Source organism: Nocardia sp. NPDC004711 (assembly GCF_053601595.1).
The window spans coordinates 1-56,789 of the sequence record NZ_JBSGCB010000043.1 but is presented as its reverse complement, the minus strand read 5'-3'; the positions used below and the strand labels follow the sequence as shown (position 1 = coordinate 56,789).

The following is a 56,789-nucleotide window of genomic DNA, read 5'->3' as shown; positions in this document are numbered from 1 at the left end:
GCAGCGCGGCATGGTCGGCGCGGGTGAACGCGTCGACATAGCCGTCGAGCAGCCGCCGCTGGGCGAGTTCGTCCGGCTCGGCCAGGTCCGCCTCCACCGGCCCGGCCTGCGCCATTCGGCTCCGCGCCCGCCGCAGCGCACTGTCCACGGCGGTCGGCGTGGTGTCCAGCATGGCGGCGACCTCCGCGGTCCGGAAGGCCAGCACGTCGCGCAGCGTCAGCACCGCGCGCTGCCGGGCGGGCAGCAGTTGCAGTGCCGCAATGAAGGCCAGCCGCACCCCCGTCCGCCCGGCCACGATGGCGGCCGGATCGTCGAGCCCGAACAACGAGTCCGGCGCGGGCTGCAACCACGCCACCCCGGGCTCCCGGGCCGCCATCGCCACCCGGTGATCGTCCTCCGGCGCGCCCAGCCCCGACGGCAGTGGCCGGCGCGAGCGCCCTTCCAGCGCGGTCAGGCAGGCCATGGTGGCGATCTTGTACAGCCAGTGCCGCAGCGACGACCGGCCCTCGAACCCGCCGAACCCCCGCCAGGCCCGCAGGTAGGTCTCCTGCACCAGGTCCTCGGCATCGTGCACCGACCCCAGCATGCGATAGCAGTGCGCGAGCAGCTCCGGCCGGAATCGCTGTGTGAGAGCTGTGAATTCGCGCTCGCTCGGCGGTGCGGTGACCGCGGGCTGTTCGGTGTCGGAGGGCATGGCCGCTACTCCCGGAGGTGCGCTGGTCGTCATGGTCGCGACCCCTCAGCCGATCTGCTTCAGCCCGGCGCCGCTCACCAAGTATTCCGCCGCGCTGCCGGGATCATCGGCGAGTTCGACCACCGCCTTGCCGACCTGTTCGGGCGTGAGCACCGGCCCCATGTCGGCGAGATAGGTCTCCACGTCGATACCCTGCCGGGCGGCATACCCCTCGACCGCCTTCGCACCGAGCCCGGTGGCCGGTGTCAGCCTGGGCAGCAGGGCCACGAACCGAATGCCGAGCCCCGCGCGGTCCGATTCCTCGGCGGCGTACGTCCGGATGAATCGGATGGTGGACTTGGCTCCCGCGTATCCGCCGCTGAGCGGTGACCCCGCCAGCGCGGCCCCGCTCGACATCGCGATCACCGCGCTCCCCGGAGGCAGCGGCTCCCGCAGGGCGGCCCCGATCCAGACGAACGCCTGCTTGGTATCGGTCTCCCAGTTGCGGCTGAAGGTCTCCCAGGTCTGCTCGTGCACGGGGGCCAGGGGCGGAGTGGCCCCGGCATTGAGCACCAGCAATTCCGGCCGGTACCCGCGAATCACCTGCTGCGCCACGGCTTCTTCGGTCGCGTCGGCCGCCACCGGCACGAATCGGTCCCCGAGCTCCGCGCGAACGTCCTGCAAGGCCTGCTCGTCCCGCGCCACGCCGATCACCCGCGCGCCCGACGCGACGAGCGAGGCGGCGATCGCCCGCCCGAATCCCCGGCTCGCACCGGTGACCACGGCGGTCCGTATCGAATCCGACATCACGTACTCCCTACTCCGGTCTGTTCCTGTCGGTATTCAGACCGGCGGGAGCCGGGAAATCCGTCGGGTGTCAGCCCTCGAATTCAGCGAGATCGATGCGCGTCTCGCCGTAGGTGCGGGACTTCAGCGGTGCGTAGCCGTCGGGCCAGGACACCTCGGGCGAGCGGGTGGAGCGTTCGACGACGATGAGGGCGTCGTCGTGGAGCCAGCCGTTGGCGGCGAGGGCGCGCAGGTCGGCCTGCACGTCGGCGACGTCGAGGTCGTAGGGCGGGTCGGAGAAGACCAGGTCGTAGCGTTCCGGCGGCGCACCGGACAGGACGCTGGTGACAGAGTTCTGGCGCAGCTCCGCGCCCGGCAGCCCGAGGTCGCCGATATTGCCGCGAATGATGGCGGCGGCCTTGCGGTCCGCTTCGATGAGCAGCGCGTGCGAGGCGCCGCGGGAGAGCGCCTCCAGGGCCAGCGCCCCCGAGCCCGCGTAGAGGTCGAGGACGTGCAGGCCGTCGAAATCCATGCGGGCGTGCAGGAGGCTGAACAGCGCCTCGCGCACCCGATCGGAGGTGGGGCGGGTACCCGCCGGGGGGACGCGCAGGCGTCGGCCCCCGGCGGTACCCGCCACGATGCGGGTCATTCGGCGGCGGCCTCGGTGAGGCTCACGTCGACGAGCAGGTCGCCGCCCTCCACCTGCTGCACCTTGGCGATCGCCACCCGGCGGACCACGCCGGCGCGCGGGGCGGTGATGGCGGCCTCCATCTTCATGGCCTCGATGGTGCCGATGGTGTCGCCCGCCGCGACCGAATCGCCTTCGGAGACGGCCAGGGTCACCACGCCGGCGAAGGGCGCCGCGATGTGGCCGGCATTGGTCTTGTCGGCCTTCTCGGCGGCGGGGATCTCGCTGGCGATGGAGCGGTCGCGCACCGTGATGGGGCGCAGCTGCCCGTTGAGGATGCACATGACCGTGCGCATGCCGCGCTCGTCGGGCTCGGAGATGGCCTCCAGGCCGATGAGCAGGGTGACGCCCTTGTCGAGCTGGACGTGATGTTCTTCGTCGTGGCGCAGGCCGTAGAAGAACTGGTTGGCCGACAGCCCGGTGGTGTCGCCGAACTTCTCGCGGTGGGCGACGAATTCGGCGGTGGGACCGGGGAACAGCAGGCGGTTGAGGGTGGCCCGGCGCTCGGCCGAGGTCCCGTTCAGCCCGGCCTCGTCGGCCGCGGTCAGCTGGGTTTCCGGCTTGGCGGGCCCGCGGCCGGCGAGGGCGCGGCTGCGGAAGGGCTCGGGCCAGCCGCCGGCCGGCGTGCCGAGTTCGCCGCGCAGGAAGCCGATGACCGAGTCCGGGATGTCGTAGCGGCCCGGGTCGGCGGCGAAGTCCTCGACGTCGACGCCGGTGCCGACCAGTGCCAGCGCCAGGTCGCCGACCACCTTGGAGGACGGGGTGACCTTGACCAGCCGGCCCAGCATCCGGTCGGCCGCGGCGTATTTGGCCTCGACCTGCTCGAACTGGTCGCCCAGGCCGAGCGCGATGGCCTGCTGGCGCAGGTTCGACAGCTGGCCGCCTGGAATCTCGTGGTGGTAGACGCGGCCGGTCGGCCCCGGCAGCCCGGATTCGAAGGGCGCGTACACCTTTCGCAGCGCCTCCCAGTACGGCTCCAGATCGCACACGTTCTGCAGGTTCAGCCCGGTGTCGTGGGGCGAATTCGCCGCTGCCGCAACGATGGCCGAGAGCGCGGGCTGAGACGTGGTGCCCGCCATGGGCGCCGACGCGCCGTCGACGGCGTCCGCACCGGCCTGCCAGGCCGCCAGGTAGGTGGCCAGCTGGCCGCCCGGGGTGTCGTGGGTGTGCACGTGCACGGGCAGGTCGAACTCCCGGCGCAGCGCGGTGACCAGGGTGTGCGCGGCGGGCGCGCGCAGCAGTCCGGCCATGTCCTTGATGCCGATGACGTGCGCCCCGGCCTCGACGATCTGCTCGGCGAGCTTGAGGTAGTAGTCGAGGGTGTAGAGGTCCTCGCTCGGGTTCGACAGGTCGCCGGTGTAGCTGAGCGCGACTTCGGCCAGGGCCGTGCCGGTTTCGCGGACGGCGTCGATGGCCGGGCGCATCTGGTCGACATTGTTGAGCGCGTCGAAGATGCGGAAGATGTCGATGCCGGTGGCGGTGGCCTCGGAAACGAAAGCGCGCGTGACCTTTTCGGGGTACGGCGTGTAGCCGACGGTGTTGCGGCCGCGCAGCAGCATCTGCAGGTTGATGTTCGGCACCGCCTCGCGCAGCGCCGCGAGCCGCTCCCACGGGTCCTCGTAGAGGAAGCGCAGCGCCACGTCGTAGGTTGCGCCGCCCCAGCATTCGATGGACAGCAGCTCGGGCGTCATGCGCGCCACGTGCCCGGCCACATCGAGCAGGCCGTTGGTGCGGACCCGGGTGGCCAGCAGCGACTGGTGCGCGTCGCGGAAGGTGGTGTCGGTGACGGCCACCCCCTCGCGGTTGCGCAGCCACTGCGCGAAGCCCTCCGGTCCCAGCTCGAGCAGCCGCTGCCGGGAGCCGGGCGGGGGCGGCACGGTCATGTCGAGGGCGGGCAGCTTGTCGTGCGGGTACACCTTGGTCGGCCGCGAGCCGTGCGGCTTGTTCACGGTGACGTCGGCCAGGTACTGCAGGATCTTGGTGCCGCGGTCGGCCGAGCTCTTGAGGGTGAGCAGCTGCGGCCGCTCATCGATGAACGAGGTGGTCACCCGGCCCGCGCGGAAGTCCGGATCGTCCAGCACCGCGAGCAGGAACGGGATGTTGGTCGTCACGCCGCGGATGCGGAATTCGGCGACCGCGCGCCGGGCGCGCGCCACCGCGGTGGCGAAATCGCGCCCGCGGCAGGTGAGCTTGACCAGCATGGAATCGAAGTAGGCCCCGACCTCCGCGCCGACATTCGCGCCGCCGTCCAGGCGCACGCCCGCGCCGCCGGGCGAGCGGTAGCCGGTGATGCGGCCGGTGTCGGGCCGGAAGCCGTTGGCCGGGTCCTCGGTGGTGATGCGGCACTGCAGCGCCGCGCCGCGGATCTGGATGCCGTCCTGGCTCAGGCCCAGATCCGCCAGGGTCTCCCCGGCGGCGATGCGCAGCTGCGACTGCACCAGGTCGACATCGGTGATCTCCTCGGTCACCGTGTGCTCCACCTGGATTCGCGGGTTCATCTCGATGAACACGTGATTGCCGCGCTCGTCGAGCAGGAATTCCACGGTGCCCGCGCAGGAGTAACCGATCTGGCGGGCGAAGGCCACCGCGTCGGCGCAAATGCGGTCGCGGAGTTCGGGATCCAGATTCGGGGCGGGGGCGAGCTCGATCACCTTCTGGTGGCGGCGCTGCAGCGAGCAGTCGCGCTCGAAGAGGTGGATGACATCGCCCTGCTGGTCGGCCAGGATCTGCACCTCGATGTGGCGGGGGTTGACCACCGCCTGCTCGAGGAACACGGTCGCGTCGCCGAATGCGGATTCGGCCTCGCGCGCGGCGGCCTCGATGGATTCGCGCAGCTGGGCCGGATCGGTGACTCGCCGCATGCCGCGCCCGCCGCCGCCGGCCACGGCCTTGACGAACAGCGGGAACTCCATGGACTCCGCGGCGGTCATGAGCGCGTCCACATCGGCGGACGGTTCGCTCGAGCGCAGCACCGGCAGTCCGGCGGCCTTGGCGGCGGCGATGGCGCGCGCCTTGTTACCGGTCAGTTCGAGGACCTGCGCGGACGGGCCGATGAAGGTGATGCCCTCGCGGGCGCAGGCGGCGGCCAGGTCCGGGTTCTCCGACAGGAAGCCGTAGCCCGGGTAGATGGCGTCCGCACCGGCGCTCTTGGCGGCCTTGATGATCTCCTCGATCGACAGGTACGCCCGCACGGGGTGGCCGGGCTCACCGATCTGGTAGGCCTCGTCGGCCTTGAGCCGGTGCACGGAGTTGCGGTCCTCGTACGGGAAAACCGCGACGGTACCGATGCCGAGTTCGTAGGCCGCGCGGAAGGCGCGAATGGCGATCTCGCCGCGGTTGGCGACCAGGACTTTGGAGAACATGGGTAGAAGGTACCTGCCCGGGGATACGGATCGGGCATCGAAGTCCCGTTCGGTGCAATCTTCACAGGACGGACCTCCCGCTTGCGAATTTGTGTTAATCACCGCGATACATCCCAGTCGGTGAGGGTTGCGGCGCTCCGACCACGGAATTCGCCGTCATGCTAAGGATTGCGCCCCCGCGGCCCAACGCGGCGCGGGCGCGCGCCGAGACATCCCGGTGCCCGGATTGCCGCGCGATCGTGTCCGAGACCACACCGCCGGCCGCCAAAGCCGCGCGAGAAGACTTGCGCGCCGGTAACATCCGGCGCGAGGAGGGGACGGTGAGATCGTTCGCGTCGCGCGCGCCGCTGCTGTGCGGTGTCGCGGTCGTGCTCGCCGCCGCGACCGGTTGTACCACCAGCGTTTCCGGGCAACCGGTGCGGCAGCAGACCGATCCGGCCGGCCTCGAGGTCGGCAACTATCAGATCTTGCCGCGTGTGGTGGGAAATGCCAAGACCGACAAGCAATCCCGCATCCGCGAGTCACAGCGGCTGTCGGACTACGTGGCACTGCCGTTCGAGGCCGACCGGGACTACGCCTACGAGTGCTCCAACGACGTCCGCCCGCACATCGTCACCAATCACAAGGGCCTGGGCGACATCCTCATCAACGACACCTTCGACGAGGTCGCCCACGATCTGCGCGGCGGCTGGGTCGATACCTGGTGCACCGGATCCGATTCCGACGACACGCACCGCAGGCTGAGCATCGCGGTGCTGGAGCTGCCGGACGCCGGGCGCGCCGCGGCCGCCGGCCCCGCGCTCGAACACGACGACTTCACCTACAACATCGACAACCGCGCCGTCACCCTGCCGAAATACCCTGACAGCAAGGCGCATTGGCGGCCGAACGTGGCCTCGATCGGCTCCTGGACCGTGCACGACCGCTACGTGGTGTTCATCAAGGTGGTCGACGAGCTGGCCGCCGCACCGGATCTGGCCGACCTGACCGCCCGTACCGAACGGATGCTGGACGTGGCGCTACCGCTGCTGGACCGGTTCCAGCCCACACCCGCGGACCGGTTCGAGCACCTGCCGCTCGATCCGGACGGCATTCTCGGCCGCACCCTGCCGACGAATCCCGAAGAGCCCATGCGGCCGGATCCGGACGGGGTGTACACGGGCCGCGGCGCGCTGCAGAGCCTGACCGACAACGACCTCGATTTCCTCACGGTCGGCGACATCGACCTGGTCGGCTACGGCGACGCGCTGGTGTTCCACAGCCGGACCGGGACGGCGGCCCGCGCGCTGTGGGACCGGTGGAATCCGTCCACGGACACCTCCGGCGATCGCCGGAGCATCGCTCCGCCGCCGGGTTTCCCCGGCGACATCGGCTGTTTCGCTGTGCTGGACCACGGAAATGTGGTCGCCAACCAGTGCAACTTCCACGTGGACCGGTACACCGTGCAGGTCGGCGCCATGAACGTGCCGGAGCTGTATCAGAAGACCTCGGCCGAGTACGTGCTGGTGACGAGCAGGTGACGGCGTGAGGCGAATCCGCGAATTCCGCAGGCCGCGAATGGCTTTGGTGGTCGTGACGGTGGTCACGGCAGTCCTGGCGTTCGGCATCGCGGTGGCGTCGTCGACGGTTCCGGGTCGACCGATCCCCGGCATGACACCGGCCGACTTCTCGAAACTCATTGTCGGACCGTATCCTTCGGCCCCGATCGAGTACGCCCCGACGTACTCGGTCGCCACCGACGCGTACCAGATCGAGTCGCGCCGCATGATGACCTATCTGGTCGGACCGGACGAAATCGATCCCGATGTCACGTATCTGGGCGGAGCCCGGGTGCTGGACACCTCCGACGCGAACTTCGACGACACCGACGGGCCCTTCCCCAAGGCCTGGCAGGCGGTCGCCCAGCACAATCGCATGATCGCGGGCGCGTATATCTGGCGCAACAACAACAGCGTCCGGGCGCGCAAGCACATCACGCTGGCGGTCATGCGGTTTCCGACCGAGCAGGCCGCCCGGGACGCGATCGACGGGTTCGCCGATGCGCTGGCCGCCCCTGGGCTGCACCCGATTCCGATCGACGGCGTCGACGCGCGGGCCTCGTCGATCACCGATGCCAAGGGCCAGGTCTTCGCGGTGCACGGCGTGTACGGGATCGTCGGCCACGCCGTGATCCCGCAGGCCGATCCGGCCGCGCTGGGGGTGCGACTGCGGGCCATGGTGCAGGCGCAGCTCGCCCGGATGGCCGATCTGACACCGACGCCGCTGGAGGACCTCCCCGATCTGCCGATCAACCCCGACAACATCCTGGGATTGACGCTGCCGAACAAGTACGACACCTCCGACGCCGACCAGTTCGGATGGAATTACGGCGGTGTCTACACCCCGGCGGGCGCCCTGCACTACGAACGCGACGGCGCCGCCGCCCGCACGGCATTCGCCGCGGCCGGAGTGGATCTGGTCGCCCGCAATGCCGCGACCGTCTACCGCACCCGGGACCTGGCGGCCGCCTTCGGTTTACAGGCCGCGCTGACCACCCTGGGCCGCGACGACGACGAATTCCCCAATCCGCCCGGCATCACCGACGCACACTGCATCCAGCTCGATGAACCCGAGCCGATTCGCCAGTACACCTACCTCTGCGCGGTCGTGTACGGCCGGTACGTCGCGGTGATCGGGGCGGAGGCGCGGTTCAGCGGCGGCGCACCGGCCTCGTTCCCGCAACGGGTGTCGGCGCAGTATTCGATGCTGGCCAAGAGCGGACGGTCATGACCACCGCGCGCGCCGGCACCCTGCCCGGCCGCCTGGCCCTGCTGGCATTGGCGGCCGTCCTCGCGGCGTCGTGCGGCTCGGACCATCGCGATCCCGCGACACCCGTCTCGAAGGCCGCGATCGTCGATGCCTCCCAGCTGGATCCGGGCAACTACCCGGTCGTACCGCGCACGATCACCAGTCAGAAGCCCGACATCACGGTGGGCGATCTGCTGCAGGAGTCGATCCGGATGGCCGAGCACGTGCCGCTGGCGCTGGATATCGACAACCGCCTGGTGTTCAACAATTCCGCACGGGCGATCACGGCGGACTACCCGCCGATCAGCATCGACAATTTCAATGACAAAGCGCCGGGCCTGATCTCGGGCTGGGAGTCGGGCGGGCGGCATCGGTCCGACACCACGCTCGGGCTGAACGTGGACATCACGGTGCTGCGGTTCGCGAAGCCCGAGCAGGCCACGGCGGCCGGGAATTTCCTTGCCGGACTGGCCAGTCCGGATTATCCGGACAAGGGGCCGCTACAGATTCCCGGGTACCCCACCGCCAAGGCGGCGCTGACCTCGCTCGAATGGGTGAAGGCCACCTACGCGCGGGACGACTACCTCTACTGGCTCTACATCGAGGACGACCTCACGGTGCCCGACGGTCCGGGGACTCTGCTGGACACGGCGAAACTGGTGCTGGACAAGACGATCGAGGCCATGCGGGACTACCGGCCCACCCCGCTGGATCAGCTCGCCGGGCTGGCCGCCGATCCCGAGGATCTGCTCGGCCGCACCCTGCCGCCGGGCAAGGGCCAGATCTGGGCGACCGAGGGACTGTACGGTCCGCACGCCGCCCTGACCCTCGACGATCGGCCGGCGGCCACCCGGCGCGCCTTCGACGAGGCCGGGGTGGACCTGGTGGCACACGCGCTCTCCGGCGTCTACCGGGCCCGGGACGCGGCCGGCGCGCAGCGGCTCACCGGCGCCTTCGTGGACGAGCTGGGCGACCGGTACCAGCCCATCGACCCGCCGCCCGGCCTGGCGACCGCCCGGTGCCTGCAGCTGAAGGACGAGAAGAACGCCGCCGGAGCGAAATTCATGTGCTATCTGCCCTACGACCACTTTGTCGCCGAGGTGTTCGCCGACCAGTCCCAGGATCTGCGCCAACGACTTTCGGCGCAGTACGAGCTACTGGCCTACGGGCACATCTGATGCCGGGCCGGGCGTGACGATCGTTGCTACATTCGTAAGGTCGGGATCCCGGCAGTGCTGAGGGAGGATGTCCATGCCGTTGCGGCCGGGCACGATCGTGGGCGGCCACCGGGTGATCCGAGTGCTCGGCAGTGGCGGCATGGGCACCGTGTATCTGGTGCAGGATCCGATGTTCCCGCGGCGGCTGGACGCGCTGAAGGTGCTCAGCGCCGATCTGTCCCACGACGAGCACTACCGGGCGCGGTTCGAGCGCGAGGCGAATCTCGCGGCGGAACTGGATCATCCGAACATCGTCACGGTCTACGCGCGCGGCGAGGAGGACGGCCGGCTGTGGATCGCCATGCAGTACGTGCCCGGCACCGACGCCGCCGTGGAATTGAAGAAGAACCCCGCCGGGATGGCGCCGCAGCGGGCACTGCGCATCATCACCGAGGTCGGCAAGGCCCTCGACCACGCGCACCGGCGCGGGCTGCTGCACCGGGATGTGAAGCCCGCGAACTTCCTGCTCGCGCCGGGTGAACCGGACGCCGAGCCCGGCGGCGAGGAGCGGGTGCTGCTCACCGATTTCGGTGTGGCCAAATCGATTACCGACGGCCGCGAGCTCACCGCCACCGACAGCCTGATGGCGACGCTGGCCTACGCGCCGCCCGAACGCCTGGTCGCCGGGCCGCTCGACCATCGCGGCGACATCTACAGCCTGGGCTGCGCGTTCGTGAAGCTGCTCACCGGCCGCACCCCGTTCCCGGTGACATCCCTGGCCCAGGCCACCCTGGGTCACCTCCAGGAGCCGCCGCCCGCGCTGAGCCGGCTGCGCCCGGATCTGCCGCCGGCGCTGGACGCGGTCATCGCCAAGGTGCTGGCCAAGGATCCGGACCACCGCTACGCCACCTGCCACGATTTCACCCATGACGCGGCGCTGGCACTGCAGGGCCGGATGCCGTCCGCCGCACCGGTCGTCCCCGAGCCGCGCCGACGGCGCCGGCTCGCTCCGGCCATCGCGGCAATCGTTGTGCTGCTCGGCATCTCGGGTGTCACCGCCTTCCTGGCCGCCAACCACGAGTCCGGCGGCTCGACCGGCGCGACCACCACCGTGCACACCGATGCGCTGGATCAGGTTCGCTCCGCCCACCCCACCTTCCAGAACAAGACCGCCGCCGCGTTCAACTTCGGCGACGGCAGCCTCTCCGCCGACCTGGACACCAGCGATCAGGCGAAGTTCCTGGTGGACATCGGCTTTCGCTACAGCACCGACTACCGCGCCCAGCCCGGCGAGGCGTCGCCGCGCCCACTGTCCCCCTCCGACGTCTCGGTCCCCGACGTCGACATCGTGATCGTCGTGCGTACCGACCGGCAGGCGGGCAACGGCGGCCTGCGCGGCCTGCCCAGCAGCTTCCTCTCCTCCAGCCTCTCCCACGCCAGGCTGGTGATCGTCGACGATCCCGCCACCGTCCAGTCCTTCCAGACCTGGACCGACCGCTCCCCCGACGTCCTGGTCCAGAAGGTCGTGCCCGCGATCGTGAAGGTGCTCTGACCGTGCCCGGTCGACGTCCTCCGCGTCGAGAGTTGTTGTGGCGCTTGATGGGCGGCCCGGCGCACTTGCGCCAGCGCGGTTGGCCGGACCCGCCGGTCCTGTTACGCTGCGGCCCGGACAGGAGGTCGAGGTGATCGGAAAGCAGTGGGGGGTCCGGTGCCTGCCGGTCGTGGCCGTGCTGGCGCTGGCGGGATGCGGATCGTCCCCGGCAACCCAAATCGGTCCCGCCGCAACGACTTCCGCGCATTCGAACCGGGATCTGTGCACGCGGATGATCGACTTCTTCCACAACACGCTCGGCATTCCCGAGGTGCAGGTGGCCGAACTCAGCCAGGGCACGATCGACGCTTCGATCGACACCACCGGATCCTGCTACCTGAACCTGCAGCGCCGTGCCCCCTACGTGGCGTGGCTGACGGTCCGCAATATGCGCAAGCCGGACCACACCGACCCGATCGGCGCCCGCTACCAGCGCCTGGACGGTTTCGGTGAGGACGTCTGGCGCACCCCCGACGACAGCTACCTGACCCGGGTCGGCACCTGGGAAGGGATGCTGGCGATCGATGACAAGATCGCCGCGACGAGCTCGGTCCCACTGAAGATGACGGACCAGAAGGTCCAGGACACCATTCAATTCCTCATCGCGACCACCCGCGACATGCAATAGCGCCCGCCCCTCCGGAATCCGCCGTCCCTAGGCTGGCGTCATGACCGAGCAACCGCGACTGCGCTATCGACTGATCACCGGTCCCGACGACGCGACCTTCTGCGAGCGGATCAGCGCACTGCTGGACGAGGGGTATCGATTGCACGGATCACCGGCGGTGACATTCAACGGCACCGCGGTCATCGCCGCGCAGGCGGTGGTGTGGGGCGATGACTGACGGGCTCGAGCCCGTCGCCGATTCGGCGGGCGGCCGCGGACAATTCCGTGAGGTAGTGGCGGCGTTCGGTACGGGTGACGTCCTCGCGCAGGGGGCCGATCTGTAATTCCATGACCGCGTGGCCGCCGCCGTCGAAAACCGGGGCACTCATGTAACTGAGCGGCAGTGTCGCGTCGCTGTCGAAGGTCTGCTGGTCGTAGGCACTGCCGCCGAAGGTCGCCAGCTGTGCCAGCACCTTGCCCTGCAGCTCCGTGTTTCCCGGATGTTCGGCGAGGTGGTCGGCGACCTCGGAGAGCACCCGGACTCCCGGGAGGCTGTCGCGTTCCAACCGCCAGGCACAGTAGCCTGCGGTGCGCAGGGTATCGAGGACGGCGCGATATTCGTCACGTCGCTCGGCCCCGCGGGTGTCGATCCAATCCCGTTGGCGCGCCGCGCCGGTGTGGGCGATGATCGCGGCCCCGGCCGGCGCGAGCAGCGGAATCCGTACGCCGGACTCCATTCCCACGGTGAGGCGGTCGCGGGTGACGGCGACGAACTTCAGATGGCCGCCGCTGAGCGCGGTCAGCGCCGCACCACAGTCGACGCGATCGGCCAGCCGCGCCAATTCCCGGTCCAGCCAGGCGCGATCGCGCTGCCCCAGCGCGGCGCGCGCCCCGACCGCGGCGAGCCGCTCGCCGAGTTCATAGCGCAGATCGGGCCGCCGGCGCACCCAGCCACCTTCGGCGAGCGCGGCCAGGATCGCTCCGGTGGTGGAGCGGTTCAGGTCCAGGCTGTCGGCGATCTCGGCGGAGGTGAGCGAGTCGTCCTGGGCGGCCAGCAGTTCCACGATGGAGATCACGCGCTGGGTGGGCGGTGAGCTCTCGGTCTTGCCAGTGGGCACGCGGGTCTCCTAGCCTGAGCCGCGGCACAAATAGCCGTACGGCTGAATACGAATAATTGCACCGAGGAGCAGGCATGGCAACCACCGGGGTGAAGGGTTGATCGCGGATTTCGCCGACCACTGGCTGCTGTACTGCTCCATCCCGCTCGTCGCCGCCCTCATCGGCTGGGTGACCAAGATCGTCGCTGTGCAGATGCTGATGTATCCGCTCGAATTCAAGGGCATCCCACCGTGGCTGGGCTGGCAGGGCGTCATTCCACGCTCCGCGCCGCGCATGGCGACCATCGCGGTGGATCTCATGTTCGGCAAGCTCATCGATCCGCAGGACATCATCGCCCGCATCGATGTCGCCGAGCTGACCACGCGGCTGCGCGAACCCCTCGACGCCGGTGTCGATTACATGGTCCGCGCCATGATGATGAAGCATCAGCCCCGGCTCTGGGTGAACATGCCCGACGCCGCCCAGCGTGCCATCATCGAACGCGCGCAACGGGATCTGCCGCAGCTGATCGAGGACATCGTCTACGACCTGCGCACCAATATCGACCAGGTGATGGATCTGCGCGGCATGGCCATCAGCGCGCTGGTGGACGACAAGTCGCTGCTGGTGGAGATGGTGCGCCGGGTGGGCCGCAACGAGCTGCGCTTCATCGTGCGCTCGGGCCTGATCTTCGGCACGGTGCTGGGCTTCGTGCAGATGATCACCTGGGCGCTCACCCACTCCCCGCTGCTCATGCCCGCTTTCGGCGGTTTCACCGGATTGATCACCGACTGGCTGGCGCTGCAGATGATCTTCCGTCCGATCCGTCCGGTCGGTATCGGACCGTTCAAGTGGCAGGGCCTGTTCCACAAGCGCCGGGAGCAGGTCTGCACCGACTACGGCGATCTCATCGCCACCGAGATCCTCACCCCCGCACGCATTCTCGAGGCGGTCCTCAATGGCGAGCGTGCCGACCGGTTGGCCTCTCTGCTGAGCCGGCGCGTCAGCGAGTTCCTCGAACTACAGACCGGCCCGGCCCGGCCGCTCATGATGATGGTCGCCCGCGACAGCTACACCGCCCTGGAACGCGACGCGGTCACCTTCGTGCTCGATCACGTCAAGGCCGCCGCGCACTCCGGTTTCGATCAGCACGCCATCGAGGCCCTGGATGTGCGCAACCTCGTCATCGAGAAGACGAAGCAACTCACCGACAACGAGTACGAGGGCCTGCTGCGCCCGGCGTTCAAACAGGACGAATGGAAGCTGGTGGCCATCGGCGCGGTGCTCGGGTTCCTGGTCGGCGAACTCCAGGTTCACCTGATTCTGGGGTGAGCCCGCTGATTTCGGCGTACATTCCGGACCTCGTTCCCCGGCGGCAGCGTCGGGTTGGTCGTACGATGGGGACTCGCGCGCAAAACCGCTCGTAGCATCGAATTCGCATGCTACGCAGGCCGTCCGCCATGGCGAAATGCCACGCAGGGTCGGCGAAGTTGCGGCGAGTCTCCTCAAATTGCGATGTTTGCGAAGCCGAATCGGTACCATCCTGCACGTGCGCAAGATGTATGCGGGCGCCCGACTACGGCGGTTGCGCGAGGAACGGCGGATGACCCAGGCGGCCTTGGCCAAATCCCTGGACCTGTCCCCCAGCTACCTCAACCAGCTCGAACGTGATCAGCGACCGCTCACCATTCCCGTGCTGCTGAAACTGAATTCCACCTTCGACCTCGATGTGCAGTTCTTCGCCGCGGACTCCGACGCGCGACTGGTCTCGGACCTGCACGAGATCCTGGTGGAGGCCGCGGGCGGCAATACCGCGCCGGTGGCCGAGGTCGAGGACCTGGCCACCCGCATGCCCGAGGTCGCGAAAATCGTTGTGGCCATGCACCGCCGACTACGTGCCGCGACCGACCAGTTGGATCTCTTGTCCTCCAAGGTGGCCACCCCTACCGGCGCACCCGGCGTCCCCATGCCCTACGAGGACGTGCGCGACTTCTTCTACGATCACCACAACCACATCGCCCAGCTGGATCTCGCGGCCGAGCGGTTGTTCGAGGAGAGCGGGCTCACCATCGGCTCCCTCGACCGGCAGCTGGCCCGGGTCGCGGAGGAACGCGCCGGGGTCACCGTCCTGGTCCGCGGCGACGGCGCCGATCCGAACATCCCCAAACGCCACTACGAGCCCGAGACCCGCACCCTCACCCTGGCCCGGCGGCTGCGGCCCGGGCAGCGCGCCTTCCAGATCGCCACCACCCTGGCCTTCCTGCTGCACGGCGGCCTGCTCGACGAGGTTCTCGACGAAAGTCCCGCGCTCACCGGCGAATCCCGCACCCTGGCCCGGATCGGGCTGGCCAACTACTTCGCCGGCGCGCTCGTCCTGCCGTACAGCAAGTTCCTGCGCTCGGCCGAGGAGCTGCACTACGACATCGACCTGCTGAGCCTGCGCTTCGAGGTCGGCTTCGAGACCGTCTGCCATCGGCTCAGCACCCTGCAGCGGCAGGGCCAGCGCGGGGTGCCGTTCTTCCTGATCCGCACCGATCGCGCGGGCAATATCTCGAAACGCCAGTCCGCCACCGCCTTCCACTTCTCCCGGGTGGGTGGCAGCTGCCCGCTGTGGGTGGTGCACGAGGCGTTCAATCATCCCGGCCGCATGCTGTCCCAGATCGCCGCCATGCCCGACGGGCGGCGCTACCTGTGGGTGGCCCGCACCACCGCGCCCACCCCGACCGGATTCGGCACGGCCGGAAAGGAATTCGCCATCGGGCTGGGCTGCGACATCGAATACGCCGACCGGCTGGTGTATTCGCGCAGCCTGGAGCTGGATGATCCGGCCGCGGCCGCGCCCATCGGCGCGGGCTGCAAGGTGTGCGAGCGCCCCGGCTGCGCCCAGCGCGCCTTCCCGCAGATCGGGCGGCCGCTGGCGATCAGCGAGCACACCAGTTCGGATCTGCCGTATCCCCGTCTGCCCCGCTGAGATTCCCGCATACCGCGCCGAGCGCCCGCCCGGCTACCGCCGAGTTCCCCGGTAGCACCGCGCCTTCCGATGCCCTCGGCGGGCCGGTGTCCGTCGCGCACCCATCGTCGCTGGTGAAAGCCCTGACGCTGCTCAGCAACTCCTTTATCCATTGTGGATATCCACTCTGCCCCATCGCATTAAATACCAAAAGGTATTGAATACTGTCTAGCATTCTTTATTTCGAACCCGGGAGAATGATGAGTTACTCGGATTGATCCGGCGTTTGCCACCCATCACGAGCAGATCATGTGTAGCGTCTGGATTTGCTGGAAGTCTCTCCTGAAAAACGGTGGCGCAGTGGTCGGTATCGACGGATGCCTCAAACGCATCATGGACATTCCCGGTGCATGCAGCGTAACCCTGGTAGACGGCGCGAGCGGCCTGGCCATTGCCGCGGCTGGGCGCCACGATGCGGTCGATCAACACGAAGATGCCGCTGCCGCAACCGATGTCGTGCGCTCCGTACTCACCTCCCCGGCACTCGTCACCGGCCGCACCGGCGACGACATCACCGAGATCATCGTCTGCGGAACCCAGGGATATCACCTGCTGAATTTGATCGACGGCGATTTCGACGGACGGCTTTTCGTGCACATCTTCTTCGACGGCGACACCGGCAATCTCGCCATGGCGCGTTACCGGCTGCGGGCAATTCTCGCCGAATTTGCCGAGGACGATCATGGACAAAAGGAAAACCCATGTCCAACATGGATATCGCACTGAAGGACATGATGGTGATCGACGGCGCCATCGGCGCGGCCGTGGTCGACTACAACAGCGGCATGGCGCTCGGCATGCTCGGCAGCTCCAAGGCGCTGGATCTCCAGGTCGCCGCGGCCGGCAATACCGAGGTGGTCAGAGCCAAGATGCGGACCATCGATCAACTGGGCATCAAAGAGGACATCGAGGACATCCTCATCACGCTCAGCGGCCAGTACCACGTCATCCGGCCGATGACCGGCCGTAAATCCAAGGGCCTGTTCCTCTATCTCGCCCTGGACCGCGGCCGCGCCAACCTGGCCATGGCCCGCCACCGCCTCGAGGGCATCGAGGAGGACCTCGAAGTGTGAGAATCCGCCCGGCAGCATCCCTGTTCGCCCGTACGGACGGCATCGCCGAATTCCGTACGGGCGAACGTGTCTGTACCCGTGCCGAGCCGTCGATCTTGAATCCCCATGACGGGTCACCGATTTGCAATCGATCGGGCGCGCACCCAGCGGCTACCCGGTAGTGTGAACGCCGTCGAACAATCGGTCATCCGGCCGTCTCCGGACCCCGTGTTCGCATTCGTTCAGCCGATGCCAGACGGCGCTGTCCCGCATCGTGGACCCCGGCTGCTCTTCCTCGCCTCGCGTCCGACCCGACCTGTGAAAGGACGAAAGGAACCGCCCCCATGATCACCCAGGCAGATCTGCCCGCAGGACTTCAACTGCGGACGGCCGGCGGCCCTCGAGGCAGCTGCGTCCAGGTCGGCTACTGGCCCGGCCGCGGCATCGTGGTCGCGCACAGCAAGGAAGGCAGCAACGGCGCGGTGCTGCTCTTCACTGTCCGGGAGTGGGAAGCCTTCATCCAGGGCGTGAAGGCCGACGAATTCCCCGCCGCCGGCTGACTTTCCGGACGCCCGCACCCACCCGTCCGCCATCATTACCCGAGACCGGCCGGTCCCGCGGAATGCGACGGCGGGGGTGGGAACGGGTTAGGTTCGGTGGCTGTGGCGTTCGAATACCGGGTTGGCGACATCCTCGAGCTGTCCTGTCCGTTCACCGCGGCGCGGGTAACCGAGGTGACGGCGAACGACGTCTTCGTCGAATGGCCGTGGTGGGCCGTGGATCCGGCGAGCGACGGAGTGCGGTGGAACGGCGTGGTGGCGGTGGCGGCCGGGCCGGACACGCCCGGATGGGAACGGGAAGTGTTCCGGATCCAGCCCGCCGCCGGGGAACTCGCTGCCGAGGCCGACTGCCGCATCGGGATTCCGCCGACCGTCGTCCACGTCGTCGCCGTGCGGCACTTCGATCCACCGCGGGTGACGGGGTGGCTGCCGCGGCCGCGGCGGGAGGTCGCCTACCTGCGCGCGGGACAGTCCTTCGATCCGGAGCTCGACGATCAGGGCGCCGCGTTCGACCCCGAGGACGACATCCCCCGGCGCGTCGAATTACGGTTCCGCCCATACGCCTTCCTGGAGATCGGCGACGAAGTCGCCGACGCCGGCGGGCGCGCGTGGCGCTTCGACGGACCCTGGACCTGGCAGCCGTTCGACGGGGCCGAACCCGGCCGCCCCACCTGGCCGCTGCTGCTGCTCACCCGCGACGGCGACAGCGATGACGCGGCCGCGGTCGACGTCACCGAGGCCACGCTCATGGGTTCGCACGACGAAGAACTCGCCCGGTGGAACGAACTGGCGCAGCTGACCCCGGAGCCCACGGACGGCTGAGCCGTCAGGACTTGGCCAGATACTCCAGGCGTTCGCCGTCCACGGCCGCGCGCATCATGCTCGCCAGGCCGGGATGGTTCCGCAGGCCCGGATCGGACTCGACGATCTCGCGCGCCAGCTGCTGTGCGGCCGTGATGACTTCGAGGTCGTCGAGCAGCGACAGCAGGCGCAGGCTACGGGCCGTGCCCGACTGCGCCGAGCCCAGCACATCGCCCTCGCGGCGCTGCCGCAGATCCAGCACCGCCAGTTCGAACCCGTCGGTGGTGCCCGCGACCGCCTCCAACCGGGCCATGGCCGTGCCCATCGGATTGGTCTCGGTGATGAGCAGGCACAGGCCCGCATGCTTGCCCCGGCCGACGCGGCCGCGCAGCTGATGCAGCTGGCTCACGCCGAAACGATCCGCGTCCACGATCACCATGACCGTGGCATTCGGGACGTCGACGCCGACCTCGACCACCGTGGTGCACACCAGCACATCGATCTCGGCGTCATTGAAGGCCCGCATGACGCGGTCCTTCTCATCGGCCGGCAGCCGACCGTGCAACAGGCCCACCCGCAGGTCCTTGAAGGCCCCGGAGCCGAGCATCTCGTACATGTCGACCGCCGAGTGGGTGGTGGGCCCCTCCTTCTCCTCCTCGGCTTTCGACTTGCGGCCCTTGCCCTTTCCGTTCTCCTCCTCGTCGCCGATGCGCGAGCACACCACATAGGCCTGACGCCCCTGCGCCACCTCCTCGCCGATGCGCTCCCACGCCCGATCCACCCACGCCGGTTTCATCTTGGCGGGAACGACCTTCGAGGTGATCGGGGAGCGGCCGCGCGGCAGCTGGGTCAGCACAGAGGTTTCCAGATCGCCCAGCGTGGTCATGGCGATGGTGCGCGGAATCGGGGTGGCCGTCATGACCAGCAGGTGCGGGCTGGCGGCGTCCTTGGCCTTGGCGCGCAGGGCATCCCGCTGCTCCACGCCGAAGCGATGCTGCTCGTCGACCACCACCATGCCCAGATCGAAGAACTCCACATTGTCCTGAATCAGGGCGTGCGTGCCGATCACCAGGCCCGCCTCGCCGGTGACCGCGTCCAGCAGGGCCGCCTTCTTCTGGCCCGCCGACATCGAGCCGGTCACCAGTACCACCTTGGTGGCCTGGTCGGCCGCGCCCAGCTCCCCCGCGTTGCCGAGATCGCCGAGCATCTTCGTCAAGGACCGATAGTGTTGCGCGGCAAGAACTTCCGTCGGCGCGAGCAGCGCGCACTGCTGGCCGTTGTCCACCACCTGCAGCATGGCGTGCAGGGCCACGATGGTCTTGCCCGAACCCACCTCGCCCTGGAGCAGCCGGTGCATGGGATGGCTGCGCGACAGGTCGGCGGAGATCTCGTCGATGACCGTGCGCTGCCCCTCGGTCAGCTCGAACGGCAGCCGCTTGTCGAAGGCGGCCGCGATGCCGTCGGTGCGCGGCGGGCACGACTTGGCCGCCCGGCCCTCCACCTGATGGCGGCGCTCGGCCAGCACCAGCTGCAGGGCCATCGCCTCGTCGAAACGCAAACGGCCGCGGGCGGCTTCGATATCGGCCTTGTGCTCGGGTAGGTGGATCAGGTGTAGCGCGTCGGAGACCGGCAGCAACGCGTGCTCGGTCCGCAACGCTTCCGGCAGCGGATCGTCGATGGGGTCGAGCTGGTCGAGCACCTGACGGATGCAGCGCAGCAGATCCCAGCTCTGCACCTTGGCGGTCGACGGGTACACCGGGATGAATTCGCGCTCGAAGAACGAGACATCCACTCCCCCCGCGCCTTTCGCGCTCTGCGCCAGGCCGCGCAGTGCGCCGCCGCCGCGCACGGTGGTGAGGCTCTCGATCGACCCGTCACCCTTTTCCGGCAGGATCAGATAGTCCGGGTGCGAGAGGTTCCAGCGGTCGGGCCGCCACCAGTGCACGGTGCCCGACATCATCGCCCGCACACCCTCTTTCACCAGATAGCGCACCTTGTCGCCATTGAAGAAGGTGATCTCCACCGGGCGCGGGCCGCCGGTGTCCAGAGTCACCTTGAGCAGGCTGCCGCGCCGATTCTTCATGGGCCGCAGCTCGGTCTTGGTGACCCGGCCCATCACCGTGATGTGCTGGCCTTCCTCGGGCGCCTCCTCGGTGAGCGGCTGCCCCTGGGTGGCGTAGCGCAGCGGATAGTGCCGCAGCAGGTCCTCCACCGTCTGCATGTCGAAGTGCTCCTGCAGCCCCTCGGCCGCCTTGACCCCGAGCACGTGGTCGAGCCGATCCGCCAGTGTCGCCATCTATTCCACCCCGATCTGCACCAGGTCACCGGCCTGCCCGCCCGGGTACACCACCACTTCCACACCCGGGAAACCCGCGGCCACATGCCAGGCCAGATCAACGGAAAGCCATTCCGGCGCATCGCATCCGGTGAGCATGGTCACCAATTCCCCTCCCAGCCCGAGCATCCGGTCCAGCAGCGTGCGCCCCGCCGCCCGCACATCCGGATCGATCACCACCACATCGTGGCCCACCAGGCCGAGCCCGTCCCCCGCCTCGCACATCCCCACCATGGTCAGCGCCCGCTCCGGCGCCATTCGCAAAGCCCCCCACCGTGTCCCGGCCGCCGCCTCCGACATGGCGAAGGCGTCGTCCGCCGCGGCCCGCCCCGTATCGTGCATGGCCAGCGCCGCCAGCCCCTGCACCATCGACCCGCAGGGCAGCATCAGCACCTCCCGCTGCCCGTCCCGCGCCGCCACACTCACCGCCACCAGCTCGTGCGCGGGCAGCGCCCCGTTCGGCAGCACCAGTACCTCCCGCTGCCGGACCGCGCGAATCGCTTCGAGGAGCACGTCCGCCGTTACCTCGCCCTCCAGCACCACGGCGCCCGCGTCCTCGAACAGCCGCACCGCGCCCGCCCCGGCCGCCACCGCCAGAATCGCCCGATCCGTCCCGCCGGAGAGATGGGTGGACACCGTCAGCGTCTCGATACGAATCCCGCTCAGCGCCCCCGTCTCGAGCCCGGCCTCGACCGCCGCCCCCGCATCGGCGCAGTGCACGTGCGCCGACCAGGTCTGCGACCCGTCACCCACGACGACCACCGAATCCCCGAGCGCGCCGAGCCGATCCCGCAGGGCGGCGATCCGCTCCTCGTCGGTCCCGCGCACCAGGAACATGACCTCGTAGTGCGGCGCGGCCACCGCCGCCCGGCCGAACGAGCCGGTTACAACCGAATTCGCCACCGCGACAACCGGATTCGATGCTGCTCCGGCAGCTGTCCCCGGCCCTGCGCCCGGAGCGTCCGTGTCGAGCTCGCCCGTGGCGCTCACCCCGTGTTGTTCCGGTGCGCCGCGCCGGTAGGCCGGTCGCGCCGGCGCACTCCCACCGGCCGCCGCCACCAATTCGTCCAGCAGTACCAGCAATCCGCGCGCCCCGGCGTCCACCACCCCGGCCTCGCGCAGCACCCCCAGCTGGGTGGGCGTCTCCCCCAACGCCTTGGCCGCTCCATCGGCCGCTGCCAGCGCCACCGCGACCAGATCCCGCTCCGAGCAGTCGGCGGCCCGCTCGGCAGCCCGCTCCAGCACCGTGAGCATGGTTCCCTCGACCGGCGAACTCAGCGCCTCCCGTACCAGCCGCGCGGCCTGCCGTAACGCCACCCGCAGCGCCTGCTCCGTCAGCGGCCCCGCGGCCACCGCGTCCGCTATCCCGCGTAGCACCTGGGACAGGATGATCCCCGAGTTGCCCCGCGCTCCGATGGTCGCCGCTCTGGCCATGGCCGTGGCAACCGCCCGAGCGGACAGCTCCGGCTCGTTCGTGCGCACCTCTGGCTCGTTCGTGCGCACTGCCTCGGCACCGCTGACGGCTGCCCGCATGGTGCTGAGCAGATTGGTGCCGGTGTCGGAGTCGGCGACGGGGAAGACATTGAGAGCGTTGATCTCGTCCCGGTGGCGTTCCAGGGCGCTCAGGGCGAGCCGGCCCCACCTCAGCAGGGCGGTTCCATCCAGGCCCTCGTGACCGTCGAACGCGTCCGCTACCCCGGGCACCGTCACCGTCCTCTCGCGTCGTGGAATCCCGGCCGCCAGCCTAGTCGGGGCAACCGACACCACGCCGCCACCTGGCATTCGTCCGCCGCATACGGAACCGTGCCCGGGGGGCTGATTGGACACGCCCGGGCGGGGTTGGCTACTCTTGTGCGGTTGCCTCACGCAGGCACGGTCCTGCTCTCTCAGGTATCGGCCCGCGTTCACCAGCGATTTGCTGGTAGGTACGTCCAAGACATTAGGCTTTCGGACACGCTGTACACCGTGCAGCGCGTCCCACTATGACATGAAGGAGCTCGCGACTATGGCTGCCGTCTGTGACGTCTGCGCCAAGGGCCCCGGCTTCGGTAAGTCGGTTTCGCACTCGCACCGGCGCACCAACCGTCGCTGGAACCCGAACATCCAGACTGTGCGCGCCCAGGTTGCCCCCGGCAACACCCGCCGCATGAACGTCTGCACCTCCTGCCTGAAGGCGGGCAAGGTCGTTCGCGGCTGAATCAGCTTTTCCACAGAAGCCCCGGCACCCAGAATTGGGTGATCCGGGGCTTTTGTCTGCAGCGGGAGGATGCATGAGCGAATGGCGGGTGGTCCCGCTCGGGGCCGAGCACGCCCACAGTCTCGGCGCCTGCCACGTCGCCTGCTGGCGTGAGGCATATCAGGGCCTGATCCCCCAGCACGTGCTGGACGCCTTCGATGTGGATCAGCGCGCCGCCGCCTGGGACCGGGTTCGGGTGAAGCATCCGAGGCACGTGTGGGTCGCCGTCGTCGACGACACCGTCGTCGGATTTGCGGCCGCCGGCCCCGCGGCCGAGGAGAACTCGCCCACGCCACGGGAACTCAATGCCATGTACGTGCGTGCCGCCTACTACGGCACCGGCCTCGCCGACGAGCTGATGCGCACGGTGCTGCCGGACGACGCCGACACCTCACTCTGGGTGTTCGAGGAGAACCCCCGCGCGCAGGCCTTCTACAAAAAGTACGGCTTCGAACTCGACGGGGAACGCCGAGTCGAAGCCTTCAGTCCCGCAATGCAGGTACGGATGGTGCGCCGGGCGCCGCGCGACGAGGACCGGCGCCCGACGCCCGGGATCACGCCGCGCCGTTGATGCAGTCCACCTGCTGGCTGATCGACTGCAGCACGCATGCCAGGCGCGAGGTCACGTTCGACGACAGGCCGCTCACGCTGTTGGTGTCGAGCAGGCTGCCGACCGGGGTGACGGTGGTGGTCGTCGCGTCGGGGACGTACGGGTCCAGCGTCAACGGCTCGGCGTTCGCGGCGGCCGGGGCCGCGGCCAGCGCGGCACCCGCGGCCAGCGCGACGAAAACACCACGGGCAGTCTTCTTCTGCATACACATGCTCCTGAATCAGGTAACGGATCAGCGCTACGGCAGACGCCAGTCCACCGGCGCGGCCCCTAGGGTACCCAGCAATTCGTTGGTTCGGGAGAAAGGCCGAGAACCGAAGAATCCTCGCGAAGCCGACAGCGGTGAGGGGTGGGCGGATTCGATGTACGGAGTGCTGCCCAGCATGGGCTTCAATGTCGAGGCGTCGCGGCCCCACAGAATCGCCACCAGCGGCTGGTCCCGGGCCACCAGCGCGCGAATTGCCTGCTCGGTCACCGCTTCCCAGCCCTTGCCGCGATGCGAGGCCGGCTGGCCCGGCTGCACGGTCAGCACTCGGTTCAGCATCAGCACCCCCTGATCGCACCACGGCGACAGATCACCGTTGGACGGCGTCGGGAAGCCGAGATCCTTGGAGTATTCCGAGTAGATGTTCGACAGGCTGCGCGGAATGGGCGAAACATCCGGGGCCACCGAGAAACTCAGCCCCACCGGATGACCCGGCGTCGGATACGGATCCTGGCCGACGATGAGGACCCGCACCTTGTCGAACGGTCGCTGGAAGGCCCGCAGCACGTTCTCCCCCTTCGGGAGATAGCCACGCCCCTCGGCATTTTCGGTTCGCAGGAATTCACCCATCGCGGCAATGCGGTCGGTCACCGGCTCGAGGGCCTCGGCCCAGCCCGTATCGATGACTTCCGACAGTGGTTTCGCACCCATGTCGGGAAAACTTATCGTGTCGAGTTTCATCGCGGTACCGGACCCGGCTATGCGAAGGATTCCCAACCGGCCGGTCCGGACCGGAGGGTGCCGTCGACGGTGACGCCCGCGCCGGCGCGGACCCGTCCGATGCGCACCCAGCCCTCCGGCACATCGCCCGAATCGGCGAAAGTCGCTGCGAATGCGTGGTCTTCGCCGCCCGTCAGAATCCAGTCGAGGGGGTTGACGCCCAGCGCCTTCCCCACCGCCACCAGTCCGGGATCGGCCAGCCTCGCCGCCGCCAGATCGATGGCCACACCGGAGGATTCGGCGATATGCCCGAGATCGGCGAGCAGCCCGTCCGACACATCGGTCAGCGCGGTGATCTCCGCGGTGTCCGGCAGCTCCAGCACCGCCTCGTACGGCGGCCGCGGAACCCGGTGCGCGGCAACCACGTCCGCGAACTCGGCGACGTCGGCCCCGGCCGTCAGCACCGCCAGCCCCGCGGCCGACCAGCCCAGCCGCCCGGCCACCGCTGCCACATCGCCCGGCCGCGCCCCCGACAGCTTGATGGGCGCGCGGCGCGGATCGCCGAACGCCGTCACCGAAATGATCAGCAGCGGGCTGCGCACCATGTCGCCGCCCGCGATGGAGGCCCCGGCCCGCCCGGCCTCGGCCCACAGGCCGTCCGCCAGCGCGCGCACGAATTCGACCGGGGTGTCCGACGGGCAGCCCAGGCCCACCACGAAGGCGCTGGGCACGGCGCCCATGGCAACCACGTCCGCGGCGTTCTGGGCAATGGCCTTGCGGCCGATATCGTGCGCGCTCGACCAGTCGGTGCGGAAGTGCCGGTCCTGCACCAGCATGTCGGTGGTCACCACGAACCGGCCCTCGGGCGCGGCGATCACCGCCGCGTCGTCGCCCGGACCGAGCAGCACCCCCGGCGTCTGCGTCCGCCCCTGGTTCACCAGCGCGATGAGCCCGAATTCCCCGAGCTCGCCCACGGTGCGGGCGGCCGGAACGGACCGCGGCCTGCTGCTGGCGGTGATGGCGGTCTCCTTCGGGACGAGTGTGATGCGGACGCCTGACCGCTCGACGGTACCCTCGAACCCGCAATCGACGACCAGCAGCCGGGACGCGTGCCCGGCACGCCACGATCGGGGACCGACGACCGGATGAGCAACGACACCCGCGGCACCGAACCGGACACCACGCCGGAGCGCACCGACGCGACCGAAGCCGACGCGGCCAAGGCCGCCGACGCCACGGCGGCGGAGACCGCAGACGCCGCGAAGTCGGAGGACTCGGACGCCGCCCAGTCGAAGGACTCGGACGCCGCCCAGTCGAAGGATTCCGACGCCGTTGAAGCGACTGCCGCGAGCCAGGACTCGGAGGAGGACTATGAGGTCCGCCGCTCGCCGGCTCTCATCGCCACCGCCGTCGCCCTCCCGGTCGCGCTGGTCGTCGGACTGCTCGTCATGGGTGTGCTGGCCAATCGTCATCACAGCCGCGAGCCGCTGGTCCTGGGCGCCGTGCCCGCGCCCACCGCGTCCGGGCCGGAGTGCACCGCCCTGATGCCCGCGCTGCCCGACAAGATCGGCGATTACACCACCTCCGAGCTGGTGCAGCCCGCGCCGCCCGCCACGCACGCCTGGCAGCTGCCGGACGGCGGCGACCCCATCGTGGTGCGTTGCGGCCTGGATCGGCCGCTGGAATTCGTCAAGTCCTCGAGCATGAATCAGATCCAGACCAGCAAAGCGGTCAATGGGGACTCGGGCGTCAACTGGTTCGAGGTGCGTGACCAGACCAGCGGTGTCAGCTCCGGCACCTACTGGGCGGTGGACCGTGGCATCTATATCGCGCTGACCATGCCCGACAATGCCGGACCCGCTCCGCTGCAGGACATTTCGGCGGCCATCCAGCAGACCATCCCGCAGAAGCCGATCGACCCGAACCCGATCCCGAACTGACGGGGCCGGTCCGGCAGATACATATCTGCCGGTGCCCGCTCTATCCGTCAGAGCTTGCGGAGCGTGGCCTTTCCGGCCGTGAGGTCGATCTCCACGCCCTCGTCCCCGTCGCCCGGGTTCTCCCGGTGCATCAGCACCGACTGCCGCTGCTCCATCTCGTGCCGCTTGGCCGAGTTGAATGCCGCGTCGAACTGCTCCAGGCCGATGGCCGCCGCGCTACGGTCGCCATCCTCGGCCCGCATCCACGGCAGCGCGGTGCGCCCCGTCACCCTGCGGTAGGCCACATCGGCGAAGGCCACCGCGATGATCAGCAGGGCCAGGCCGGGAATCGTCAGAGCCACGATCACCTGATCGAGGCTACGCCCGGCCCGAGACGGACGCCGTCGCCCGCAGGTCGCATCCGAACGGCCGGTCCCTCATCCGAATTGATGAACCGGGCCCCCGGAGACGGCGGTCAGCGCAGGCCGGTGCCGCGCGCGCGAGCCGTCTCGATGAGGGTGCTCACCAGCGTCCGGTTGTCGATGCCGGTGGCCTCCCACATGCGCGGGTACATGGAGATGGCGGTGAACCCGGGCATGGTGTTGATCTCGTTGATGACCGGACCGTCGGCGGTCACGAAGAAGTCGACGCGGGCCAGGCCCTGGCAGTCCAGCGCCCGGAAGGCCTGCACCGCCAGCTCCCGGATCTGCTGGGACACATCGTCGTTCAGCTTGGCGGGGACGTCGAACTCGCAGACGTCGTCGAGGTACTTGGTGTCGAAATCGTAGAAGGCGGGCGCCTCGGCGCCGTCCTCGGGCATCCGGATCTCGGCCACCACACTGGCTTCCACCCGGCCGTCCGGGAATTCCAGTACGCCGCACTCGACTTCGCGGCCGACGATGCCGGCCTCCACGATCACCTTCGGGTCGTGGCGGCGCGCGGCTTCGATGGCGGCGTCGAGCTCGTCCCAGCTGTCCACCTTGGTGATGCCGATGGACGACCCGCCGCGGGCGGGCTTCACGAAGACCGGCAGCGCCAGGCGGGCCCGGTCGGCGTCGGCGACCGTCGCCACGCCGGGCCGCAGCACCACCTGCACACCGATCGGAAGACCTTCGGCCGCAAGGAGTTTCTTGGTGAACTCCTTGTCCATCCCGGCCGCGCTGGCCAGCACGCCCGGACCCACGTAGGGCAGCTCGGCCAGCTCCAGCAGACCCTGCAGGGTGCCGTCCTCACCGAAGGCGCCGTGCAGCACCGGGAACACCACGTCCACCGCGCCCAGCACGGTGTCGGCGCCGTCCAGCGGCACCAGTGCGCCGCCGCGCGAGGGATCGGCGGTCAGCGCCAGCGCGGTGCCCTGTTCGTCGACCGCGGGTAGCGCCCGATCCTGCGCGGACAGCGCCCGCGGATCCGCGTCGCCGAGCACCCAGGTGCCGTCGCGCGTGATGCCGATCGGAACCGCCTCGTACCGTTCCGGATCGAGGCTCGCCAGCACGGTGCGTGCCGAGACACACGACACCCCGTGCTCGTTGCTGCGGCCGCCGAACACCACCGCCACCCTGGTCCTGTTGGTCATGCCCCGAACCGTACCCGGTCGAATATGGCGGCAGTGTTACACGGTCGTCCCGACCAGGGACGGGTCATTCCGATTTCAGGCGGCGACCCTGCAACTGCCCGACCGCCTCGGCCGCCGACAGCCCCTCGTGGCACACCTGGTGCACGGCATTGGTGAGCGGCATCTCCACCCCGTGCGCCGCGGCCAGCGCCCGCACCGATGTGCAGGACTTCACACCCTCCACGACCTGGCCATGAGTGGCATCCAGCGCGGTCTCCATGGTGCCGCCCGCCCCCAGCGCGTGCCCGAAGGAGCGATTGCGCGACAGCGGCGAGGTGCAGGTGGCCACCAGATCGCCGACGCCCGCCAGCCCCGCGAAGGTGACCGGCTCCGCGCCCACGGCCACCCCGAGCCGGATGATCTCGGCCAGCCCGCGGGTGATGAGGGTGGCGATCGAGTTGTCACCCAACCCCATCCCCGAGGCGATGCCGCAGGCCAGCGCGATCACGTTCTTGCAGGCGCCGCCGATCTCGCAGCCGATCACATCGGAATTGGTGTACGGCCGGAAATAGCCGGTGGCACAGGCGTGCTGGACCGCCTCGGCCCGCGCCACGTCCGAGCAGGCCACCACGGTCGCGGCGGGCTGGCCGGCCGCGATCTCGTGCGACAGGTTCGGGCCCGACAGCACCGCGATCCGGCTCGGATCCGCGCCGCTGACCTCCGCGACGACCTGGCTCATGCGCAGCAGGGTGCCGGTCTCGATGCCCTTGGCCAGGCTCAGCAGCGTGGCATCGGCCGGGATGAGGTCCTTCCAGGCCGCGAGATTGGTCCGCAGCGACTGCGAGGGCACCGCCAGCACCACGATGTCGGCACCGTCCAGCGCGACCGCGGGATCATCGGTCGCGGCCAGGGGCGGCAACGCCACATCGGGCAGATACCAGGGATTGCGATGCTCGGTGGCAAGCACTTTGGCCACCTCCGGCCGTCGAGCCCACATGGTGGTCTCGGTTCCCGCCTCCGCCAACACCTTCGCGAACGCGGTCCCCCACGACCCCGCGCCCAACACCGCTGCCCTTGCCATCTGCTCAATATATGCGTGTGTGATCGGGGCCATGCCGTTGTGGCATCTCCTGGAATTCGACGCCGCTCACACGACCGTCATCTTGGAGTGGGAGGATTCGGGCATGCGCGCGGCCGGAGCGGAGCGGAGGGCACAGTGAACACAGCCGTGCACGCGATCATCGCGGTCAAGAGTCTCGGACTCGCCAAGAGTCGGCTGTCCGACGGGTTGCCCGCGCATCAGCGGCCACGCCTGGTGCTGGCCATGCTGTCGGACACGGTGACCGCCGCGGCCGCCGCCCGCGGGGTGGCCTCGGTGACGGTGGTGACCCCGGATCCGGCGGTCGCCGATCTGGTGCGCGACCTGGGTGCGACGGTCCATCCCGAACCCGCCGCGATCCCGCCCCACACCAGCGGACTGAACGCCGCCCTGGCCGCGGGCGCGGGCGCGGTGCGAAAGGCCCACGGCCCGGTCGATCTGCTTGCCCTGCAAGCGGATCTGCCCGCGCTGCGCCCGGCCGAACTCTGCGACATGCTGGCGAGCACCGGGCATCAGCGCTCGGTGGTCACCGATCACGAGGGCAGCGGCACCGTCGCCCTGCTGGTGCGCGGCGGATCCGCCGCGCTGAACCCGCTTTTCGGTCCGGACTCCGCCCGCCGTCACGTCGCCGGCGGCGCGGTGGAGTTGCTGGGCAATTGGCCCGGGCTGCGGCAGGACGTCGACACCGCCGCGGATCTCGAGCGCGCCGCCGCGCTCGGGGTCGGAACGGCCACCAGCGCGCTGCTGCGTGAAATCGGCGTGTCGCAGGCGTGTCGAGGAATCGAAGATATGCGCCGAGCCGGGTCCTCACTGTGCTGACGCGGCGTGATCTGCGCTGCAATGGACGGTGTCAGTTCGGCACCCCACCCGCGACATAAGGAATGATCGTGAGAGTGAGCGATACGGATACCGTCAAGCAATCGCCGCTACTACCGGCGGCGCCGCCCGCGGCAACCCCATTGCCCACCGCCATAGCGCCGCTCCCGGCGGACCGCTACGTCAATCGGGAACTCAGCTGGCTCGATTTCAACGCCCGCGTCCTCGCCCTCGCCGAGGACCATTCCCAGCCACTGCTCGAGCGCGCCAAATTCCTCGCCATTTTCGCCTCGAATCTGGACGAGTTCTACATGGTCCGGGTGGCCGGTCTGAAGCGCCGCGCGGAAACCGGACTGTCGGTGCGGTCCGCCGACGGCCTGTCCCCCACCGAGCAGCTCGAGATGATCGCCGTCCGCACCCAGGAGATCGGCGAGCGCCACGCCCGCGTCTTCCTGGACCAGGTGCTGCCCGCGCTGACCGCCGAGGGCATCGCCATCATCCGCTGGGCCGATCTGGAGGACACCGAGCGGCAGCGCCTGTCCGGATATTTCCAGGATCAGGTCTTCCCCGTGCTGACCCCGCTGGCGGTCGACCCGGCCCACCCGTTCCCCTACATCAGTGGCCTGAGCCTGAATCTCGCCGTGACGGTGAAGGATTCGATCACCGGCGGTGAGCACTTCGCCCGGGTCAAGGTGCCCGACAATGTGGATCGCTTCGTCCGGGTCCGCCGGGTCGCGGCCGGCAATACCGCCCCGGGCCGCGATTCCGCTGCGGCACAAGGCTCTTCCATGGCCGCCTTCCTCCCCATGGAGGAGCTGATCGCCGCGCATTTGGATCAGCTTTTCCCGGGAATGGAAGTGGTGGAACAGCATTCGTTCCGGATCACCCGCAATGCCGACCTGGAGGTCGAGGAGGACCGCGACGAGGACCTGCTGCAGGCCCTGGAGCGCGAACTCGCCCGCCGCCGCTTCGGATCCCCGGTGCGGCTGGAAGTCTCCGACGACATGACCGAGCACATGCTCGATCTGCTGCTGCGCGAACTCGACGTGGACCCGGCCGACGTCATCCAGGTGCCCGGCCTGCTCGACCTGTCCTGCCTGTGGCAGGTCTACGGCGTGGACCGCCCCAACCTCAAGGACGCCCCCTACGTCCCGGCCACCCCGCCCGCATTCGGCGAACGCGAAACGCCCCGAAACGTTTTCGCCGCCCTGCGGGAGAGCGACGTGCTGGTGCACCACCCCTACGACTCCTTCTCCACCAGCGTGCAGCGGTTCATCGAGCAGGCCGCCGCCGACCCGCAGGTGCTGGCCATCAAGCAGACCCTGTACCGCACCTCGGGTGACTCCCCCATCGTCAACGCGCTCATCGACGCCGCCGAGGCGGGCAAGCAGGTGGTCGCGCTGGTCGAGATCAAGGCCCGCTTCGACGAGCAGGCCAATATCAAATGGGCGCGGGCGCTGGAGCAGGCCGGCGTGCACGTGGTCTACGGCCTGGTCGGGCTCAAGACCCACTGCAAGACCTGCCTGGTGGTGCGGCGCGAGGGTGCCACCATCCGTCGCTACTGCCACATCGGCACCGGTAATTACAATCCCAAGACCGCACGCCTGTACGAGGACGTCGGATTGCTCACGGCCGCACCGGAGATCGGCGCGGACCTCACCGACCTGTTCAACTCGCTGACCGGGTACTCGCGAAAGGCGAACTACCGCAACCTGCTGGTCGCCCCGACCGGCGTGCGCGCGGGCATCATCGAACGCATCGAGCGTGAGGTCGAGCTGGCCGCGCAAGGCGAACCGGCGCGAATCCGGCTGAAGGCCAACGCCATCGTCGACGAGCAGATCATCGACGCCCTCTACCGCGCCTCCCAGGCCGGGGTGCCGGTGGACATCGTGGTGCGCGGCATCTGCGGGCTGCGGCCCGGGGTCGCGGATATGAGCGAGAACATCCGGGTGCGCTCGATTCTCGGCCGCTTCCTGGAACATTCGCGTGTTCTGCACTTCCAGGCGCAGGACGAGTACTGGATCGGCAGCGCCGACATGATGCACCGCAATCTGGACCGCCGCGTGGAAGTGCTGGCGCAGGTGAAGGATCCGAAGCTGACCGAGCAGCTGGGCCAGGTGTTCGACTCCGCGCTGCACCCGGCCACCCGCTGCTGGGTGCTGCAGGAAGACGGCAGCTGGACCGCCCAGCCCGGCCCCGACGTCCCGGGCGATCAGATCCGCGATCACCAGGAGCACCTGATGCGGCTGCGACGTCCGGTGCACCAGTGAGCCCGGCCCACTTCGATCCTGCCGCCGATTTCGCCGATCCCCGCGTCGCCGCCAATATTCTGGCGGCGGGCGCGGTGCTGTGGCGTCCGGCGGCGGATGGCGCGCTCGAGATCGCCCTGGTGCACCGGCCCAAATACGACGACTGGTCGCTGCCCAAGGGGAAGTTGGATCCCGGTGAGACGCCGGTGGTCACGGCCGTGCGCGAGGTGGCCGAGGAAACGGGCCTGAATTCGCGCCTGGGCCGCTATCTGGGCCACGTGACGTATCCGGTGACCGGGCATCGCAAGCTCAAGCGAGTGGACTACTGGGCCGCCCGGGTCCTGGACGGGGAGTTCGAATCCAATCTGGAGGTCGACGCCCTGGACTGGCGCCGTCTCGACACCGTGATGGACGCCCTGTCCTATCCCATGGACCGCAGCATCGTCCGGAACTTCCTGCGCCAGCCCGCCGAAACCGCCACCCTGCTGCTGGTGCGGCACGCGAAGGCCGGTCGCAGCGACCGTTTCGCCGGTGACGACGATCTGCGCCCGCTCGAAAAGGCCGGTCGCGCACAGGCTCGCGCCCTGGAGCCGAACCTGCTCGCGTTCGGCGCGGCCGAAATCCTCTCCGCCCCACCGGACCGCTGTGTCCAAACTGTGACCCCGCTGGCGGAAAAGCTGGGCGTGGACGTGGAACTCGAACCGCTGTTCTCCGAATCCGGTTATGCGGCAGCACCCGATGCCGCCCGCAAACGCGCCCGCGACCTGGTCTCCGCCGACACCGTGCGGGTGATCTGCAGTCAGGGCAAGGTGATTCCGGATCTGCTGGAGTGGTGGGCCGCCGACGACGGCATCAGCCTGCCACCGGCCCGCAACCGCAAGGGCAGCGTCTGGGTGCTGTCCTTCCACGACGGCCGTCTGATCGCGGCCGACCATCTCGACCGCGCTCTCACTCCGGCCGATCTCCCCCGGGGCTGACGGCTTTCCGGCCCGTCGGCGGGCGTTTTTCCCCGCCGGCCGACGGCCCGGCCCCGGCGAGAATCCTTGGAACGCCGACGTACCGGCCCCTGTCCGGCCGAATCCATCCGGCGCACTGCCGATTTCCGCCGGGCGTACCGCCGATTCCAGCCGGGCAGACTGCCGATTCCAGCCCCCATCGAACCCCCATCCCAGCCCCCACATACATGCGAGACGGCCCGGCGATGCCGGGCCGTCTCGCGTGTTGTCCTGCTCGAAAACCCCCGTCAGCGACGGGTTGTGGCCTCGCTACCGGCGAGCGGTGCGCTTGGCCGCGGTCTTCTTGGCGGGAGCCTTCTTGGCCGTCTTCTTGGCGGTGGCCTTCGAAGCGGTGGCCTTGGTGGCCTTCTTGGCGACCGTGGTCTTCTTGGCAACAGTGGCCTTGGCCGGGGTCTTCTTCGCGACCGTCTTCTTCGCCGCCGTCTTCTTGGCCGTGGCCTTCTTGGCGGGCGCCTTCGAGGCGGCCTTCTTGGCCGTGGTCTTCGCCGGCGCCTTGGTGGCGGCCTTCTTGGCCGTCTTCTTGGCGGTGGTCTTCTTGGCGGTGGTCTTACCCGAAACCGGGGCGGCCACACCGCGCTTCACGGCCGGGCCGCTCGAAGCGATCTTCTGCTTGCCGGCAATGATCGCCTTGAACTGAGCGCCGGGACGGAACGCCGGCACCGAAGTCGGCTTCACCTTGACGGTTTCGCCGGTGCGCGGGTTACGAGCGACCCGGGCGGCCCGCTTACGCTGTTCGAAGACACCGAATCCGGTGATGGTGACGCTCTGACCTTTGTTCACAGCACGCACGATCGTGTCGACCATCTGCTCGACTGCAGCAGTAGCGGTGCGCCTGTCAGTACCCAACTTCTCGGTCAGAACATCGATCAGTTCCGCCTTGTTCATTGAATCCTCCGCAGACTAATGGCCCGTCGTCGGACCGACTAGGTACCACGGTAAACCCTTTCCGGGCAAGAGTCTATGTGCCACGCGGAAATACATGACGCATGGCACACGCTCAGCTACCTGGTTTGAGGGGGTTCAGCTAACGCCCATCAATGATTACGTCTGCGAAATACGGGCCGGAATGGTGGCGGGTTTCCAAGTCGGCCTTGCGTTTTCGAACCGGTCGATCTCATCACTGTGCCGCAGAGTGAGCCCGATGTCGTCCAGCCCTTCCAGCAGGCGCCACCGGGTGTAGTCGTCAATATCGAACGGCAACACGACCGTTCCGGCCGACACGGTTCGCGCCTCGAGGTCCACCGCCAATTCCAAACCCGGCTGTTCCTCGAGCAACTTCCAGAGCAATTCCACATCGCTCTGCGCCATCCGGGCCGTCAGAAGCCCGTCCTTGCCCGCGTTCCCGCGGAAGATGTCGGCGAAGCGAGACGAGATCACCACCCGGAACCCGTAGTCCTTCAAGGCCCAAACAGCGTGCTCACGTGACGATCCGGTACCAAAATCCGGACCAGCGACCAGCACACTACCCCGGTTGAAGGGCTCAGTGTTCAGAATGAAGTTCGGATCCGTCCGCCACGCCGCGAACAGGCCGTCCTCGAAACCCGTTCGGGTAACGCGCTTCAGATACACCGCCGGAATGATCTGGTCGGTGTCGACATTGGATCGGCGCAACGGAACGCCGATCCCCTTGTGGACCTTGAAGGCTTCCATCGGTGATTCTCCTGAGTCTGTGGGGGGCAGCGGAATCTGGGCCGCTACCGGAATGTGATCAGTTCAGATCCGCAGGTGAGGACAGGGTTCCGCGCACCGCGGTGGCCGCGGCGACCAGCGGCGAGACCAGGTGCGTGCGACCGCCCTTGCCCTGTCGCCCTTCGAAGTTCCGGTTCGAGGTGGCGGCGCAGCGCTGACCGGGGGAAAGCTGATCCGGGTTCATGCCCAGGCACATCGAGCAACCGGGCTGGCGCCATTCCGCGCCCGCGGCGGTGAAAATCTCGCCCAGACCCTCTTTTTCCGCCTGCAGCCGCACCCGCATCGAGCCCGGCACGATCAGCATGCGTACACCGTCCGCGACCTTTCGGCCCGTCAGAATGTCTGCGACCGCACGCAAATCCTCGATCCGGCCATTGGTGCACGAACCCACGAAAACCGTGTCCACGGTGACATCCCGCAGCGGAGTACCCGGCCGCAGGTCCATGTACTGCAGCGCCTTCTCGGCGGCCGCGCGCTCGTTCTCGTCGACGATCTGCTCCGGATCCGGCACCGAGTCGCCCAGCGGCGCACCCTGTCCCGGGTTGGTGCCCCAGGTGACGAAGGGGGTCAGCGCGGAGGCGTCGATGTGGACCTCCGCGTCGAAAACCGCGCCCTCATCGGTCTTCAGGGCGTCCCAGGCGGCCACGGCGGCCTCCCAGTCCGCGCCCTCGGGCGCGTGCGGGCGGCCCTTCAGGAACTCGTAGGTGACCTCGTCGGGCGCGACCATGCCCGCGCGGGCGCCGGCCTCGATCGACATGTTGCACATGGTCATCCGGGCCTCCATGGACATGCCGCGCACCGCCTCGCCGCGGTACTCCAGCACGTAGCCCTGGCCGCCACCGGTGCCGATCTGCGCGATGACCGCCAGGATCACGTCCTTGGAGGTGACGCCCGCGGGCAGCTGCCCGTCGATATTGATGGCCATGGTCTTGAACGGGCGCAGCGACAAAGTCTGCGTCGCCAGCACGTGTTCCACTTCCGAGGTGCCGATGCCCATCGCCAGCGCGCCGAACGCACCGTGGGTGGAGGTGTGCGAATCACCGCACACCACCGTGGTTCCCGGCTGGGTCAGGCCCAGCTGCGGGCCCACCACGTGGACGATGCCCTGATCGAGATCGCCCATCGAGTGCAGGCGCACACCGAATTCCTCGCAGTTCTTGCGCAGCGTCTCGACCTGCAGGCGCGACACCGGATCCGCGATCGGCTTGTCGATGTCGATGGTCGGGACGTTGTGGTCCTCGGTGGCGATGGTGAGATCCGGGCGGCGCACCGGGCGACCCGCGGCGCGCAGTCCGTCGAATGCCTGCGGGCTGGTGACCTCGTGCACCAGGTGCAGGTCGATGTAGATGAGGTCGGGTTCGCGATTCGCGCCCTCGCCCGCGCCGCGGACGACGACGTGCTGGTCCCAGACCTTCTCCGCCAGAGTGCGTGGCCGGTCGGCCATAACTGCTCACCTCTCGATTGACATACCCACGCCCGGTGGTGTGCGCGGTGGCTGGCGTCCGAGCTGGGAGCGGCTGGTTTGCATTTCCCAACATGCGAGACGCTAATATCGTTCTATGAGACAGCATAGCGGTATCGGGGTTCTGGACAAAGCGATGGCCGTCCTGCACGCCGTAGCCGAGCAACCCTGCGGCCTCAACGAGCTCTGTGCCCGCACCGGACTGCCCCGCGCCACCGCGCACCGCCTGGCCGTGGGCCTGGAAACCCACCGCATGCTGGCCCGTGACAGCCAGGGTCTGTGGCGGCCCGGCCCGGCCCTGTCGGAGCTGGCGACAACCGCCAGCGACCCGCTCCTCGACGCCGCCGCCACCATCCTGCCGCGCCTGCGCGAGATCACCGGCGAGAGCGTGCAGCTCTACCGGCGCGACGGCAATGCCCGCGTCTGCGTGGCCGCCATGGAACCCGCCGCGGGCCTGCGCGACACCGTGCCGATCGGGGCGCGCCTGCCGCTCACCGCGGGCTCGGCCGCCAAAGTGCTACTGGCCTGGGCCGATCCCGAGATGCAGCGCACGGTCCTGCCCGAGGCCGTCTTCGGCGAGCGGGCCCTGGCCGAGGTGCGCCGCCGCGGCTGGGCGCAGAGCGCGGCCGAGCGCGCGGCCGGCGTGGCCAGCGTGTCCGCGCCCGTGCGCGACGCCGCGGGCGGCGTGGTCGCGGCCGTCTCGGTATCCGGACCCATCGACCGCATGGGCCGCCGGCCGGGCGCCCGCTGGGCCGCCGATCTGGTGGCCGCCGCCGACGCCCTCCACAAGCGCCTCTGAGGGACTTTGCGGGCCCGGGGCAACCCTGGAGGTGGCCACTGCCGTCACGACAGCCCCACGGGTCGCTCAGCCACCTGCCCGCAGTTGCCCGACTTCCCGACCGCAGCCCGCGCCGGATTCCGGCGGGGGCTGCGCTGGTTTCCGGGGCCCGGATGTGCCGTTTCCAGGGCCGGATCGGCCGCTCCGGCTGTGCGCCAGGTGGCAGGAAATGGCCACTGTGACTGCGCTCATACGCCGTAAATTACAGTCGGCCCATGGGAGTTAATCAACGCGCGCAGATCGTGATGTCCGACCAGGAGATCACCGAATTCATCGAGCGCAGCCGCATCGCCACCATGGCCACGCTGGGCGCCACGGGCGCACCACATCTGGTCGCCATGTGGTACGCGGTGATCGACGGCGAGATCTGGTTCGAGACCAAGGCCAAGGCCCAGAAGACGGTGAATCTGCGCCGCGATCCGCGCATCACCGTGATGCTCGAGGCCGGCGACACCTACGACCAGCTGCGCGGCATCTCCATCGAGGGCCGCGCGGAGGTCGTCGACGACCCCGAGGCGCTGTTCAAGGTGGGAATCAGCGTCTGGGAGCGCTATACCGGGCCGTACAGCGACGAGGCCAAGCCGTTCGTGGAAGCCATGCTGAACAAGCGGGTGGCCGTGCGCGTGGTGCCCGAGCGCACCCGCAGCTGGGATCACCGCAAACTCGGCCTGCCCGCCATGCCGCTGGGCGGCAGTACCGCCGGTCAGCAACCATAGGTACGGCCGGCCGGCAAGCATGGAGGCCGCTGGCCGGCAACCGTGGTCATACAGAACAGCGAAGGCCCCCAGCCGTTCGGCTGGGGGCCTTCGCTTTGTAGTCCCGACGGGATTTGAACCCGCGCTACCGCCTTGAGAGGGCGGCGTCCTAGGCCGCTAGACGACGGGACCAGGATGAGATTTCGGCAGATTTTGTGATCCGCCGAAGCTTCTCGAATTCGAGAGCCGGAGCTCTCGCAGCTGGGGTACCAGGACTCGAACCTAGAATGGCTGAACCAGAATCAGCTGTGTTGCCAATTACACCATACCCCATTGACCTGGGCTTTCGGGTTCCTCTCGGGGGAAGCTCCCGACCGCTTTCCGGCCGAGAAGAAGATTAGCAGCATCCCCCGGCAGATACACAAACCGGCTGGTCAGGGGCCGGTTTGTGTATCATTTCGGATTACCCGCGGGCCTTCGCGGAACCGATCCCGGGCGAATCCCGGCGAGCTCAGGCGATCCCGGCGAGCGCGGACCGCATGCGGTCCATGGTGAGCTCGCGGCCCAGCAGTTCCAGCGACTCGAACAGCGGCGGGCTGATGTGGGATCCGGTCACGGCCACGCGCACGGGCGCGAAGGCCTTGTTCGGCTTGAGGCCCAGTTCGTCGATGAGAGCGGCTTTGAGCGCCTCTTCCAGGGGCGTGACGGTCCATTCCGAAACACCTTCGAGGGCTTTCACCGCCGCCTGCAGCACCGGAGCGGCATCGGTGCCCAGATTCTTTTTCTCCGCGGCGGGGTCGATGACGAACTCTTCGGGCTTGATGAAGAGGAACTTCAGCAGATCCCAGGCTTCGCCGAGCACCTTGATCCGGGTCTGCACCAGATCGGCCGCAGTTTCGAACAGCTTCTCGTCGATCTCGGCACCGATATGGCCGTGTCCGGTAAGGAACTCGCGCAGCCGGTGAGCAAAATCACCGGGGGTCAGCCTCCGAATATGTTCGGCGTTCAGCGCATCGGCCTTCTTCTGGTCGAATCGAGCCGGATTCGAATTCACCTTCGAGATATCGAAGGCTGCCACCATCTCGGTCATCGAGAACAGGTCATGATCATCGGCGATGCTCCAGCCGAGCAGTGCCAGATAATTCAGCAAACCCTCGGGAATGAACCCGCGGTCGCGGTGATGGAAGAGATTCGACTCCGGATCACGCTTGGACAACTTCTTGTTGCCCTGGCCCATCACGAAGGGCAGGTGACCGAACTCCGGGGTGAACTCCGCGACGCCGATTCGTTTCAGCGACTCGTAGAGCGCGAGCTGCCGCGGAGTGGAGGACAGCAGATCCTCGCCACGCAAAACGTGGGTGATCTTCATCATCGCGTCGTCGACCGGGTTGACCAGCGTATAGAGCGGATCGCCATTACCGCGGGTGAGCGCGAAGTCGGGGACCACGCCCGCGCGGAAGGTGGTCTCGCCGCGCACCAGGTCGTGCCAGGTGAGGTCCTGGTCGGGCATGCGCAGCCGGACCACCGCCGGGCGGCCCTCGGCCTTGTAGGCGGCGATCTGCTCGGCGGTCAGGTCGCGGTCGAAGTTGTCGTAGCCGAGCTTGGGATCGCGGCCGGCGGCCTTGTGCCGGGCCTCGACTTCGTCAGGGGTGGCGAAGGATTCGTAGGCCTCCCCCGCTGCCAGCAGTCGCTGCACCACATCGAGATGAATGTCACGCCGCTGCGACTGCCGGTATGGGCCGTAGGGGCCGCCGACCTCGGGGCCCTCGTCCCAGGTGAGGCCGAGCCAGCGCAGGGCGTCGAGGATGGCGTTGTAGGACTCCTCGGAATCGCGTGCGGCGTCGGTGTCTTCGATGCGGAAGACGAAGGTGCCGCCGTGGTGGCGCGCGTAGGCCCAGTTGAACAGGGCGGTACGGACCAGACCCACATGCGGTGTGCCGGTGGGTGACGGGCAGAAACGAACCCGGACGTCAGTCATGGCTCTCTTTCGTTCAGCGTTTGGCGGCAACGGGATTGGACAGGGTGCCGATGCCGGAGACGGTCACCGACACGGTCTGGCCGGCCTGCAGCGGGCCGACGCCCTCCGGGGTGCCGGTGAGGATGACATCGCCCGGGAGCAAGGTCATTACGGCGGTGACCCACTCGATCAGCTTCGGAATATCGTGCAGCAGAAGTGAAGTGCGGCTGCGCTGCTTCACCTGGCCGTCGACCTCGGTGACGATCTCCAGATCCGAAGGGTCCAGCGCGGTCTCGATCCACGGGCCGAGCGGGCAGAAGGTGTCGTAGCCCTTGGCGCGGGTCCACTGGCCGTCGTGCCGCTGCTGGTCACGGGCGGTGACGTCATTGGCGACGGTGTAGCCCAGGATCACCTCGCCGGCGCGGGCGGCGGGCACGTCCTTGCAGGGGCGGCCGATGACGATCGCCAGTTCGCCCTCGTAGTCGACCTGAGAAGAGCTGGGCGGCAGGATGATCGGAGCGTTGGGGCTCTGGATCGAGGTGCTCGGCTTCATGAAGATGACCGGGTCGGCCGGGGCCGGGCCGCCCATCTCCTCGGCGTGCGCGGCGTAGTTCTTGCCGATGCAGATCACCTTGCTGGCGAGGATCGGGGCCAGCAGGCGCACGTCGGCCAGCGGCCAGCTGCGACCGGTGAAGGTCGGGGTGCCGAACGGGTGTTCGGCGATCTCCCGGACGACGGCGTCGGAACCGTCCCCTTCGATGCTGACGAAAGCGACTCCATCTGGGCTGGCAACTCGACCTAGGCGCATGGTTGGCATCCTATCGACCGGCCTCGACCTGCCCGAACGCGCCCAACCGCGGGGCGGGACCGGAGCCGGGGACGAGGGCAGGCCGGGCGGGGGCGGGGCCCGCCGGGAGGGGTGGCATCCCGGCCCGCATCGCCCGGATCCGAATGTGGAAAGCCCTTATACGCAAGCGAACTCGGGTCTCGCGGGTGGACTCACAAGATCAGTGGGCGAGTGTGAGCAAACTGACAGCTCGTCCCAGAAATCGTCTTGCGCATCACGTGTACGGTGAGATCCGATGTTCACAGAGTAGGACGTCTATTTCACATAATGAGACAGAGGTGAGGGCCATGGCCACCGTGACACAGATCGGCACGAAACGACGGTGGACCATGCTGGCGCTCGGCGTCTTCGCCCAGAGCTCCAGCGCCGCGCTGGTGCACGGCACCGCCTTCCTGCTGCCCGCACTGACCCAGCGCGGAATGCCGCTGGCCACCGCCGGCCTGCTGGTCGCCATGCCCACCGTCGGCCTGGTCTGCACGCTGATCGCGTGGGGCTGGATCGTCGATCATGTGGGCGAGCACAAGGCCCTGGTGGCCGGTCCCGCGCTGATGTTCGCGGCGGGCGCGGCGGCGGCGACGGTCTCGAACTATGTTGCGCTGGGCGCATTGCTGTTCCTGGCCGGGGCCGGAGCGGGCAGCACCAATGCCGCCAGCGGGCGGGTCATCGTGGGCTGGTTCCCGCCGGATCAGCGCGGGATGGCCATGGGCATCCGGCAGGCCGCCCAGCCGCTGGGCGTGGCCGTCGGCGCGATGACCATCCCGGCCGTCGCTGCGGCACACGGGTTCTCGATGGCCGTCCTGGTCCCCGCGGCCATGGCTGGCGCGGCCGCGGTCGGCTGCCTGTTCGGGATCGTGGATCCGCCGCGGCCCGAATCCGCCGGGGGCGCAGGGCGTCCCGCCAACCCGTACCGCGGCGACTCCACGCTGTGGCGCATTCACGGGGTGTCGATTCTGCTGGTGATCCCGCAGGCCACCATCTGGACCTTCGGCCTGCTGTGGCTGCACCGGGATGTCGGCATGTCGCTGCCGGCGGCGGGCGCGCTGGTCACGGCCACCCAAATCCTGGGCGCGGGAGGGCGAATCGGCGCGGGAATCTGGTCGGATCGGGTGGGCAGCCGGTTGCGGCCGCTGCACACGGTGGCGATCGCGGCCGTAATCTCCATGTCCGCCTTGGCCGTAGCGGCCTGGACGCACCAGTGGTGGGCGGCCGTCCCGATTCTGGTCGCGGCGTCGGTCATCACGGTGGCCGACAACGGCCTGGCCTTCACGGCTGTCGCCGAGATCGCCGGTCCCTATTGGTCGGGTCGCGGGCTGGGTATCCAGAACACGGGCCAGAACCTGGCGGCGGCCGTGATCGCCCCGGCCTTCGGCGCATTGATCACCGCGGCCGGTTTTTCGATCACCTACCTGCTGGCGGCGGTGGTGGCGCTGGCGGCAGTCCCGTTGGTGCCCAGGGGTTCCCGGTGACCGGCTGATCGTCGGCAAATCAGGAAGAGCTGTGCCCGTTAAGTTTTCGCATCCGAATAAAAATGTGCGATATGCCTCACTGGCCCAGGAGGTTTCAACGAAACCCCTCCCAGGATTACATTTCGGCGACGGAGAGGGAACGGACGAAGCGTGTGAAGTAGTCGGGTTTGGACGATTCGCCGGGTGGTACGGACCGGCGAATCACCTTGTCGGGCTCGATATCCGGCCGTGAACAAGGAAAAGCCCCCGTTCCCGCGGTCGCGGGAACGGGGGCTCGACCGTGGAACGCTAGAGCGAGGCGGCGATCCGGTCGCCGACCTCGACGGTCGAGGCGGCGCCCGAGCGCGACGCCAGATCCTTGGCGACGGCGGCCTCGATGCGGGCGGCCTCCTCGGCCTTGCCGAGGTGGTTCAGCAGCAGGGACACCGAGAGGATCGCGGCGGTCGGGTCGGCCTTGGACTGGCCCGCGATGTCCGGGGCCGAACCGTGCACCGGCTCGAACATGGACGGGTTGGTGCCCGAGGCGTCGATATTGCCGGAGGCGGCCAGGCCGATGCCACCGGAGACGGCGGCGGCCAGGTCGGTGATGATGTCGCCGAACAGGTTGTCGGTGACGATCACGTCGAAGCGGCCCGGGTCGGTGACCATGTGGATGGTGGCGGCATCGATGTGCTGGTAGGCGGTTTCGATGTCCGGGTACTCCGCGCCGACCTCGGCGACCGTGCGCGACCACAGCGAACCGGCGAAGGCCAGCACGTTGTTCTTGTGCACCAGGGTCAGGTGCTTGCGGCGCTTGCGGGCGGTCTCGAAGGCGTAGCGGACCACGCGCTCGACGCCGAAGCGGGTGTTGGTGGAGACCTCGGTGGCCACCTCGTGCGGGGTGTTGACGCGGATCGCGCCGCCGGTGCCGGTGTAGGGGCCCTCGGTGCCCTCGCGCACGACCACGAAGTCGATGTCCGGGTTGGCCGCGAGCGGGCTGGTGACGCCCGGGTACAGCTTGGACGGGCGCAGGTTCACGTGGTGGTCCAGCTCGAAGCGGGTGCGCAGCAGCAGGCCGCGCTCGAGCAGGCCGCTCTGCACCGACGGGTCGCCGATGGCGCCCAGCAGGATGGCGTCGTGCTGCTTGAGCTCCGGGATGACATTGTCCGGGAGGATCTCGCCGGTGGCATGGAACCGCTTGGCTCCCAGGTCGTATTCGGTCTTCTCGACACCGGGCACCACCACGTCGAGCACCTTGAGGGCCTCGGCGATGACCTCGGGACCGATACCGTCGCCCGGAATGACAGCCAGTTTCATGAAATCCATGCTCCGTTCGATAAAACGCGCGGGTGATCCTCTCCGCGCTGGCAGGAGAGTCACCGGCCACCATAGCGGGTACGCCCGCAACCCCTTTCACCAGGGCGAATCGCTCCCAACCAGTGGGATCACCGGCCGCTCGCACCGGTCGTGGCGGCACGTGGGCCAGGGCCGAATTCCCGCGCGGCGGCACTCCTGTTGCACGCGCAGGGCAAGAGCGTCCTGCTGCCCCGCCACCGTCCGGCACCATTCCTGCGCCTGCGTGCCACACGCCCGCTGCTGCTGACCACCCATGGTCCCGGCGGAAAGCACTGCGACACAACCATTCTCGGAGCGCGAGTAATCCGGCCGATGATCGAACACCGCCCACGCCACCACCCCCGCCACGATCAGCGTGACGACGACGGTGCTCCCGATCAGCAGATTGCGCCGCTCCCGCGCGGACAGCGGCTCGGTCGGCGGCGTCTTTCCTCGCATTCATCAATCATGGCGGCGTCGGTAGTGTTCGGTGGATGTTCGACAATCTCCGACTCGAGCGCAAACTTCATCGCCTGGAACGCAAGATCGATCTCATCATCGAGCATCTCGGTATCGCCGATCCTGGCGGCGTCATCGACTACAGCGCGATCGACGATCTCCTGCAGCGCGGCAAGAAGATCCAGGCCATCAAGCTGTACCGGGACCAGGACCCGACGGCCGGTCTGGCCGAAGCGCGCGACGCGATCGAAGCCCGGGATCGCCGGCCGGGTCGCTGATACTTCCCCCCGAACGCATCGGGCCCCTTCCACTGTCCGTGGAAGGGGCCCTCATCGCGTAGCGGTCTATCTCAGTCCAGGCTGACCAGGGCGACCTTGGCCGCGCCGACGGCCTCGGCGATGGCGGTCTGGACGTCGGCCGGGACCTCCTTGTTGACGCGGAGGACGACGGTGGCGCCTTCCTGGTCGAGGTCCTGGGTGAGCTGGGCGGCGAGGATGTCGATGCCCGCGTCGCCGAGCTTGGTGGCCAGGCGGCCGAGCTGGCCGGGCTTGTCCTCGTAGGCGAGGACGGCCAGGTTCAGGCCCTCGGCGCGCATGTCGTAGTTGCGGCCGTTGATGTTGACGATCTTCTCGACCTGAGCGGGCTCGGTCAGGGTGCCGGCCACATTCAGGGTGCGGCCGTCGCCGAACACGGCGCGCAAGTCGACCAGGCTGCGGTGGGTCGGGCTCTCGCTGTGGGTGGTGACGGAGGCCTCGAGGCCGCGGTCCTTGGCCAGCGACGGGGCGTTGACGAAGGTCACCGAGTCCTCGATGAGGGCCGAGAACACGCCGCGCAGAGCCGAGAGCTCGAACACCGCAACGTCTTCCGAGGACAGCTCGCCGCGCACCTGGACCTCGAGGGAGACCGGCAGCTCGTCGGCGAGGGCGCCCAGCAGCGCGCCCTGCTTGCGGACGATGTCCAGCCACGGGGCGACGATCTCGTTGACCGCGCCACCGGTGACGTTCACCGCGCCGGGCACGAACTCGCCGGCGAGGGCGAGCTGGACGGACTTGGCGACATCGGTGCCGGCGCGGTCCTGGGCCTCGGCGGTGGAGGCGCCCAGGTGCGGGGTCACCACGACCTGCGGCAGGTTGAACAGCGGGCTGTCGGTGGACGGCTCGGTCTCGAAGACGTCGATACCGGCGGCGCGCACGTGGCCGGAGGTGATGGCGTCGGCCAGGGCCTGCTCGTCGATCAGACCGCCGCGGGCGGCGTTGACGATGATGACGCCCTTCTTGGTCTTGGCGAGCGTCTCCTTGTTCAGCATGCCCTTGGTCTCAGGAGTCTTGGGCAGGTGAATGGAGATGAAGTCGGCGCGCTCGAGCACCTCGTCCAGGGTCAGCAGCTCGATGCCCAGCTGGGCGGCGCGGGCCGGCGAGGTGTAGGGGTCGTACGCGACGACCTTGGTCTCGAAGGCGGCGAGACGCTGCGCGAACAGCTGGCCGATACGGCCCAGGCCGATGACGCCGACGGTCTTGCCGAAGATCTCGACACCGTTGAACTTGCTGCGCTGCCAGGTGTGCTCGCGCAGGGTGGCGTCGGCGGCCGGGATCTGGCGGGCGGCCGAGAGCAGCAGGGTGACGGCGTGCTCGGCGGCGGTGTGGATGTTGGAGGTCGGCGCGTTGACGACCATGACGCCGCGCTCGGTGGCCGCGGGCACGTCGACATTGTCGAGGCCGACGCCGGCCCGGGCGACGATCTTGAGGTTCTTGCCGGCCTCGAGCACCTCGGCATCGACGGTGGTGGCCGAACGGACCAGCAGCGCATCGGCTTCCGGCACGGCCGCGAGCAGCTCGGGGCGGTTGGGGCCATCGACCCAGCGCACCTCGACACCGTCGCCGAGCGCGTCGACGGTCGACTGGGCGAGCTTGTCGGCGATCAGAACAACAGGACGGCCTGCTTGGCTCACGGTGGGGTACTCCTGAGGAAGGGTTCCGGGATTTACGGGCGATAGCTTAGTGCGCTGGGATCCGGGGGGTTTTACCGCCTGGTAGGCAACTGCCATCAAACCTGTGAACTGCGGGTTTACCCGGAGTGTGTGTCGGAGATCCCGGAACCGGCCCGGGCAGCACGACTCAGGCGGCAACTTCGGCCGTCAGCAGCGGATCTGCTGCCGCGCCGTCGGTCCAGATCTGCGCCAGTGACTGCAGCGCTTCGATATTCACAGTGACAGCCCCGATTCCGCTTCTCGCGTGGATCTTTCGGTGCGTCGCTTCTCACCTGCGGGTTCCACGTCAGGCGGCCGGTAGGTCGGCATCCCACCAGGCCGGGGTGTCGGCGGCCTGGTCCGCGGCGGCGATCATGATGTCGGCCACGGCGTATCCGAAATAGGGCATTGCCGGGAAGGTGTCCCAGCGAAAGTGCGACCTCGACTTTCGGCTGAATTCGACGGACTTGCACGCTCTCGAGACGCAATTCAGGGCGTTGAGACATCCTTCACGGATAGCCGAAAGCCCGGCGTCGGAGCTACGGAGTCCGAGACCGGGCTTTCGAAAGTCGAGTAATCGACGTCAGCAGTTCCTAGCGGCCGAAGGAGCCGGTCCACAGGGTGGACAGGATGCCGTGCAGCGCGGCCGAACCGGTGTCGAGCAGGCCGTTGAGGGCAGCGGAACCGGTGTCGATGATAACGGGGATCATGAAAATACCTCTTCTGAATTCCGTACGAACTTTCTGACATGAAGCCTATCGGGCCGGTTTCACGGCCTGTTACGGCGGATTTACGTGATGTGACTGGTGTCACACCATCCGGATTCTGTGGTCCCATTCATATGAGTGTCGAATTCCCGCCATATAACGCGGCTATCACGCCCCTATTTCTGGGGGCCTCGTCGCACGGAAAACGCGTGGACCAGCGGGATCCCGGGGCGCTAACGTCGACCGTCATGACCCTGCGCTCGATCCCCGCTTCCATGGACCCGGCGGTGGTCGCCACGATCGACGGCGAACTGGACCGGATCGTGCGCGAACACCGCGTCGACGTGCTGCTCGCCATCGAGAGCGGCAGCCGCGCCTGGGGCTTCCCCTCCCCCGACTCGGACTACGACTGCCGCTTCGTCTACCTCCGGCCGCTGGACGGCTACCTCACCCCCTGGCCCGGTCGCGACGTCATCGAGACCCCTTTGGTTGGCTTACTCGATGTCAATGGCTGGGACCTCGTGAAGGCGTTGCGATTGCTGGTGAACGGGAACGCAGTCCTCATCGAATGGCTGATGTCGCCGATCGTCTACCGCGGTGACACGCAATTCCGGGACGAATTGCGCGCACTGGCCGACGAAGTCGCCGACCGCAACCGGGTGGCCCGGCACTACCTGCATCTGGGCCGCCGGCAGTGGCGTCTCTTCGATACCAATCGTTCGCTGAAAAAGGTGTTCTATTCTTTGCGGCCGGCCATGGCATTGCGCTGGCTACACGAATACCCGGATAAAGCGGTGGCACCGATGCATTTGCCGACCCTGCTCGGCGAATGCGACCTTCCCGGCGATTTCACCACCGCGGTGAAAGAACTGACGGAATTGAAATCCCGCACCCGGGAAATGGGCGCCGGCAGCGTGCCCGAACCGATCGCGACGTTCATCTCCGCCGAATTCGAGCGAGCCGCCGCGGAATTCGTCGGGGACAACGCGGCCCACCGGCAACATGCACAGGCTCTGTGCGCGGAATTCTTCCGGCGGCGGCTGCACGGCTGACAGCATCCCCCGAGCATCACGCAGCGGCGGCCGCCCCGATCACCTCGGGACGACCGCCGCGTGCGTGTTCGGCCGGGCGCCGCGTCTCAGTAGTCGGCTCCCGCGATGACCCGCACGATCAGCGCCTCGGGCCCCGGCTTGGTGCGCCGCACCTCGAACTCGACCCGCTGCCCCTCCACAAGCGACCGGAAGCCCTCGCCCTCCACCGCGGTGTACTCCACGAACACGTCCGGCTCGCCACTGTCCGGACTCAGGAACCCGAACCCCTTTTCGCTGTCGAACCACTTCACCGTGCCGTGCACCATTACCAAACCTTCTCGATCCGACCGGACTCCCACGCCCCCGCGCGTGCCGCGGTCCATGGTGTCACGCCCCCGGCCCGCACGGTCGGCCGCCACGCCCGCCCAGCCGCTCCTACAGCCAAGGCGACTCACACGGCCCTACCTCCCTATCGAATTTCCCTGCCCCCACGTATCACTCGCCCGCCGACTTCCTCTGCGCCGAACCTCCTGGCCAACGCCCTTCCCGCACATCCCGTTTCACCTCGAATCCCGCACCACCACAACCGCCCTCCCGCGCCCGCAGACGCACCTTCCGACCAACTTCCCGACCAAGATCAGAGAGCTGCGATGGCGGTGATACAGACAAAGCTGCGCGGTGAGAGCTCCTTGATCCTGGTTCGCCCAGGGTGGTCGTGCGGTGTCACCCCTGCACGGCCGCCGCATCGCATTTGTACATTCGCGTCCGCGGGACGAGGTCACCGTGAGTCGCGGCCAGCTGCCTCATCTTTCGCGGCGCCTTGCGCCGCAGGTGCCCGGGCCGGCCCTTCTTCGGCCCGGGCACCGCGCCCCGCATCGCGCACTGCCGCGTCACGCGGGCCGTGCCCCTCCGGCCCGGCGCTGACAATGCGGCGCGGGCGACCCCACCCCGGGGTCGCTGGAGGTCAGGCAGCTCTGGTGGTGGCGATTCGGGCGAATCTCCTCGATGCGAGCTCCCTGATCCTGGTTTCCTCAGCCGGCGCGCATGTTTCGGGGCGGGGTGTTCTCGTCGGCTTCGGGATCTCGCATGGCGTAGACGCGTTCGAGGAAGTCGCGGTGGGCTCGGAGGGTGGCGTCGAGGAGTTCGCGCCAGGTGCGGCGGTCCACTCGCTGGTCGCTGACCAGGGAGGAGAGGGACGCGGGGCCGAGCTTGTCGATGTGGTCGACGATGAAAGTGAGACGGCGGCGCGGGAATTGGGCGCCGATGCGGGGGTTCTCGTCGAGGAAGTGGTCGAGTTCGTAGAGGTAGTTGACGGCGCGGTTGTACTCCTCGTCGGTGAGGTGGTAGTCCATGCGCTTGATCTCGACGATCCACAGTTCGCCGGAGTCGTGCAGCAGGACGAAGTCGGGTTCGCGCTTCTCGCTGCCGATGGACGTGGTCACCAGCGGGGTGCCGAATTTCTGTGCGTACCAGCGTTCGAAGCTGGCGCGCACGCGTTTGAGGGATTCGTTCATGCCCAGCGGGGTCCACTCGGGGGCGAGCAGCCAGGGGGCGGATTCGATGAGCTCCTGGAAGGGTCGTTCCAGAGAGCGGCGGTCGTCGATGAGCGAGCGCAGCCGGTTCACCACGGCGACACGCTCACTGGCGATCTGGCCCAGCGAGTAGATCTCGGCCACCCGGGCCCGCTCGAACAGCGCGACCACGACGTCCAGTGCGGGATCGGCGTCCTCGGCGATCTCCTTGAGGGTGTCGAGCAGGCTGCGCTGCGGGCCCAGCGACAGCGCCAGCCGCAGCATGTTCTCGATGTGCGCGGGATCGTCCATCGAGGCACGATCCTTGTGCGCCACCAGGATTCGTGCCGCGTCCAGGACGGAGTCGCGGAACACGCGGTCGCCGGGCGCGATGGCGTCGAGGGTCTCGTGGATGCGGGAGCGCTCGACGAACTCCTCCCAGACCCGGCGGCGGATGGATTTCTCGCCGAGCCTTCCGATCTCCTTGATCAGCGCCCGGCCCCACTGCGCGAGCGCCTCACCGCGCGGGGAGCTCCACATGATGTCCTGGCGGTCGGAGCGGACGAGATCGTCGTCATCGTCGAGCCAGTCGACGTGGATCGCGCCGACCAGATAGGAGCGCAGTTTGAATTCGCCGGTGAATCCGGAGGAGATACCGAAATCCCTTGTCTGCGCGACGATCTTGCCGCGCGCGTAAATGCGGACCCCGGCCATCGCCTCGTCGCGGTACGGCTGTTTCGAGTAGGCGATCCACCCCGTCACCGGCAGGAATTGCCGCCCGAATCGCACCGGCACCCGGCCGGCGTCGATCCGGGTCTCCTCCATGACGTCGATCGGCAGCTGGCTGAGAATGAAGCTCTCCGGGCCGATGGCATTGCGCACCTCCACCCGCCAGTCCGCGCGTTCGATGCCGAAACGGGCCGCCAGCTGCCGGTTCAGTTCGGTCCCCGTATTCACCCGCTTGCGAAAGAAATTCCTCAGGATGATGGTGGTGCCCCGTTGGGAGGTGAAGGTGCCGTCCAGACGGCCCGGGCGGGGGAAGTAATCGCTCTCGGTGTCGGAGAGCATGTCGTCGAGGTCCATCACGATGTGGGAGACGATCCACCCCAAGGGTGTTCGGTCCTCGTCCCGGCTGCCGGCCGTGATCACCTCGATGGTGCGGCAGATGCCGAAGGCGGCCAGCTTGCCGATTCCCTTGCGCCCCATCACCGGCCGCCGCCGTTCCCGGGACAGATCGGACCCGGTGCGCACACGCCGGTCGGACCCGACCATCAGGTAGTGCTCGTTTATCTCCTCGGCGGTCATCCCGTGCCCGTTGTCGGAGACGACGATCTCGTACACCGGTTCGTCTGCGGCCCTGACGGTTCCGGCCAGCATCGCGCCCCACGGCAGCACGACCTCCACCTCGGTGGCGTCGGCATCGTAGGAATTGGCGATGAGTTCGGCCAGGACCGCCGAGACCCTGTCGTAGAGCCGAATGCCGAGTTTGTCGATCGCCAGCCGGCTGATGCGCATCGTGTACTTGTGGTCATCGCGATCATGCGCGCCCGCACGCACTTCCGGATACATGTCAGGCCCCCATTGCCTACCGGCAGCCTTCGTTCAGCTACCTCTGAATTCGATGCAACGCCGATTGATTAACAGCAGGCTGAACATTTACCGACCGCTTAGTCACGGTGTGATTCCAGGATTCACCAACCGATAGCCCACGGCAACGGCAAGGTCTCGGTTACCTACGCGAGTGTGCGAGCGCCCCTTGATAACCCGCTCCCTGGCGTTCACCCACGCGCCCGCCGGCCCCGTTCCCACTGGCGTGGGACCAATCGGCGAGGCCGATGTCCGCCCCGAGATCCGGATGTCGGCCATCGAGCAGATGAGAATCCCCACCATTCCAGAACCCGGGCGACGACAACCAATTGGCTTCGGCCTCGACCAATTCGGCCGATCGAAGGTCGGATGAGTGGCGTCCGCACCCCGGCGGCGACTCCTCGCCCCGCAGCGCATCCGTCGTTCCAGGCATATCTGCCGCGGTCGGCACGACCGCGACCGAACGACGATTGGCGACCACAGCACCCGCTCGATCGTGCCGTACGACATATCGGAGAGGCTCGAGCAATACGCGTCTCGAACAATTGCGTGGTCGCCGTGCGGTCTGCGGCATCACTGTCGGTGATAGTGCGACCGTGCTCGCGCCATCGAGCCAAGAGACGCCGCGAGCTGCGATGTGAAGCCAGGCTTCAGGGCATATCCGCCCAGCGTTGCGCTCTGGGCCTCGGTGATACTGCCGCCTCGCTCACGCCTCCGAGCCGAGCGATGTATCCGGCGACGGTGCAGCGCCGGGTTGCAGGGCGGATACGCCGAGGGTTGTGCGGGGACCGGTGGTGAGGGCAGGCGGATGACAGGTCAGGCGGATGCGGGGCAGAATGCGGGGCGGCGGCGGGCGGTGTCCGCTGTGACGCGAGACAAAGGGGTACCGGGTGGCCAGTAGTCAGACCATTGCCGCACGTCAGCGCTTTTTCGGGGAGGCGGCGGTGGACCCGGTCAGCGGGGCGGTGCGGGAGGATCAGGTGCTGGTGTCCTGGTTCGGGTGTGCCAGTTTCGCGGTGGCCATGGGTGGCGTGGTGTTTCTGCTGGACGCGTGGGTCCCGCGCGGGGCGACGTCCGGGTATGTGCCGACCGGGCCGGAGGAGGTCGCGGCGCTGGATCCAGCGGCGATCTTCATCGGGCACGGGCATTTCGATCATGCGGCCGATGCCGGGGCGATCGCGCGGGCGAGCGGGGCGGTGGTGCACGGGACAGCCGAGCATTGCGCGACGGCTCGCAAGCAGGTGGGCGGGGCCGAATTGGCTTGTCAGGAACTGGGTTCCGGCAAGTCCGCGCCGGGCGACCGCTACGACTTCGAGCTCGCGCCGGAACTTTCGGTGACCGCGGTGCGCCACCTGCACTCGGCACGGACACCGCGGCACGAGGGCGCGGATGCCTCCGCACCCGTGCGACCCAAGCCCTGCCTGTGCGATGTCCGCGCCTATCCCCCGGGGCTGGCCGACGCCGGACACCTGGCGCGCAACCTGCTCGCGCCGGAGGGCGGAGTTCTGCTGTACCAGTTCCGGCTCGGCGATTTCGTGCTGACCTGGCACGATTCCTCCGGCCCGCTGCTGGACAAGGCACCGCATGTCCTGGATGTGCTGCGCGCGCTGCCCGCATCGGACGTGCACATCGGCGCGGTGCAGGGGTACAACCAGTTCACGAATGGGCTGCGGGACCCGCGCAGCTATATCGAGGCGCTGCGGCCGAAGGTGTTCGTGCCCAACCATCACGACAACTGGCTGCCGCTGATCACCGCCCGGGGTGAGGCGTTCCGGACGCCGCTGCACGAGGAGGTCGCGCGGATGCCGGAGGGTGAGCGGCCGGAGGTCCGGATGCTGCTGGACCGCGACGACTATCTCGCGCCGGGCCGGTTGGCCTTCGACCTCGCACCGCAGGACTGATCGGCTGGAGTGCAGGGCTGGTCGGCCGACAGGCGGACGGCGAATGGTCGACGCCAACGGGCTGCGCTGCAGCCCGGTCAGAGCGGCATTGTGCCGAAGGGCCCGTCGATCAGCGGAAGCGGAGAAGCATTGTGATGCTAGTGGTTCCGGCCGGATTGATCTGCTCCGATCCCGGGACGTCGACGAAGCCGAGACGTTCGTAGAGTCGCCGGGCCGGATTCTCCAGGCGGACACTCAGACTCACGGCGCCGTACTGCTCACGGGCGGCGTCGAGGAGTGAGGTCATCAGCTTCGTCCCGAGTCCGGTCCCACGGCTCTCGGGTGCGACACCGATTGCCAGCTCTGGAGTGTCGTCATCGACGTAGCCGAAGGCGGCGTTCTCGGCGGTGAACCTGCGCAGCCAGGCCGCGCCCAGCAGCACCCCGTCGGTCCCGCCGACCACACCGAGATCACCCGCGGCGCCCCAGTCTTGGACGTAACGCGCCACATTCGACTGATCCATCAGCTGTTCGGGCGAGGTCAGGCCCCGGTCACGGGCGTGTGACGCCTCGAACAGCATGGCCCACAGGAACTTCTCGTCGGCCAATTCAGCCGGCCGGACAAACACCATGCCTCAGCCGACCACGAATTCCGCTGATGTTCCAGTGAATTCGTTGATCGTTCCGGCGCCGTCGCGACTGTCGCCGGTGTACTGAATGCGATAGCGGCCCGAAGGGGCAGTGTCGGGCACCGTCCACTGAATGGCGATGGTGGAGGCGGCGGGCTGGCCGTCCGGGCGGGACCAGTGCAGTTCGGTGCACCAGTCGTTGTCGTCGTAGACGCGCCGCCAGTTGTCGCCGGAGCTCTGCTGGACCTCGAAGTAGGTGCCGTCCAGGTGGAAGTTGTTATTGGGGTGAGCGCCGACGAACTCCACCGAAACCGTCTGTCCTGCCCCGTAGTTCGCGTCAGGCTGGATGAGAACGTCACCGTAGGCGCGACCGGCGTACGGCAGGTCGGCCGGGACCGGCGGCAGCAGGTTCGGCTGCAATCCGAAGGCCCAGTCGAGCGGGGCCGGGCCGCGGCCGAGATCGATGCGTGCCGCCAAAGCCTTTGCCAGCCGGTCGAATTCCTGCATGTGGGCCGAGAGCGTCCAGCGCCCGTATAGGGTTTCGCCGCCCTCGTACTGCTGGGAGGCGTATTCCTCAGGGGTGGTGACGTATCCGCAGTAGCCGTTGGCGTAGCCCTGCAGCAGCACGTTCTCCAGCGGCACATTCAATGCCCGCGCCACCAGTCGCCGGATTCGCAGCCCCGACACGACGGTGTACTCCGACGGCCCCGAGGCCAGCACCAGATCGCCGATGCGCATCAGCTGCAGCGGCACGATCTGCGGCACCCACGGCCGCGGCGGCAGCACTCCCAGTGGGGCCAGAATCAGTTTGGGCGCCTGCACATCTCGCATCCAGTCTTCGATCGGCGAGTTGAGTCCGCCGAGCGCGGCCACCATCGGATTGGCGTCGCCCTCCTGCAGGAACGACAGCTGCGAGTTCCAGTTGTCCTCGGTGCTGGTCGCCATGGCCGCCGCGCCCATCATGGCGGGCGAGGTGCGGGCCGGCTTGCCATCCGGGGTGTAGTCGCCGGCGATGGCGGTGTCCGCGAGGTTCACATAGTGCAGCACCGAATCCACGCCGGCACTGCCCATCGGCGTCGCGGCGTCGAAAGCCTTTCGGCCCGCCTGATATTGACGTTCACCGATGATGGCGCAGTTGGTGCGATTGTCCTCGGTCGGCCCCGACGGATGCATGGGCCGGATCCACAGGTTGGGCGTCATATCGCCCGCATTGGTCTGCGGGAACGCGGCCACGAACGACGGCGCGCCGTCGAGGTGCCGCACACCCATCTCGTCGTGCTCCCAGCGATAGCTGGCGTATCCCTTGTTGTCCGCGGAGATGAGGGTGTTGCGATCGGTCAGCGAGGTACCGTGCGTCGCGAACCAGGTGATCGCCCCGACATCCTTGCCGCCCTGCCGGAATCGCAGCACGGTGACCTGCGGATCGATGGCATCCGGAAACGCCGCCTTGTCCTCATCCGGATTGGCCTCGAACGCCACCCGCGACCGGTTCACGCTGGCATCGTGCAACTCCCCCCGCCCGAGCATGATCGACCCCGGCCCGAGATTCTCGTGCGCCGCAACGATCGCCTTCACGATCCCGTTCACCTCGGCATCATGCGAGTTCTGCTGAAACCCCATGGCCGCAAGCGAATACGCATACTCCCGCGCGGTACCACCACACGAGTTGTGGTTGTGCGTCGCATTCAGATTGACGTTCCGCTCGGTATACAGATCCCCGAACCGCTGCTGAAGTTGCTGCATCACCACCAGATGCACCGACTGGAACAAGCAGGCATTGTCCGTATTCACGAACGCAACCCGATCCCCCGTAGCCTGATCCACCACGACGTAGGCCCGCGCGTAACACCGCGTCAACAGCCCCGTAGTGACCTGATCGGCCTCGGAGTACCCCATCATCCCCTGCCCCGCCGGGGCCCCGGTGATATCCGCGATCCCCACCCCGACCAGGTAATCCTGCCCCGCAGCCCGATGCCTGATGGGTTGCGCCCCAACCATATTCGCACCGAACGCCGCCGCACCGGCCCCCACGCCGCCCACCGCAGCCCCCACCAGCACAGCCCGCCGGGACAGAGTCATCGCATCCTCACTTCCACACCCGCGACAATGCGAACCAGCCCGCACCCGCCAAAGAGTGAACCTGTTTCATTTCAGGTTTCCCGCAGACTAGTCGGTCACTTGACCAATTTCTAGCCAGAGGAGCCGCACCGCGCCCACCACCCTATCGCCAGTCACCGCCTCACAGCCGCCGCACACGCTGGTTCCGCCAGGTCAACACAGGTTTCCTCGACTCCAGCAACCAACAGCACCTACTCCCGTCCCCGCAAGAGTTTGCACAGACGAAACCTCACCAGCATCGCGTCGGCCGGCCTCGTCGACGACTCGCGAGCAACCGCCGGCCGGTTCATCCGCAAGTGAAATGTCGGCACACTCGAATCAACTTATTTCCACAGCCGCACCGCCATCCACAGACTCGACATAATCACAGCTCGCCGCGACGGTTTTGTCCGGGCACAGTGACACGCTTGCCCGATGATTCGTACACGCAGCGAACTCCTTGCGGAGGGCATCCCGGTCGGCACGATCAACGACCGCTCCCGGCGCGGCGTCTACAGAAGACTGCTCCCTCGTACGTATTGCCTCGGCGCGCCGACCACTCTCGATAGATGTCATGCGGTCATCGCCTGGCAGCCCCGCGCGATCCTCAGCCATCGCACCGCCGCCTGGTTGCACGGACTCCTTCCTGATGAGCCGACCCACGTGGAGGCGACCATCCCCAAGGATTCCGACCGCAGCACCCCGGACTGGCTGCGGCTCTACCGCCGCCGTCTCCGCGCCGAATGGATCGACGAACGCTACGACCTGCCTCTCACGACAGCGGCCTTGACCGTGTTCGACTGCGCCTCGGTCCTTCCCGAGCGGGAGGCCGATGCGCTGATCGATCTGCACGTGGGCCGGCGCGTGTCAGGGCCGGCCTTGCTCGAATTGTGCGAATCCCACCTGCATGGGTCTTCCACTGTTCGTAGACAACTCCGCGAGGCCGCGATCCACGCGGCGTCGGAGCCGGAACGCCTGTTCGCGCGAGCCCTGAACCGCCGAGGCATGCGCCTGCTCTGCAATCACCCGATCGGCCCGTACCGCTGCGACTTCGTCGACGAACGATCGCGCACCGTCATAGAGATCGACGGCCGCGAATTCCACAGCGAGTCCAGGGCCTTCCGTCACGACAGGCGTCGACAGAACGAACTCATGCTCGATGGGTGGCTCGTGCTGAGGTACGCCGCAGCCGACGTGTATCAATCGGTCGACAGATGCGTCGACGAGGCCACAGCAGCCATCAGACGCCGCAGACGGTAACCCGGTCAGATCCCGCACTTTCCTCGTCATCCACCACCATTTCGACCGGAAATCACCCCCTAGTGCGAGCCTGCACCGGCCACATAACCTACGCGGTCTCAGCAGCCAACTCGATCAGCCGCGCCCGCACCAGCTCGGGCCGCTCATCGACGATGAAATGCCCGCACCCCTCCACCATTTCGAGCGTGTAGTCATCCGCCCGCGCCGTCTCCGCCGCAGCCAGCGAATAGTGCACCGCCGCATCGTCTTTCCCGAACAACGCCCGCACCGGCACGGTAGCCCGCCTGCGTTCCGGATTCCGAACCGCCGCCGGCACCTCCTTCAACAGGAACGTCCGATACGTATCCCGCGCAGACCGCGCGACCACCGGATGTTGGCCGTCGCTGAGTTTGCCGATGTTGGCGTCATCGGTGGTGCCGATGATGAGGGGATGGGAACGGCCTCGCTCGGCTGGGTGAGCGAGGCC

52 protein-coding genes and 2 tRNA genes (1 of these 54 running past the window's edge) are annotated in these 56,789 nt (G+C 68.2%); 26 read left to right on the top strand and 28 right to left on the bottom strand.

The window, feature by feature from the left end; translation table 11 throughout:
* From ACWEKS_RS34775 to ACWEKS_RS34760, 4 genes are all read right to left on the bottom strand, one after another.
* On the bottom strand, positions 1–727 hold the 5' portion of the coding sequence (locus ACWEKS_RS34775) for a sigma-70 family RNA polymerase sigma factor (RefSeq protein ID WP_452344034.1). It extends 305 nt beyond the left edge of the window; the window shows 727 of its 1,032 coding nt (coding positions 1–727); it begins with the start codon at positions 725–727; its stop codon lies off the left edge, out of view.
* Between the two features lie 12 nt (positions 728–739).
* On the bottom strand, positions 740–1,480 hold the full coding sequence (locus tag ACWEKS_RS34770) for an SDR family oxidoreductase (RefSeq protein ID WP_452344033.1): 741 nt from the start codon (positions 1,478–1,480) through the stop codon (positions 740–742).
* Positions 1,481–1,550: 70 nt separating this feature from the next.
* On the bottom strand, positions 1,551–2,108 hold the full coding sequence (gene rsmD, locus ACWEKS_RS34765) for a 16S rRNA (guanine(966)-N(2))-methyltransferase RsmD (protein ID WP_354837829.1): 558 nt from the start codon (positions 2,106–2,108) through the stop codon (positions 1,551–1,553).
* Positions 2,105–5,509 (bottom strand): pyruvate carboxylase, encoded by a 3,405-nt coding sequence (locus ACWEKS_RS34760; RefSeq protein WP_452344032.1) that lies wholly within the window; start codon positions 5,507–5,509, stop codon positions 2,105–2,107. The genes rsmD and ACWEKS_RS34760 overlap by 4 nt, the downstream gene beginning before the upstream one ends.
* A gap of 320 nt (positions 5,510–5,829) precedes the next feature.
* Here ACWEKS_RS34760 and ACWEKS_RS34755 point away from each other — a divergent pair, with 320 nt between their 5' ends.
* The 6 genes from ACWEKS_RS34755 to ACWEKS_RS34730 all read left to right on the top strand — a co-directional run bounded on the left by ACWEKS_RS34755 (position 5,830) and on the right by ACWEKS_RS34730 (position 11,889).
* Positions 5,830–7,029, top strand: a complete 1,200-nt coding sequence (locus ACWEKS_RS34755; protein WP_452344031.1) for a DUF7373 family lipoprotein — start codon at positions 5,830–5,832, stop codon at positions 7,027–7,029.
* Positions 7,030–7,033: 4 nt separating this feature from the next.
* Positions 7,034–8,278 carry a DUF7373 family lipoprotein gene (locus ACWEKS_RS34750; protein ID WP_452344030.1) on the top strand — a complete coding sequence of 415 codons (1,245 nt, stop codon included), beginning with the start codon at positions 7,034–7,036 and terminating at the stop codon, positions 8,276–8,278.
* Positions 8,275–9,474 carry a DUF7373 family lipoprotein gene (locus tag ACWEKS_RS34745; RefSeq protein ID WP_452344029.1) on the top strand — a complete coding sequence of 400 codons (1,200 nt, stop codon included), beginning with the start codon at positions 8,275–8,277 and terminating at the stop codon, positions 9,472–9,474. Before ACWEKS_RS34750 ends, ACWEKS_RS34745 begins: the two co-directional genes overlap by 4 nt.
* Before the next feature lie 73 nt (positions 9,475–9,547).
* Positions 9,548–11,005 carry a serine/threonine-protein kinase gene (locus tag ACWEKS_RS34740; RefSeq protein ID WP_452344028.1) on the top strand — a complete coding sequence of 486 codons (1,458 nt, stop codon included), beginning with the start codon at positions 9,548–9,550 and terminating at the stop codon, positions 11,003–11,005.
* 130 nt (positions 11,006–11,135) lie between these two features.
* Positions 11,136–11,672 carry a hypothetical protein gene (locus ACWEKS_RS34735; protein ID WP_452344027.1) on the top strand — a complete coding sequence of 179 codons (537 nt, stop codon included), beginning with the start codon at positions 11,136–11,138 and terminating at the stop codon, positions 11,670–11,672.
* A 40-nt stretch (positions 11,673–11,712) separates the two neighbouring features.
* Positions 11,713–11,889 (top strand): DUF1737 domain-containing protein, encoded by a 177-nt coding sequence (locus tag ACWEKS_RS34730; RefSeq protein WP_452344026.1) that lies wholly within the window; start codon positions 11,713–11,715, stop codon positions 11,887–11,889.
* On the opposite strand, the gene ACWEKS_RS34725 is transcribed toward ACWEKS_RS34730, so the two are convergent.
* The gene (locus tag ACWEKS_RS34725; protein WP_452344025.1) at positions 11,852–12,769 is read right to left on the bottom strand and encodes a helix-turn-helix domain-containing protein; all 918 of its coding nucleotides are present in this window, start codon (positions 12,767–12,769) and stop codon (positions 11,852–11,854) included. The two genes, ACWEKS_RS34730 and ACWEKS_RS34725, sit on opposite strands and share 38 nt — an antisense overlap.
* A gap of 97 nt (positions 12,770–12,866) precedes the next feature.
* Between ACWEKS_RS34725 and ACWEKS_RS34720 the strand changes: the two genes are divergently transcribed.
* The 6 genes from ACWEKS_RS34720 (at position 12,867) to ACWEKS_RS34695 (ending at position 18,193) form a co-directional block, all read left to right on the top strand.
* Positions 12,867–14,081, top strand: a complete 1,215-nt coding sequence (locus tag ACWEKS_RS34720; protein ID WP_452344024.1) for a DUF445 domain-containing protein — start codon at positions 12,867–12,869, stop codon at positions 14,079–14,081.
* Positions 14,082–14,298: 217 nt separating this feature from the next.
* Positions 14,299–15,720, top strand: coding sequence for a short-chain fatty acyl-CoA regulator family protein (locus tag ACWEKS_RS34715; protein WP_452344023.1), 1,422 nt, complete (start codon positions 14,299–14,301; stop codon positions 15,718–15,720).
* Between the two features lie 339 nt (positions 15,721–16,059).
* Positions 16,060–16,485 (top strand): hypothetical protein, encoded by a 426-nt coding sequence (locus ACWEKS_RS34710; RefSeq protein ID WP_452344022.1) that lies wholly within the window; start codon positions 16,060–16,062, stop codon positions 16,483–16,485.
* Complete coding sequence (locus ACWEKS_RS34705; protein ID WP_452344021.1) at positions 16,461–16,832, top strand: hypothetical protein; 372 nt, start codon at positions 16,461–16,463, stop codon at positions 16,830–16,832. Before ACWEKS_RS34710 ends, ACWEKS_RS34705 begins: the two co-directional genes overlap by 25 nt.
* Before the next feature lie 323 nt (positions 16,833–17,155).
* Positions 17,156–17,371 (top strand): DUF397 domain-containing protein, encoded by a 216-nt coding sequence (locus tag ACWEKS_RS34700; protein WP_452344020.1) that lies wholly within the window; start codon positions 17,156–17,158, stop codon positions 17,369–17,371.
* A 96-nt stretch (positions 17,372–17,467) separates the two neighbouring features.
* Positions 17,468–18,193: a hypothetical protein gene (locus ACWEKS_RS34695; RefSeq protein ID WP_452344019.1), complete on the top strand. Its 726-nt coding sequence runs from the start codon at positions 17,468–17,470 to the stop codon at positions 18,191–18,193.
* Positions 18,194–18,197: 4 nt separating this feature from the next.
* Here the strand turns inward: ACWEKS_RS34695 and recG are convergent, their stop codons facing one another.
* Together recG and ACWEKS_RS34685 are read right to left on the bottom strand one after the other, a co-directional pair.
* Positions 18,198–20,468, bottom strand: coding sequence for an ATP-dependent DNA helicase RecG (recG, locus tag ACWEKS_RS34690; protein WP_452344018.1), 2,271 nt, complete (start codon positions 20,466–20,468; stop codon positions 18,198–18,200).
* On the bottom strand, positions 20,469–22,211 hold the full coding sequence (locus ACWEKS_RS34685; RefSeq protein ID WP_452344017.1) for a DAK2 domain-containing protein: 1,743 nt from the start codon (positions 22,209–22,211) through the stop codon (positions 20,469–20,471). It abuts the gene before it with no gap.
* Between the two features lie 301 nt (positions 22,212–22,512).
* Between ACWEKS_RS34685 and rpmB the strand changes: the two genes are divergently transcribed.
* Together rpmB and ACWEKS_RS34675 are read left to right on the top strand one after the other, a co-directional pair.
* Positions 22,513–22,704 (top strand): 50S ribosomal protein L28, encoded by a 192-nt coding sequence (rpmB, locus tag ACWEKS_RS34680; RefSeq protein WP_011210730.1) that lies wholly within the window; start codon positions 22,513–22,515, stop codon positions 22,702–22,704.
* Positions 22,705–22,777: 73 nt separating this feature from the next.
* Entirely contained in the window at positions 22,778–23,314 is a 537-nt protein-coding gene (locus ACWEKS_RS34675; RefSeq protein ID WP_452344016.1) for an N-acetyltransferase family protein, read from the top strand.
* On the opposite strand, the gene ACWEKS_RS34670 is transcribed toward ACWEKS_RS34675, so the two are convergent.
* The 3 genes from ACWEKS_RS34670 to ACWEKS_RS34660 are packed head-to-tail and all read right to left on the bottom strand — an operon-like array spanning position 23,298 to position 25,252.
* On the bottom strand, positions 23,298–23,558 hold the full coding sequence (locus tag ACWEKS_RS34670; protein ID WP_452344015.1) for a hypothetical protein: 261 nt from the start codon (positions 23,556–23,558) through the stop codon (positions 23,298–23,300). The genes ACWEKS_RS34675 and ACWEKS_RS34670 overlap by 17 nt on opposite strands.
* A gap of 33 nt (positions 23,559–23,591) precedes the next feature.
* Positions 23,592–24,269 carry a uracil-DNA glycosylase gene (locus ACWEKS_RS34665; protein WP_354837984.1) on the bottom strand — a complete coding sequence of 226 codons (678 nt, stop codon included), beginning with the start codon at positions 24,267–24,269 and terminating at the stop codon, positions 23,592–23,594.
* Positions 24,270–24,316: 47 nt separating this feature from the next.
* Positions 24,317–25,252, bottom strand: coding sequence for a thiamine-phosphate kinase (locus tag ACWEKS_RS34660; RefSeq protein WP_452344014.1), 936 nt, complete (start codon positions 25,250–25,252; stop codon positions 24,317–24,319).
* Between the two features lie 171 nt (positions 25,253–25,423).
* Between ACWEKS_RS34660 and ACWEKS_RS34655 the strand changes: the two genes are divergently transcribed.
* Entirely contained in the window at positions 25,424–26,218 is a 795-nt protein-coding gene (locus ACWEKS_RS34655) for a DUF3515 domain-containing protein (protein WP_452344013.1), read from the top strand.
* Positions 26,219–26,265: 47 nt separating this feature from the next.
* On the opposite strand, the gene ACWEKS_RS34650 is transcribed toward ACWEKS_RS34655, so the two are convergent.
* From ACWEKS_RS34650 to ACWEKS_RS34640, 3 genes are all read right to left on the bottom strand, one after another.
* On the bottom strand, positions 26,266–26,565 hold the full coding sequence (locus ACWEKS_RS34650) for a DUF6191 domain-containing protein (RefSeq protein WP_354837870.1): 300 nt from the start codon (positions 26,563–26,565) through the stop codon (positions 26,266–26,268).
* Between the two features lie 107 nt (positions 26,566–26,672).
* Positions 26,673–27,770, bottom strand: a complete 1,098-nt coding sequence (locus ACWEKS_RS34645; RefSeq protein ID WP_452344012.1) for a D-alanine--D-alanine ligase family protein — start codon at positions 27,768–27,770, stop codon at positions 26,673–26,675.
* A gap of 64 nt (positions 27,771–27,834) precedes the next feature.
* Positions 27,835–28,812 (bottom strand): NAD(P)H-dependent glycerol-3-phosphate dehydrogenase, encoded by a 978-nt coding sequence (locus ACWEKS_RS34640; RefSeq protein ID WP_452344055.1) that lies wholly within the window; start codon positions 28,810–28,812, stop codon positions 27,835–27,837.
* Between ACWEKS_RS34640 and ACWEKS_RS34635 the strand changes: the two genes are divergently transcribed.
* The 4 genes from ACWEKS_RS34635 (at position 28,706) to ACWEKS_RS34620 (ending at position 32,890) form a co-directional block, all read left to right on the top strand.
* Positions 28,706–28,969 (top strand): hypothetical protein, encoded by a 264-nt coding sequence (locus ACWEKS_RS34635; protein WP_452344057.1) that lies wholly within the window; start codon positions 28,706–28,708, stop codon positions 28,967–28,969. The two genes, ACWEKS_RS34640 and ACWEKS_RS34635, sit on opposite strands and share 107 nt — an antisense overlap.
* Positions 28,966–29,667 carry a 2-phospho-L-lactate guanylyltransferase gene (gene cofC, locus ACWEKS_RS34630; protein ID WP_452344011.1) on the top strand — a complete coding sequence of 234 codons (702 nt, stop codon included), beginning with the start codon at positions 28,966–28,968 and terminating at the stop codon, positions 29,665–29,667. The genes ACWEKS_RS34635 and cofC overlap by 4 nt, the downstream gene beginning before the upstream one ends.
* Positions 29,668–29,729: 62 nt before the next feature.
* Positions 29,730–31,934 carry an RNA degradosome polyphosphate kinase gene (locus ACWEKS_RS34625; RefSeq protein WP_452344010.1) on the top strand — a complete coding sequence of 735 codons (2,205 nt, stop codon included), beginning with the start codon at positions 29,730–29,732 and terminating at the stop codon, positions 31,932–31,934.
* Positions 31,931–32,890 (top strand): NUDIX hydrolase, encoded by a 960-nt coding sequence (locus tag ACWEKS_RS34620; RefSeq protein ID WP_452344009.1) that lies wholly within the window; start codon positions 31,931–31,933, stop codon positions 32,888–32,890. Before ACWEKS_RS34625 ends, ACWEKS_RS34620 begins: the two co-directional genes overlap by 4 nt.
* 288 nt (positions 32,891–33,178) lie before the next feature.
* Here ACWEKS_RS34620 and ACWEKS_RS34615 read toward each other — a convergent pair whose 3' ends face one another.
* The 3 genes from ACWEKS_RS34615 to leuC all read right to left on the bottom strand — a co-directional run bounded on the left by ACWEKS_RS34615 (position 33,179) and on the right by leuC (position 36,062).
* On the bottom strand, positions 33,179–33,814 hold the full coding sequence (locus ACWEKS_RS34615) for an HU family DNA-binding protein (protein WP_452344008.1): 636 nt from the start codon (positions 33,812–33,814) through the stop codon (positions 33,179–33,181).
* A 156-nt stretch (positions 33,815–33,970) separates the two neighbouring features.
* Positions 33,971–34,579: a 3-isopropylmalate dehydratase small subunit gene (leuD, locus tag ACWEKS_RS34610; protein WP_354837884.1), complete on the bottom strand. Its 609-nt coding sequence runs from the start codon at positions 34,577–34,579 to the stop codon at positions 33,971–33,973.
* A 58-nt stretch (positions 34,580–34,637) separates the two neighbouring features.
* Complete coding sequence (gene leuC, locus ACWEKS_RS34605; protein WP_452344007.1) at positions 34,638–36,062, bottom strand: 3-isopropylmalate dehydratase large subunit; 1,425 nt, start codon at positions 36,060–36,062, stop codon at positions 34,638–34,640.
* A 115-nt stretch (positions 36,063–36,177) separates the two neighbouring features.
* On the opposite strand from leuC, the gene ACWEKS_RS34600 reads away from it, so the two are divergent.
* Positions 36,178–36,879: an IclR family transcriptional regulator gene (locus ACWEKS_RS34600; protein WP_364613585.1), complete on the top strand. Its 702-nt coding sequence runs from the start codon at positions 36,178–36,180 to the stop codon at positions 36,877–36,879.
* A gap of 254 nt (positions 36,880–37,133) precedes the next feature.
* A complete protein-coding gene (locus ACWEKS_RS34595) occupies positions 37,134–37,634 on the top strand; it encodes a pyridoxamine 5'-phosphate oxidase family protein (protein WP_379402804.1) in 501 nt (166 codons plus the stop codon).
* Between the two features lie 98 nt (positions 37,635–37,732).
* Here the strand turns inward: ACWEKS_RS34595 and ACWEKS_RS34590 are convergent.
* The 4 genes from ACWEKS_RS34590 to ACWEKS_RS34575 all read right to left on the bottom strand — a co-directional run bounded on the left by ACWEKS_RS34590 (position 37,733) and on the right by ACWEKS_RS34575 (position 40,378).
* Positions 37,733–37,805: transfer RNA gene (locus tag ACWEKS_RS34590), tRNA-Glu, on the bottom strand.
* Between the two features lie 69 nt (positions 37,806–37,874).
* A tRNA-Gln gene (locus ACWEKS_RS34585) sits at positions 37,875–37,946 on the bottom strand.
* Positions 37,947–38,124: 178 nt separating this feature from the next.
* A complete protein-coding gene (gene gltX, locus ACWEKS_RS34580; protein ID WP_452344006.1) occupies positions 38,125–39,591 on the bottom strand; it encodes a glutamate--tRNA ligase in 1,467 nt (488 codons plus the stop codon).
* A gap of 13 nt (positions 39,592–39,604) precedes the next feature.
* Positions 39,605–40,378 (bottom strand): fumarylacetoacetate hydrolase family protein, encoded by a 774-nt coding sequence (locus ACWEKS_RS34575; RefSeq protein ID WP_452344005.1) that lies wholly within the window; start codon positions 40,376–40,378, stop codon positions 39,605–39,607.
* Positions 40,379–40,704: 326 nt separating this feature from the next.
* On the opposite strand from ACWEKS_RS34575, the gene ACWEKS_RS34570 reads away from it, so the two are divergent.
* Complete coding sequence (locus ACWEKS_RS34570) at positions 40,705–41,883, top strand: MFS transporter (RefSeq protein WP_452344004.1); 1,179 nt, start codon at positions 40,705–40,707, stop codon at positions 41,881–41,883.
* A gap of 288 nt (positions 41,884–42,171) precedes the next feature.
* Here ACWEKS_RS34570 and ACWEKS_RS34565 read toward each other — a convergent pair whose 3' ends face one another.
* Entirely contained in the window at positions 42,172–43,179 is a 1,008-nt protein-coding gene (locus ACWEKS_RS34565; protein WP_379463545.1) for a 3-isopropylmalate dehydrogenase, read from the bottom strand.
* Positions 43,180–43,275: 96 nt separating this feature from the next.
* On the bottom strand, positions 43,276–43,656 hold the full coding sequence (locus tag ACWEKS_RS34560; RefSeq protein WP_452344003.1) for a hypothetical protein: 381 nt from the start codon (positions 43,654–43,656) through the stop codon (positions 43,276–43,278).
* 35 nt (positions 43,657–43,691) lie between these two features.
* On the opposite strand from ACWEKS_RS34560, the gene ACWEKS_RS34555 reads away from it, so the two are divergent.
* On the top strand, positions 43,692–43,934 hold the full coding sequence (locus ACWEKS_RS34555) for a hypothetical protein (protein ID WP_379386853.1): 243 nt from the start codon (positions 43,692–43,694) through the stop codon (positions 43,932–43,934).
* A 71-nt stretch (positions 43,935–44,005) separates the two neighbouring features.
* Here the strand turns inward: ACWEKS_RS34555 and serA are convergent, their stop codons facing one another.
* Complete coding sequence (gene serA, locus ACWEKS_RS34550; protein ID WP_452344002.1) at positions 44,006–45,604, bottom strand: phosphoglycerate dehydrogenase; 1,599 nt, start codon at positions 45,602–45,604, stop codon at positions 44,006–44,008.
* A gap of 766 nt (positions 45,605–46,370) precedes the next feature.
* Here serA and ACWEKS_RS34545 point away from each other — a divergent pair.
* Positions 46,371–47,381, top strand: coding sequence for a nucleotidyltransferase domain-containing protein (locus tag ACWEKS_RS34545; protein WP_452344001.1), 1,011 nt, complete (start codon positions 46,371–46,373; stop codon positions 47,379–47,381).
* An 86-nt stretch (positions 47,382–47,467) separates the two neighbouring features.
* Here the strand turns inward: ACWEKS_RS34545 and ACWEKS_RS34540 are convergent, their stop codons facing one another.
* Together ACWEKS_RS34540 and ACWEKS_RS34535 are read right to left on the bottom strand one after the other, a co-directional pair.
* On the bottom strand, positions 47,468–47,686 hold the full coding sequence (locus ACWEKS_RS34540; RefSeq protein ID WP_452344000.1) for a cold-shock protein: 219 nt from the start codon (positions 47,684–47,686) through the stop codon (positions 47,468–47,470).
* A 705-nt stretch (positions 47,687–48,391) separates the two neighbouring features.
* Entirely contained in the window at positions 48,392–50,440 is a 2,049-nt protein-coding gene (locus ACWEKS_RS34535; RefSeq protein ID WP_452343999.1) for an ATP-binding protein, read from the bottom strand.
* 908 nt (positions 50,441–51,348) lie between these two features.
* Between ACWEKS_RS34535 and ACWEKS_RS34530 the strand changes: the two genes are divergently transcribed.
* Positions 51,349–52,359, top strand: coding sequence for an MBL fold metallo-hydrolase (locus ACWEKS_RS34530; RefSeq protein ID WP_452343998.1), 1,011 nt, complete (start codon positions 51,349–51,351; stop codon positions 52,357–52,359).
* 109 nt (positions 52,360–52,468) lie between these two features.
* On the opposite strand, the gene ACWEKS_RS34525 is transcribed toward ACWEKS_RS34530, so the two are convergent.
* Complete coding sequence (locus ACWEKS_RS34525) at positions 52,469–52,969, bottom strand: N-acetyltransferase family protein (protein WP_452343997.1); 501 nt, start codon at positions 52,967–52,969, stop codon at positions 52,469–52,471.
* Positions 52,970–52,972: 3 nt separating this feature from the next.
* Positions 52,973–55,045, bottom strand: coding sequence for a neutral/alkaline ceramidase (locus ACWEKS_RS34520; protein WP_452343996.1), 2,073 nt, complete (start codon positions 55,043–55,045; stop codon positions 52,973–52,975).
* A gap of 453 nt (positions 55,046–55,498) precedes the next feature.
* Between ACWEKS_RS34520 and ACWEKS_RS34515 the strand changes: the two genes are divergently transcribed.
* A complete protein-coding gene (locus tag ACWEKS_RS34515; RefSeq protein WP_452343995.1) occupies positions 55,499–56,323 on the top strand; it encodes a DUF559 domain-containing protein in 825 nt (274 codons plus the stop codon).
* An 88-nt stretch (positions 56,324–56,411) separates the two neighbouring features.
* Here ACWEKS_RS34515 and ACWEKS_RS34510 read toward each other — a convergent pair.
* The coding region (locus ACWEKS_RS34510; RefSeq protein ID WP_452343994.1) for an alpha/beta fold hydrolase at positions 56,412–56,789 on the bottom strand (378 nt) is incomplete at its 5' end.

What these genes read in the sequence shown, in the direction of transcription:
- ACWEKS_RS34560 (WP_452344003.1), bottom strand. Translation starts at nt 43,656, where the DNA reads ATGCGAGGAAAGACGCCGCCGACCGAGCCGCTGTCCGCGCGGGAGCGG.
- ACWEKS_RS34565 (WP_379463545.1), bottom strand. Translation starts at nt 43,179, where the DNA reads ATGAAACTGGCTGTCATTCCGGGCGACGGTATCGGTCCCGAGGTCATC.
- leuC (WP_452344007.1), bottom strand. Translation starts at nt 36,062, where the DNA reads ATGGCCGACCGGCCACGCACTCTGGCGGAGAAGGTCTGGGACCAGCAC.
- ACWEKS_RS34575 (WP_452344005.1), bottom strand. Translation starts at nt 40,378, where the DNA reads ATGCGCCTAGGTCGAGTTGCCAGCCCAGATGGAGTCGCTTTCGTCAGC.
- ACWEKS_RS34595 (WP_379402804.1), top strand. Translation starts at nt 37,134, where the DNA reads ATGGGAGTTAATCAACGCGCGCAGATCGTGATGTCCGACCAGGAGATC.
- ACWEKS_RS34645 (WP_452344012.1), bottom strand. Translation starts at nt 27,770, where the DNA reads ATGACCAACAGGACCAGGGTGGCGGTGGTGTTCGGCGGCCGCAGCAAC.
- ACWEKS_RS34740 (WP_452344028.1), top strand. Translation starts at nt 9,548, where the DNA reads ATGCCGTTGCGGCCGGGCACGATCGTGGGCGGCCACCGGGTGATCCGA.
- ACWEKS_RS34520 (WP_452343996.1), bottom strand. Translation starts at nt 55,045, where the DNA reads ATGACTCTGTCCCGGCGGGCTGTGCTGGTGGGGGCTGCGGTGGGCGGC.
- ACWEKS_RS34615 (WP_452344008.1), bottom strand. Translation starts at nt 33,814, where the DNA reads ATGAACAAGGCGGAACTGATCGATGTTCTGACCGAGAAGTTGGGTACT.
- ACWEKS_RS34675 (WP_452344016.1), top strand. Translation starts at nt 22,778, where the DNA reads ATGAGCGAATGGCGGGTGGTCCCGCTCGGGGCCGAGCACGCCCACAGT.
- ACWEKS_RS34515 (WP_452343995.1), top strand. Translation starts at nt 55,499, where the DNA reads ATGATTCGTACACGCAGCGAACTCCTTGCGGAGGGCATCCCGGTCGGC.
- ACWEKS_RS34730 (WP_452344026.1), top strand. Translation starts at nt 11,713, where the DNA reads ATGACCGAGCAACCGCGACTGCGCTATCGACTGATCACCGGTCCCGAC.
- gltX (WP_452344006.1), bottom strand. Translation starts at nt 39,591, where the DNA reads ATGACTGACGTCCGGGTTCGTTTCTGCCCGTCACCCACCGGCACACCG.
- ACWEKS_RS34600 (WP_364613585.1), top strand. Translation starts at nt 36,178, where the DNA reads ATGAGACAGCATAGCGGTATCGGGGTTCTGGACAAAGCGATGGCCGTC.
- ACWEKS_RS34525 (WP_452343997.1), bottom strand. Translation starts at nt 52,969, where the DNA reads ATGGTGTTTGTCCGGCCGGCTGAATTGGCCGACGAGAAGTTCCTGTGG.
- ACWEKS_RS34745 (WP_452344029.1), top strand. Translation starts at nt 8,275, where the DNA reads ATGACCACCGCGCGCGCCGGCACCCTGCCCGGCCGCCTGGCCCTGCTG.
- ACWEKS_RS34570 (WP_452344004.1), top strand. Translation starts at nt 40,705, where the DNA reads ATGGCCACCGTGACACAGATCGGCACGAAACGACGGTGGACCATGCTG.
- ACWEKS_RS34555 (WP_379386853.1), top strand. Translation starts at nt 43,692, where the DNA reads ATGTTCGACAATCTCCGACTCGAGCGCAAACTTCATCGCCTGGAACGC.
- ACWEKS_RS34665 (WP_354837984.1), bottom strand. Translation starts at nt 24,269, where the DNA reads ATGGGTGCGAAACCACTGTCGGAAGTCATCGATACGGGCTGGGCCGAG.
- ACWEKS_RS34535 (WP_452343999.1), bottom strand. Translation starts at nt 50,440, where the DNA reads ATGTATCCGGAAGTGCGTGCGGGCGCGCATGATCGCGATGACCACAAG.
- recG (WP_452344018.1), bottom strand. Translation starts at nt 20,468, where the DNA reads ATGGCGACACTGGCGGATCGGCTCGACCACGTGCTCGGGGTCAAGGCG.
- ACWEKS_RS34545 (WP_452344001.1), top strand. Translation starts at nt 46,371, where the DNA reads ATGAAGCCTATCGGGCCGGTTTCACGGCCTGTTACGGCGGATTTACGT.
- ACWEKS_RS34705 (WP_452344021.1), top strand. Translation starts at nt 16,461, where the DNA reads ATGTCCAACATGGATATCGCACTGAAGGACATGATGGTGATCGACGGC.
- ACWEKS_RS34655 (WP_452344013.1), top strand. Translation starts at nt 25,424, where the DNA reads ATGAGCAACGACACCCGCGGCACCGAACCGGACACCACGCCGGAGCGC.
- rpmB (WP_011210730.1), top strand. Translation starts at nt 22,513, where the DNA reads ATGGCTGCCGTCTGTGACGTCTGCGCCAAGGGCCCCGGCTTCGGTAAG.
- rsmD (WP_354837829.1), bottom strand. Translation starts at nt 2,108, where the DNA reads ATGACCCGCATCGTGGCGGGTACCGCCGGGGGCCGACGCCTGCGCGTC.
- ACWEKS_RS34760 (WP_452344032.1), bottom strand. Translation starts at nt 5,509, where the DNA reads ATGTTCTCCAAAGTCCTGGTCGCCAACCGCGGCGAGATCGCCATTCGC.
- leuD (WP_354837884.1), bottom strand. Translation starts at nt 34,579, where the DNA reads ATGGAAGCCTTCAAGGTCCACAAGGGGATCGGCGTTCCGTTGCGCCGA.
- ACWEKS_RS34770 (WP_452344033.1), bottom strand. Translation starts at nt 1,480, where the DNA reads ATGTCGGATTCGATACGGACCGCCGTGGTCACCGGTGCGAGCCGGGGA.
- ACWEKS_RS34625 (WP_452344010.1), top strand. Translation starts at nt 29,730, where the DNA reads ATGATCGTGAGAGTGAGCGATACGGATACCGTCAAGCAATCGCCGCTA.
- ACWEKS_RS34670 (WP_452344015.1), bottom strand. Translation starts at nt 23,558, where the DNA reads ATGCAGAAGAAGACTGCCCGTGGTGTTTTCGTCGCGCTGGCCGCGGGT.
- ACWEKS_RS34540 (WP_452344000.1), bottom strand. Translation starts at nt 47,686, where the DNA reads ATGGTGCACGGCACGGTGAAGTGGTTCGACAGCGAAAAGGGGTTCGGG.
- ACWEKS_RS34700 (WP_452344020.1), top strand. Translation starts at nt 17,156, where the DNA reads ATGATCACCCAGGCAGATCTGCCCGCAGGACTTCAACTGCGGACGGCC.